Genomic DNA, 53,314 nt, shown 5'->3' on the forward strand with positions numbered 1-53,314 from the left:
CGCAGCTGCGCCTTCGGCGATGCGTTCCGCGTCATCATCGGCACAAAGCGTCTTGAGGCTCGCCAGCAGATTGGATCGCAGGCGCCGGGCATAGACCACGAGCAGCCGCCGCACCTCTTCCGAGCGCTGCGCTTCCGAGTAAAAGGCAAGCCAGGCGGCGATCGTATCAGGGGCGAACTGGCTTGCCTGGAAGGAGACGCGGATGAGCGCGCTCAGCCTTTCGCGCGGGCCTGCCACGGTGCGGAGCGCCGTCACCGTGTCGTCGCGCAATTGCCTTAGAAGGCTGCGGATGGTCTCGATCAGCAATTGTTCCTTGCTGCCGAAATAGTGGTGGGCAAGGGCAGGGGAAACGCCGGCGTGGCGGGCGATCTCGGACATGGTGACGGCAAGCGTGCCCTGATCGCCGATCACGCGCAGCGCTGCGTCGACCAGCGCCTTGCGGCGCACCGGTTCCATCCCGACCTTTGGCATCCGTCTCTCCCTTGACGATGATCAGTCTATTTTTGATTGACTCATCAATCAATAAAAATCGACTGTGTTTTCACTTTCCTTTTGTGCAGAAATCCGGCTCAATCCCCGCGTTAGCGATCTCGCGTTGCAAAGGACTGGAGGTTGAGATGACCCACGCATTCGATCGAGCCGACAAGTCAGCGGTTGCCGGTAAATGGGGGTGGTTCGTCGCCCTCGGCGTGCTGTTGATCATGTGCGGCGGCCTTGCCTTCGGCAATCTGCTGATGGCGACGGTCGCGTCCGTCTATTATGTCGGGATCATCATGCTGGTCGGCGGGCTGTTCAATCTCGCCCACGCCTTTCAGGTAAAGGGCTGGGACAGCGTGCTCTACTGGGGCCTGAGCGGCGCCTGCTATACGATCGCCGGCCTTTTTGCCTTCATCAATCCCGTGCTCGCCTCGTCCTTCCTCACCTTTATCATGGCGATCGCCTTGATCGTCGCGGGTTGCTTCCGCATCTGGGCTGGCCTGAAGCTCAGGCCGCTGCAGGGCTGGGGCTGGGTTGCACTCGGCGGTCTGGTCACGCTTGTGGCCGGCCTGATCATCGCTGCCGGCTGGCCGGTCAACAGCCTCTGGATCCTCGGCCTGTTTCTCGCCGTCGACCTCGTCATGCAGGGCTTGTCGCTGATCGCCTTCGGCGTTCTGGCCAAGGGCTGAGTTTAGCGCGAGGTGCTGCCGAGCAGCGCCTCGAGCAGCCGGAGCAGATCGCCGCGAAGATCGGCAAGACCGTTTGCAGCGAGCGCCTCAAGTCCGATCAGCGCGCCGTAGAGCGCGCTGGCGCCGCTGTGGCTCTCACTTGACGAAAATCCGCAATGACCGAGCAGGTCGGCAATGTAGCCAAGGCGGCGTTCGTCGACGGACTTAAGGGTCATGGCGGCCATGGTGTCGAAGCGCGCCCATTCGCGGACCGCGCCGTCCGTCAGCAAGCCGCCATAGGGAAGGCTGCGTTCGTCGGTCGCGGCATGCACCAGCAACCGCAATCGCTCCTGCGCCGTTACTTCCACGGCTTCGATTTCCGCGATGATCGCGTCTGTCGCTTCGCGCGCCCAATGGGCAAGCATCTTTGCCTTAAGATCCGGCACATCCTTGAAATGCCAGTAGAAGGAGCCCTTGCTCACCTTCAGGTCGCGGGCGATCGCCTCGGCCCGGATCGCCTGCACGCCGCCGGTCGTCAGTGCGCGGAAGGCGGCCTTGATCCAATCATCGCTCGTGAGGGTACTTTTTGTCGTCATGGCCTTCCATACGTCAGCGTATTGACTGATGCAACCAGGTCGCGTACATACGCTGCCGTATGGTGAAGATTGGAGGCGAAGGCATGAGCAAATGGCTTCTGGCAGCGGGCATCCTGTCCCTGGCGACAACGGGCATTCATCTCTTTGCCGGCGGGCCGGAGGTGCATGTGCCTTTGCTTGCAAGCAGCCCCTCGGCGCTGCTTAAAACCTATGTCTCGCTTCTCTGGCACGCGACGAGCGCCATCCTCCTGATCAACAGTATCGCCCTGCTGTTTGCCGCCGTGAACGGGCGTTACCGTGCGCCGTTGGCCGCTGCGGTGATCGTGCAATATCTCGCCTATGCGGTGCTCTTCATCGGCTACGGGTTTGCCTATCTCGGTTCTCTCTCGACCACGCCGCAATGGGCGGCCTTTCTCCTCATGGCCGCGCTCGCGGCGATCGGCGTGCGGTCGGGCAAAGGGTCTCCCTCAACCGTGACCGCTTGAGGCGGTCCGCCCACAGGCAAGCAAGGAACCCATCATGTTGGCGGCAATCGCGATCCTGCTTTTCCTCGTTCTTTCCGGTATCGCCGGGCTGCATGCCTACTGGGCGTTCGGCGGACTTTGGCCCTGTGACGACGAAGAAACGCTTGTCCGCACGGTGGTCGGCACGAAGCACCGGTCGGCGATGCCGCCGGTCTGGCTGACGCTGGTCGTCGTCGTACTCCTCTTTGCGGCGGCGCTCCTGCCATTGTCCGTGACGCCCGTCTTTGCAGGGCTTTTGCCGCCGATCCTCGGCCATGGCGGCCTTGCGGGGCTTGCCGCCATCTTCGTCGCCCGTGGCCTCCTGGCCTTCACCACCGCGTTCCACCAACGCCACGGCACGGAGCCCTTCGTGACGCTCGACCGTCGCATCTACGGTCCGCTCTGCCTGGTCATCGGTGCCGGATACCTGACATTGCTCGTTCTCGTCTGAACCATCCTGGCGCGACGGTCAGGATGGGGCAGACGCCGACCGATCGCAGGACTTGCTCATGAAACTACTGATTTCATTAGAGTGTTTGCATCTGATTGGCGCAGTTGCGGCTGTCACATAGCTTTCATCAAAGCTTCATAATGGGGAAAGACTTCGTTGACGCTTGCTGGCCATGCTGCCGGCGTTCGACCGTCCGTCCCATATTTCTGGAGCCCGGCATGTCCGCCGCCCCCGCCGAAATTCTCTCGTTGCGCCGGTTTGGCGACGACCAGATCGTAACGCTCGCCAAGCTGGTGATCGAAACCGCCTTCCAGCCGATCGCAGAAGCGGCGACCGGCACCGTCTTCGGCTACGAATCCCTGATGCGCGGCTTTCAGAAACTCGGCTTTGCCTCGCCGCTGGAGCTGCTCGACAAGGCGGAAGAAGAAGGGCAGCTGCTGGCGCTCGAACACATGATCAACAGTCGCGCCGTCGCCGGCTTTGCGACGCTGCCCGATCATTCCGCACGCACGCTGTTCCTCAACTTCGACTCACGCCTCGTTGGCGGTGAAGGCGACATCGTCGAACGCCTCGTCAACCACTTGAAGCGCGCCAATATCGCCCCGTCGGCACTCTGTTTCGAGCTTTCCGAGCGCTTCGATGGCGGCAAGATGCCGGATTTCTCGGCCCTCGTGCGTGATCTCCGGCTTGCCGGTTTCAAGCTGGCGATTGACGATTTCGGCGCCGGCTTCAACGGGCTGAAGCTGCTCTGCGACCAGCCGGTCGACTATGTGAAGATCGACAGACACTTCGTCTCGGGCATCGAGGCCGATGCCCGCAAGCGCCATCTCGTCCGCCACACGGTCAACACCGCCCATGTGCTCGGCACGCGGGTGATTGCCGAAGGTGTGGAGACGGAGGCGGAGTTTCTGACCTGTCGCGACCTCGGTTGCGATCTGGTGCAGGGTTATTACGTCGCCCGGCCGACGACGCATCTGAGCGAACTTCTGCCTGCCTATCCGCATCTCGACCAGAGCGTCGCCAGCCGGCGGTCCTCGTCTTCGCTGGACGGCATCCTGATCCGCAAGCAGATCGAGCAACTGCCGACCGTTCGCGAAAGTGACGAACTCGATTCCGTCTTCGATCTCTTCCGGCGCAATCCGCGCCAGGGATTCTTCCCGGTCCTGAACGCCAATGGCGAGCCGCGCGGCATCCTGCACGAGTATCACGTCAAGGAGTTGATCTATCACCCTTTCGGCCGCGATCTCCTGAAGAACCGGATCTACCAGCGGCGGATTTCGCACTTCGCCAGCCCGGCGCCGATTGCCGATCTCGACACGCCGGCGGATGAAATGCTGAAGATCTTCGCCGGCATGGACGGCAGCGATTGCCTGATCCTGACGGAGAACATGCGCTACGCCGGCACGCTCTCGGCCTCGTCGCTCTTGAAGATTATCAACGAAAAACAATTGAAGATGGCCCAGGAGCAGAATCCGCTGACGGGTCTGCCCGGCAACCGCGCCATCCGCGACTATGTCCAGGACGCGATCCTCGACGGCGATCATGCGCGTTACTTCTGCTATTGCGATTTCGACGACTTCAAGCCCTTCAACGATACCTACGGTTTCCAGAAGGGCGATCTCGCGATCACGCTCTTTGCCGCCCTGCTGCGCCGCCATTTCATCGGCGAGGAGAAATTCCTCGGCCATGTCGGCGGCGACGACTTCTTCGTCGGTGTCAGCGGCTGTTCGGTCGAGGAGCTGGAAGCGGTGCTGAACCGCCTGCTCGACGATTTTCGCTCCGACGTAGGCCAGCTCTATTCGCCGGAGCATCAGGCGGAGGGCCGCATCAGCGGCTACGGCCGTGACGGCTCGGCGAAGGATTTTCCGCTGATGCGCTGCTCGATCGCCGTCCTTGGGCTGCCCGAAGGCTTTGTTTTCTCCGACGCCCAGGCCGTCAGCGCCCGCATCGCCGAGATCAAGTCGCGCGCCAAGGCGAGCGATACCGGTCTTGTCATGGATGCACTCGGCGGCTGAGCTGCGCTTTCGACGGCCGGTCGTTCGACAATCAGCCTTTTCGCCTCGCGTTTCCGGCGCTACCTATGCGCCTTGAGAATTCGCGAGGTAGTGCCATGTCTCTTCCATTGGAAATGCAATTCGTCGACCTTCCAGCCCCGGGCGGGCCTGAAAACATGGTGCTCGCGAAGGGGCCGTTGCCAGAGCTCAAGCCGGGCGACATCCTCGTTCGGGTGGAGGCGGCGGGCATCAACCGTCCCGACGTTTTGCAGCGCAAGGGCGACTATCCGCCGCCGCCGGGCGCAAGCCCGATCCTCGGCCTGGAAGTGGCGGGAGAAGTCGTGGCGCTCGGCGAGGGGGCTCAAGGGTTCCGGATCGGCGACAAGGTCTGCGCGCTCGCCAATGGCGGCGGCTATGCGGAATATACGGCGGTGCCCGCGACCCAGGCGTTCGCCTGGCCTAGGGGCTATGACGCCGTGAAGGCGGCCGCCCTGCCGGAAACCTTCTTCACCGTCTGGGCCAATGTCTTCGATATGGCCGGGCTGAAAGCGGGCGAAACCATCCTCATCCATGGCGGCTCCAGCGGCATCGGCACGACGGCGATCCAGCTCGCCAGGGCCTTCGGCGCCGAGGTCTTCGTCACTGCCGGCAGCACCGAGAAATGCCGCGCCTGCGAAGCGCTCGGCGCCAAGCGGGCGATCAACTATCGCGACGAGGATTTCAAGACGGTCGTTCTCGAAGAGACCGGCGGGCGTGGCGTCGATGTCATTCTCGACATGGTCGGCGGCCGCTATTTCGACCGCAACATCGGTTCGCTCGCCAAGGACGGCCGTCTGTCGATCATCGCCTTCCTCGGCGGCGCCAAGGTTGAAGGGGCGAACATCGCGCCGATCCTGACCAAGCGGCTGCATGTCATGGGCTCGGCCTTACGTCCGCGCACGGCGGCGGAAAAGCAGGCGATCCGCGACGGTCTGGTTGAGAAGGTCTGGCCGCTGCTGGAAACTGGCAAGGTCGCGCCGGTCATCCATTCCGTCCTGCCCTTCAGCGCGGTCGCCGACGGCCATCGCCAGATGGAGCAGGGCGACCATGTCGGCAAGATCATCATGTCCCTGTGATCGGAACGATCGTCAGGCCTGTGATCGGCGGCGAAGAGGAAAACGATCTTCGACCATCGTCGCCCTTGTAATCGCTGATGGATCGCTTACCTTCAAATCATCAGCAACGAACAGAAAGGAAGGTGGTCCAATGTCTAATGAGATTTCGGTCTTGGTGAAGGGCATGGAAGAGGTGAAGGTGTCGAGGCAGCCCTCGGCATAATCCCCGCCTTCCTTCGGGTCTGAAAGCCCGGGCCAGTCATACGGCCAAAACTCATGGAAGGGTCGCCTCGCGCGGCCCTTTTCCATTTTTAGCACTTGGCTCAGCATCAAGCCTCGCCTAACCGGCCGATCCGACCGGCGCCGTTTCCTGGATCAGCAGCCAAGGGTTCGGTTCGTTGTCGACGAACTCGTCCCGGATATGCTTCAGCACTTTCCTTTGCCCGGCAAAGGGCACCATGCGGAGCGCTTCGTCAAAGCTCACCCAGCGAAACGCGCTGTGTTCGGCATTGAGCCGGACCGTGGCGCCCTTGGCTGCAAAGCCGACGAAGACGGGCAGCAGGCTAATGGCATTGCGGTCGGCCTCGTAAAACTGCTCGCAGATGTCGGCGGAATAGAAACGGTCGGGCCGCAGGCCCGTTTCCTCCTCGACTTCGCGCAGGCCCACCTGCCAGGCCGTTTCATTCGCTTCGATCGCGCCGGCGACTTGGCACCAGGTTCCCGCAAGTGTTCCGGTGCGCTTGAGAAGGAGAACCTCGAAGGTGCTCCCAGCCGGGCGGAGAACGACAACCGAAACAGCAAAGCTCCTGATCGGTATTTCATGCATGCGGGCGCGTCCTCCTGATTCGACCGGCGCACCATGCAATGCAAACCACCGGCGCTCAACCTAAGCGATGGCCCGTCAAGCCTGGACCATCATATGCCGATGCGTCCGATCGCCGGAACCTTGATGCCGGGATTGGCGAAGTCGAAACCGGCGACAAGGCCGAAGAAATGCAGCTCGAGGCCGCTGCGAACACCCGCGGAGATACCGGCCAGGCCATAGAGCGTCGCGTGCAGGTCGCGCCCGTCGGCATCGATCTGGAACAGCTTTCCCTCCGGCAGATAGTCGCGGCCGACTGCGTCCGGCGGCAGCACGGCGCCGAGTTCCGGTACGGTTCGCAGCACGTGGGCGACGAAGGTGTTGGAGTTCGGGCCGGGCCAGATCCGGTAGCCGCCAGGCGAAGCGTAAGGGTAGGCGGCGATCGCCGCCTCGATCTTCGGGATCAGCCGCGTGGCGTCAGCGCCGGTCACCGAGACGACCAGCCGCGGCTCGTTCGAGTACCAGCGTGCATCCGCCGGATAGCCGTTCTTGCGGATCGGTTTGCCCCAGCCGACCTTGTCGTAGCGATCGTAGGTGGCAGCGCCCTCATTCTTGGTCACGATCCAGGCGTGGCTCGCGACAGCACCCTTCATGCCGCCCGTGGTCGCCGAGAACACGTAGATCGCCGCGTCCGCGCTTTCCGTTGCCTTCGGCAGGATCCCGGCCGAGGACCAATCGGCGTCGCGCCAGCTTTGCGGCCGGTCCTGCATGTACCACCAGCCGGCCGAGGCCAACGCCGGTAGCAGGTAGATGACGAGAAAAGCAGCGGCCAGCCTGCGGGCGAATTTCATGAAAACTCCGTTCCTTGCCGGTAAAATCCTGCTAAATGCACGGAGCAATTTCGGATATTTGAGGGCAAGGCATGTCAAATCCCGTTCTCGTCGAAGTTACCCGCGGAAACCTCGTCGAAAGCCTCCACCGCGGCGTGGTCATTGCCGTCGACGGCGACGGCCGGACCGTCTTCTCGCTGGGCGAAACCGACAGCGCCGTCTTCCCGCGCTCGGCCTGCAAGGCGATGCAGGCGCTGCCGCTGATGGAAAGCGGCGCGGCCGACGCCTACGGCTTCGGCAACCGGGAACTGGCGCTTGCTTGTTCGTCCCATTCCGGTGAGCCGGAACATGTGGAACTGGCCGCCAAGATGCTGGCCGCCGCAGGCCGCGATGTCTCGGCGCTCGAATGCGGCGCCCATTGGTCGTCCGACCAGAAGACCCTGATCGGCCAGGCCCGCAGCCTGGAAGCGCCGACGGCGCTGCACAACAATTGCTCCGGCAAACATTCCGGCTTCATCTGTGCCTGCTGCCATTCGGGCACGGAGGTGAAGGGTTATGTCGGCTACGACCATCCGCTGCAGCGCGAAATCCGCGGCGCTATGGAAAGCCTGACGGGTGCGATCCTTGCCAAGGACAATTGCGGCGTCGACGGCTGCTCGATCCCGACCTATGCGGTGCCGCTGAAGGGGCTCGCACACGGTTTCGCGAAGATGGCGACCGGCGTCGGCCTTGAAGCCGAGCGCGCCCGCGTCTCGCGGCGGCTGATCGAGGCCTGCATGGCCGAGCCCTTTTTCGTTGCTGGCACCAAGCGCGCCTGCACGCGGCTGATGAAGACGGCGCCCGGCCGCATCTTTGCCAAGACCGGGGCGGAAGGTGTGTTCTGCGCCGCCATTCCGGAAAAAGGCATCGCGATCGCTTTGAAGTGCGAAGATGGTACGACCCGGGCTGCCGAAGCCATGGTCGCGGCAACGCTTGCCCGCTTCTTCAGGGACGAGCCCGAGCTGCACGCGGCGCTGATGGCGCAGGCCAACCATTCCATGCACAACTGGAACGGCATCCATGTCGGCGACGTCAGAGTGACCGACGCTTTCGCCGCCTGAACTGTGGCGGGCCGTCTCGGCCCGCTCACTTTCCCGACGTTCCGCTGTCGGCGCAGTGCGCCATCAAGCGCCGATGATCGCAATGTCCGTGCCGTCATAAGGGGCGAGCATGTCGTCGCTGATCTCGTTGGGAACGATGAAGCCCGAGAGCTCAGGGATCGCGGCCACGTGGTGCGGCGAGACCGCATCGAATTTTTCCACCGTTGCGAGCACATAGGTTTCCGCGGCCTGGCCGAGGATCGCCCGCTTGACGGCCGCCTCCTCGAAGTCGCCGGTTGAAACACCGTGGGCCGGGTGAATGGCGGTGACGCCGAGGAAGAACAGGTCGGCTCGGATGCCGGCAATCGCCGCAAGCGCTGCTGCTCCCGTCGCGACCATCGAATGCTTGTAGAGCCGCCCGCCGATCAGGATAACCTCCGCTTCGTGGCGCTCGAGTTCGGCGGCGATCGTCGGGCTGTGGGTGACGACGGTCAGCCGCATGTCGCGCGGCAGCGCCCGGGCAATCTCTGCATTGCTCGTGCCGCCATCGAGAAAGATTGTCTGACCGGCTTCGATCATCGCAGCCGCCTTTTGTCCGAGCCGGCGTTTGACGTCGCCGGCGATCTCCTGACGCGCCGCAAAGTTGGGCAGCGGCGGCACCAGAGGCAGCGCGCCGCCGTGCACGCGCTTCAGCAGTCCCTCCGCCGCCATTTCGCGCAGATCGCGCCGGATCGTGTCCTCGGACAGGTTCAACTCGTCAGCCATGCGCTTGGCGACGACCTCGCCATCTCGCGCCAGCCGCGCCGAAATCAAAGCCCGCCTCTGTATCGTCAGCATGAAATGTCTCCTTGACTCTTCACGATATTGCACGAAATATCACGATTATTCCAGAATAATCTGGATCGTTCATAGCATCTCGGGAGAGAAAAATGCTGATCTTGATCGCAGGCCCCTATCGTTCGGGAACCGGGGACGACCCGGCGAAAATGGCCGCCAACCTGAAGCGGCTGGAAGAGCCGTCCTATGCGCTGTTCAAGGCAGGCCACGTGCCGATGATCGGCGAGTGGGTGGCGCTGCCGGTGTGGCATGCGGCTGGCGGTGCGCGGATCGGTGACGATCTCTATGAGGAGATTTTTCATCCTGTGGCGGGCCGGTTGCTGGCGCTTTGCGAGGCGGTTCTGCGCCTGCCGGGCGACAGCAAGGGGGCCGATAACGACGTGCGCATTGCCCGCGAGCGTGGTATTCCCGTCTATTATCGCCTGGAGGACGTACCCGGCTGCAGCGAGCCGCTGGTCGCGTGAACGTGCAGGCCCGGCAGTTGTAGCCTGCCGGGCCCCCCCTAAACGAGGGCGGACGGCAGTGATCTGCGGCGCCTTGCCACTTCTGCTTGTCAATCGGGGTGACTTCCTTTCTTCTGCAGCCGGTCTTTGCTTTGGAGCGACACGGCAGGAAGCGTGCGGTTCTCCGCTCGCATGCCGCTTCTATCCATGGAATTGACAGAGCCGGTTCGGTCCATCGACATCACGTCAACCGGTCCGCATGATCGCAGAGGAGAGCTCAAAGTGTTGAAACTGTTCTACGCCCCCGCAACCTGTTCACTGGCTTCGCATATCGCGCTGGAAGAAGCGGGCGCCGAATACGAGGCGCGCCGTGTCGATTTTTCGACAGCCGAGCAGACCAAGCCCGACTATCTCGCGGTGAACCCGAAGGCGCGGGTCCCAGCGCTCGTGACCGACAGGGGCGTCATCACCGAAACGCCGGCGATCCTGACCTATATCGCGCAGGCCTTTCCAGCTGCGAAGCTCGCTCCGGCGAACGACGCCTTCGCCTTCGCGCAGTTGCAGTCGTTTCTGAATTACCTCTGCTCGACGGTGCATATTGCCCACGCCCATGGCCGCCGTGGCGCACGCTGGGCCGACGATCCGGCCGCGCATGAGGCGATGAAGGCCAAGGTCGCCTCCAACATGACCGCCTGCTACGAACTGATCGAAAGCAAGATGTTCGAAGGGCCGTTCGTTTTTGGCGACAGCTATTCGATCGCCGATCCCTATCTCTTCACCGTCGCCGGCTGGATCGAGCCGGACGGTGTGGATCCCGCGCGCTTCCCAAGAATCGTCGATCACCGCAACCGCATGACGGCACGTCCGGCCGTCGCCCGGGTGCTGGCGATGCTGAAGGTCTGACGCCTCGGCAGTTGCGGCTACATCAGGATGTAGTTCTTCGGCTGCGGTAGAGGCGGAAGGTTGGTCTCGCCCAGCGCCTCGCGCAGGTTGATTTCGATGGTCTCGGCAAGCGCAACGATCGGCAAGTCGTTCGGCAACACGCCGAACGGCTCCTCCAGTTCGTCGCCGAGCGCGTCGAGGCCGAAGAAGGTGTATGCGACAAGCGCGGTGACGAAGGGCGTCGCCCAGCCGAGCGCATCGGCAAAGCCGAAGGGCAGCAGAAAGCAGAAGAGATAGGCGGTGCGGTGCAGGAGCAGCGTATAGCCGAACGGCACGGGGGTGTTGCGGATCCGCTCGCAGGCCGCAAGCATGGCCGACATCTTGCCGAGCGTGCCATCCAGCTGCGCCCACTGAAAGTCGCTGATCGTGCCGGTTCCGTGCAGTCCGGCGAGAATGCCGCCCATTTCGCGCAGCAGAAAGTCCGGTCCGTTGCGGCTTGCCTTGTAGCCGGCAACGAGATCTGTCGGCAGCCGCGCTAGCGGTCTACCGACATCGCTTCCCGGCCGCAGATGGCAGACCAGCGCGTGGCCAAAGGCGATCGTGATGTCGAGCAGGCGCTGCCGCTCGGTTCCGGCAAGGATCAGCGTCTGGCGGGCGAGGTCGCGTGCGGTGAAGATCAACTGTCCCCAGTCCTTCCGCGCCTCCCACCAGCGGTCGTAGCAGGCATTGTTGCGGAAGCCGAGAAACACGGAGAGCGCGATGCCGAGCAACGCGAAGGGGCCGCTGCTGACGCTCGGCACCAGGCCGGGATCGACGCGGTGCGCCCAGACGACGAAAGCGGAGAGCGCAAAGACGAACAGCACTTGCGGAAAGATCCGCTGGATGACCGAACCCCGGAGGATGAAGAAGAGTTTCAAAAGGGTGGGGCGGTTGCGAACGATCATGGAAATACCTGTCCGGCTGTTCGCTTAACCGGTATAGGCGCCGGCTTGGAAATGGAAGAGCCGTCCGTTCGGCGACGTCCCTCGCGTAACCAGGATTATTTTGCCTGGGATGTCGGGCTTCCTGTCTGCCGCGCGTCCTTGGCGTGTAACGCCAACAGGGAGACAATGACGATGCGCAAGGTGGTTGCAGGCATGCAGATGTCCATCGACGGTCTGATCGACGGGCCGGATGGCTATACGGACTGGGTCGATTCCTGGTCGGATACGTTCGACCTCCTGCCCGAGATCGACGCCTGCGTCCTCGGGAACGGCATGTATTCGGGCTACGAGCAGTATTGGAGCGCGATCAAGCGCGACCCGCAAGCGCCGCTGGAGTTCACCGGCCAGTTGCCGACGCCCGAAGAAATCGAATATACGGACTTTGCGCTTGGCACGCCGCATTATGTCCTCTCGAAAACCCGTTCCGACGTCGAATGGGAAAACGCCAGGATCGTGCGCGACGTCTCCGAAATCGAGACGCTCAGGCAGGCGCCGGGCCGCACTATCTATGTCGTCGGCGGCGCGCGCACGGTGTCGAGCCTGATGGACCACGGCCTGATCGACGAACTGCGTCTCACCATCCACCCGCTCGTGGTCGGCAAGGGCAAGGCGCTGTTCGACACCGTGGCGGAGCGCCATCATGTGCAGCTCGATAACGTGAAGCGACTGGATGGTGGCAAGGTCTGCCTGGTCTACAAGGTCGGCGGCGGAGCCTGACCTGGCTCGAGGAAGCTCGCGGCGAGCCGCCTTGGCGCCTTCTCGCGCCAGGCGGCAACCAGCCGCCCGGTTAGGCTTTGGTCGTCGATTTCCGAAAGCCGCACCAGCATAGCGGGCCAGCCCTTGTAGTGATCCGTTTGAAAGTAGAGCCCCGGGTCGAGCTCCAGCAGCATTTCCTTTTCTTCGAGCGCGCACATGACGACCAGCGTCTCGCCATCCTTCATGCGCACAAAACTCTTGTCTTTCACCAGCAGCGCCGGCGTACCGTAGGACGTGCCGATCGTCACTTCGGGCAGGCCTGCGGCCTCCGCCAGCCTGACGACACGGATGAAGTTGCGCTCGAGATCGTCGCTCATCCGGCCAGCATATCATAGTGCAGCTTCAAAGCCGCAGGTCCTAGAGGCGGCTGCCGGTGCACTCCGCCGTGCGTGGCCACGGCCAGCCCGGGAAGGGCAGGTCACCGAGTTCGCGCCCATCCATCCGTTCGAGATCCGGATGCTGCAGCGGATCGCGCGCCCAGGCGAGCGGCGCATCGTCCTTTCGGTCGTCGGATGTTTTGAGCGGCGTCAGTTTCGAGAGAAGCCTAAACATGGCGGACCATCCTTTCGATGCTTGGATGATCCGCCTGTCCTGTCATCTTTTCAATTGAGAATGGCAGAGATCGTGTTTAGAAAAACTATATGAGAGATCTGAACACGGTACATTTGAACGGGCTGCGCGCCGTCGAGGCTGCCGGCAGGCTGGGATCGCTGGCCGCCGCGGCGGACGAATTGGGCGTGACCCCTGGCGCCGTCAGCCAGCAGATTGCCAAGGCGGAGGCCCAGCTCGGCCGCGTGTTGTTCGAGCGCACCCCGCGCGGCCTCCTGCCCACCGATTTCGGCGAGCGCTTCCTCGCGCGCATCAGCAACGCCTTTCACGAGCTGGCAGAGGCCGTGGCTTCAGCGCGCCGCCGCGACGAGTCGGTGCTGACCATCTCGGTCGCGCCGGTCTTTGCCGCCCGCTGGCTGGTCTATCGGCTCAACCGTTTTGCCGAACGCCATCCCGACATTCGCCTGCGCATCGACGCGACGACAAAGCTCGTCAATCTCGACACGTCGGATGTGGATGTCGGCATTCGCGTTGGTACGGGCGAGTGGCCGGGCGTGAAATCCGAGCCGCTGTTGCAGCAGGAGGTTTTTCCGGTCTGTTCGCCGGCCATGGCCGAAGGGCTTCGGAAGCCTGCAGATATTCTAAAACTGCCCGCTGTTATTGACGGCCATTCGATGTTCAGCTGGGAGGTGTGGCTCCGCGAAGTCGGGCTCTCGGGCGCGGAAGTGAACGTGCGCCACACCTTCAATGAGGCGTCGCTGGTGCTCGATGCCGCGATCTCCGGCCAGGGGGTGATGCTCGCCTGGCAGACACTCGCCGGCTTTGCGATCGCGCAGGGCAGCCTTGTGGTACCGTTCGGCATCCGGGTGCCGACGGGCTTCGGCCACTACTTCGTCAGCGCGCCGTCACGGCGCGAAAGCAAGGCCGCCAAGGCGTTCAAGCGCTGGGTTCGTGATGAGGTGGAGGAGGGCATGCGCCTGCTCGACATCAAGGCGCCGCGCGTTCGCTTCGACGCGGCGACCATGGGCTGATCGCAGGGAGGCCCCCCCTTATTGACCGCTCAGTCCGCCAGTTCTTTCAGGCGTTCTTCCATCATCGCCTTGAAGGCCGGGCGGGCATGGCAACGGGCAAGCCAGGCCGAAACCCGCGGATGCTTGTCGAACAGCTGCGTCTGGCTCATGGCGTAGCGGAAGACCTCCGCAAGATTGAGGTCGGCGACGGTGAAGCGATCGCCGACGAGATAGTCGCGTCCGTCGAGGTGGCTTTCCATGCGGGCAAAGACCTTGTCGAGCGACGTCACGCATCTGGCGATCATCGCCTTGCCTTCATCCGTGTTCTCCGCGCCGTAGTCGTAGGTCAGGATGATCTCGACGGTGTGCGGCTCGACCTCGGTCGCCGCCCACATCGTCCAGTTGCCGATCAAGCCTTCCTCGGCGATATCGGCAGGCGCCAGTGGGCCGCCATACTTGCGCGCGAGATAGAGATTGTTGGCAAGCGATTCCGTCAGCACCACGCCATCATCCTCGATCGCCGGGATCAGCCCCATCGGATTGACGGCGAGGAAGGCGAGCGACTTGGTGTTGATCGGCGCATCAGCAGCCAACGGATCGGCGACGCGGCGTGCCTGGATGACCGGTACCGATTGGAAAGGGATGCCGAGTTCCCGCGCCATCCAGTAATTGCGCGATGCGCGCGAGCGATAAACCCCATAGATCGTCAGCATGCCGTGTTCCTCCCGTCCTGTGTTGTCGCCTGTCTTAGGCAAGCACCGGGAGTGACGGAAGCGGGCGGCGCTGATAGCACACATGAAATCTTTTGATGGTCCGTGCGGCGCTTTGCCGACTTGCGTTTGCGGACGCAGATCTTTAGCTGTCGCACGTCGATTTGGGGATGCGTTTGGCAAGGCTTTTAGGGGATCGGTTGACGAACTTGGCGGCGCGCATGCTTTGCGCGCTGGTCCTCGTCGTTTCGGCCTTGATCCAGCAACCGGCCGCCGCCATGCCGCGGTCGCCGGATGCGATCGCCTACGTCCTCCCGGATGGCAGCCTTGCCGATCTTTGCCTCTCTGGCCACGACGATCCCGATGGAAAAGGTGGCACGAAGGGCCACGGCTGCCAGTCCTGCTGCCTGGTTGCGCCCGCCGACCTGCCGGCGCCTTACCCGATCGTCTTGCCGTCGCAAGCCCGCGCGCGCCCGCTTTCCGTTCCAGCCGGCGATTTCGGTTTCGTTCGCTCGGTGCTCTTAACCGGAGCGGGGCCAAGGGCGCCACCAACGGTTTTCTCCACCTGATACGCGCTTGAACGACAGCTGATTGGCCTTGCGGCGTCCATCTTCGACACGCATTGCCGTGATCGGCGGTCGTCCCGATCACCAAGAGGCGAAGCCGTGCAAACGGTCCTTCCCGGAGAAAACCATGACAACCGCATCCTTCACCAATGCCGTGGACAGCCCCGCGGCCACAGAGCGCGGCATCTCGCTCTACCGCGCCATCTGGCGCTGGCACTTCTTTGCCGGCCTGCTCGTCATCCCCTTCATGATCAGCCTGGCGCTGACCGGGGGGCTTTATCTGTTCAACGACGAGATCGACGATACCGTCTTTGCTTACCGCAACGTCGTGCCAGTGGGCGCCGAACGGATGTCGCCCTCGGCGATCGTCGCGACGGCGGTGGAGTCCGTGCCGGGCAGCGCGGCCGTCTCCTATCGCACGCCGGCCGGCGCGGATCGCTCCGCACGCGTCACCGTCGGCATCGGCAAGGCGCGCATGCTGGTCTTCGTCGATCCCTACACCGGCGCGATCCTCGACCGGGTCGCGCCATCGGAGGAGTTCAACCAAGTGGTCGAGGACCTGCACAGCCTCGACTATTTCGGCAAGTCGGTCGAAACAATCATCGAGATCGTTGCGGGCTTTGCCATCCTGTTGGTCTTCACCGGCATCTATCTCTGGTGGCCGCGCCAGCAGACCGGCGGTGTGTTGACCGTGCGCGGCACGCCGGCACGCCGGGTGTTCTGGCGCGATCTCCATGCGGTGACCGGTATCGGCGCCGGCCTGCTGATCGTCTTTCTCGCCTTCTCCGGGCTTCTGTGGTCCGGCTATTGGGGTGCAACGGTCAACGGCAAGCTGACGGCGATGGGGCTCGGCTATCCGGCAGCGCTTTGGGATGAGGTCCCGACCTCCAGCAAGGTGTCGACCGACGTGTTGCCCAGGGCCAATTGGCTGATGGAAAACGCGCCGGTTCCGGCGTCCAGCGGTGGCGCGGGCGAGCGGGTCGGGATCGATCGCGCCGTCGCGATCGCGGATGCTGAGGGCATGCTGCCCGGCTACGAGCTCGCGATCCCGCTCGACGAGACCGCCGTCTATACGGCCGCCATCTTTCCCGCCGACCTTGCGCGGGAGCGCACGATCCATATCGATCAATATTCCGGCAAGCCGCTCGTCGACATTTCCTTTGGCGATTACCCGGCGTTCGGCAAGGCCATCGAATGGAGCATCAACGTGCACAAGGGGCAGGAATGGGGGCGCGTCAACCAGCTCCTGATGCTGGCCGCCTGCATTTCTATCGTGCTCGTTTCCCTTTCCGCCGTCATCATGTGGTGGAAGCGGCGCCCGGCGGGACGCATCGGCGTGCCCCCGATGCCGCCGCGGCGCAGCGTCTATGTGGGCTTGTGGCTCATGGCCATTGTCTTCGGGCTGGCGTTTCCGTTGACGGGCATCGCGATCGTCGTCATGGTGATCGTCGATCAATTGCTGATGCGCGTTGCACCGGTGCGCCGGCGGTTGTCCTGAACGGGCATTAAGGGGTGGCGTCATCCACCCCTTCTATCGCCTCTTGCAACTTGACCGTTGCAACCTCTACACGATTTTTCTACAGTTATTTAGGAAGAGCTAACTCTTGCTCGTCTAACGTGAAGTGGGGAAAGATCGACCAGCGACGCGGCGAAGAGCGTCGGGAGGCCTTGCTTGGCGAAGAACACGTCCCGCAATCCGCGATATGCCGCTCTCAATGCCGGCGGCAACGCGGAAACGCGCCGCCTGATCGACGCCAGCAATCGGCTGGCCGAGGAGGTCGCGCGCATCTTTCCGAGCGAACCCGATATCGCCGATCGCCACTACTGGTTGGAGACCATCATCAACCACGTGCCGGACTACATCTACGCCAAGGATGTGGAGGGGCGGTTCCTGATCGCCAATCAGGTGACGGTTGCCGACAACGGGCTCGAAGCCATGAAGGATATCGTCGGCAAGACCGATTTCGATCTCCATCCGCCGCAGATGGCCAAGGCGATTGCCGACATTGAGCGTCGCGTCATCGAAACCGGCGAGCCGATCTTCGGCATCGAGGAACGGGCCATCGTTAGCAAGGGCCGCGATCGCTGGCTGATGACCTCCAAGGTGCCGCTGCGCAACAAGAGCGGCAAGATCGTCGGCATCGTCGGCGTTTCGCGTGACATCTCCGACCGCAAGGCGGCCGAGCGGCTGCTCGAAGGGCAGGCGCGCCTGCTTGAGATGATCGCCAACGGCCGGCCGCTCGACGCCTTCTTCCGCGACATGATCCTGTTGATCGAAGCCTTGATGCCGGGCATCAAGGGCTCGGTGCTGCTGCTGTCGCCCGATGGCCGCTATCTCTTCCACGGCGCAGCGCCAAGCCTCGACGAGGCCTATTGCGCGACCATCCACGGCGTCGAGATCGGCCCGCGCATGGGCTCCTGCGGCACGGCCGCCTGGCGCGGCGAGCAGGTGATCGTCTCGGATATTCAGGTCGATCCGCTCTGGGACGATTATCGCGAGCTGGTGCTTCCCTACGGCTTCCGCTCCTGTTGGTCGACCCCGATCCATTCGCGTGAGCGCAAGGTGCTCGGCACCTTCGCGCTCTATTCCGATGTCGTCGGCGTGCCCGACGACGGACAAAAGGAACTGATCGCCATGGCGGCGCATCTCGCCGGCATCGCGATCGAGCGCAAGCAGGCGGAAGATCGCATCAGCTTCATGGCGCACCACGACGCGCTGACCGGTCTGCCCAACCGCGCACAGTTCGAGGAACAGGTCGCCGAGGCGCTGGAAGCCCTGCGCGGCAGCGGCCAGTGGGCGGTGCTCGCCTTCCTCGATCTCGACAATTTCAAGCTGGTCAACGATACGCTCGGCCACGCCGCCGGCGACGAACTCTTGAAGGTCACGGCCTCGCGCATGCGCGCTTCGGTGCGTAAGTCCGACATGGTCGTGCGGGTCGGCGGCGATGAATTCATCCTGCTTTTGAACGGGCTTCCCTGCGAGCGCGATATCGTGCTGGCTCGGCTCGAGGATATCCGGCGAGCGATCGCCGCGCCGATGCAGATCGAGGGCCGCAGCCTGCAGGTCACCTGCAGCATGGGGGTCGCCTGTTTTCCCAATCAGGGCAAGACGGTCGGCGAACTGCTCGCCAATGCCGACATGGCGATGTACCGGGCCAAGGAGCTCGGCCGCAACAACCTGCAGGTCTTCACCGAAGAGATGGCCGCCAAGGCGCATGAGAAGCTCAAGCAGCAGGAGGAGCTGCGCCAGGCGCTCGCGCGGCAAGAGTTCTTCCTGCAGTTCCAGCCGCAGATGAATCTGGCGACTGGCCGCGTTTTCGCGGCCGAAGCCTTGCTGCGCTGGCGCCACCCCGAACGCGGCACGGTCTCGCCGGCGGCGTTCATTCCGCTCGCCGAGGAAACCGGGCTGATCGTGCCGATCGGCGACTGGGTGCTGCGCGCGGCCTGCCGCCAGGCCAGGGCCTGGCAGGATGCCGGCCTGCCGCCGCTGATCATCAGTGTCAACGTTTCGGCGCGCCAGTTCCGTGAGCGCAACTGGGCCGCCCATGTCGCGGCAATTCTCACAGAGACCGGGCTTGACCCGTTCTGCCTCGAACTGGAACTGACCGAGAGCCTGATCATGCAGGATGTCCCTGGCGCGATCGCCACCATGCACGAGCTGCAGGCGATCGGGGTGCACCTGGCGATCGATGATTTCGGCACCGGCTATTCGAGCTTGAGCGCGCTCAAACGCTTCCCGGTGCGCCGACTGAAGATCGACCGGTCCTTCGTCGCCGACATTCCGACGGATCTCGACGACAACGCGATCACCGCCGCGATCATTTCGCTTGCGCGGAACCTCGGCCTTCGTGTCATTGCCGAGGGTGTGGAAAACCAGGCCCAGGTGGAATTCCTGCGCCAGAGCGGTTGCGACGAAATTCAGGGCTACTTCTTCAGCCGGCCGCTCTCGGCTCCGGATTTCGAGGCGCTGATGCTGCAGCCGCGGTTCAGTATCCACAGCGTTTGAGCCCTGCCACCCTCGCGACGCAAGCTTCGTTCCAGCCGTAAATGCAAGCATCGCCCCAATCCGTGGGGGCTGTGCGTAGCATTTCGTTAAGCAAATTCATGCAGCACTCCTCATGCCGCACTCAAGCCTCCAGAGTTCGATGTCCTCTTCAGTCCTTTTCTCCCGTCGCCAGTTTCTTCGCTCGTCCGGCGTGGCGCTCGCCTCCGCCGGTCTTGCGAGCTGCACTTCGTCGATGAACACGGATGTCTTTCGCTATGAGACGGCGCCGGTGTTCCGCAATCCAGCGGTCGAGGGACGGTTTACCGATCCGCGCGCCGAAGGCATCTATGAAAGGCAGGATGGCCCAGGGCCAGTTCCAACCGGTCTTCCACCGCAGGGCCTCTATGTCTCGGACATCTATGCCTCTGTAAGCGACAGTGGCTATCAGGTGCCGGAAATTCCCTATCGCCAGATCGACGCGCGCTTCTACCGCCAGGAGGTCAGCGATCCCTTCGGCGAGCAGCCGGGCACGATCGTCGTCGATACCGGCGACCGCTACCTCTATCTGATCCAGCCGGGTGGCCGGGCGCTGCGTTACGGCGTCGGCCTCGGTCGCGAGGGTTTTGCCTGGTCGGGTCGCGGCGTCATCCAGTGGAAGCAGAAGTGGCCGCGCTGGACCCCGCCGGACAGCATGGTCGCCCGCCAGCCACAGCTAAAGCCCTATTCGGCCCAGAACGGCGGCATGGCCCCAGGCCTCAACAATCCGCTTGGTTCGCGCGCGCTCTACATCTTCCAGAACGGCCAGGACACGCTTTACCGTGTTCACGGCACGCCGGAATGGAAGTCGATCGGCAAGGCGGTCTCGTCGGGCTGCGTGCGCATGCTCAACCAGGATGTCATGGATCTCTACGATCGCGTCCGCGGCAAGGCGCCGATCCTCGTTATCTGATGACGGGCAGGGACGGATATCCGCCCCTCACGTTTCCGCACAGCACCCACCGCGTCGAGCGGAAGGCAGGTCGGTCAATCCTCGCCGGGGCCGGCATTGAGCTGCCGCGTCAGCTGATGCAGCGTCTCGCGAATGTCTTCTGCTTGCTTCAGGCTGCATCCCGAGGCCCTGCTGATGCCGATCAGGATGCCGAAGGCCTCGTTTTTCAGGTCCTGGCCCTTGTCCGTCAGCCGCACGATCACCTGACGTTCGTCGCTCGGGTCGCGCTGGCGACCGACATAACCGGCTGCCTCCAGGCGCTTGAGAAGCGGCGACAACGTGCCTGAATCCAGACCGATCTCCTCGCCGATCCGCTTGACCGTCATCTCGTCCTGTTGCCAGAGCGCCAGGAGCACGAGATATTGGGGATAGGTGAGGCCGAAACGATCGAGCAGCGGCTTGTAGGCGCGGTTGAATGCATGCGCCGCAGAATAGACCGCAAAACACAGCTGCTTGCCGAGCGCGAGTGCTTCCTCGGGAATGGTGTCGCTATGTGCCGCCTTGTTCGCCATGCGTCATTGTCGCAAAAAGACGCTCGAAATGCAATTTGCAAAATTAATTTGCGTACAATTGAATTTTGCGCTATCTAAATCGCATTCACTCAGGAAACGCAAAGGAGACCCCGCCAATGCCCATTCTTTACCGCACCACTGCATCCGCAACCGGTGGCCGCGCCGGCCAGGCCAAAAGCGCCGACGGCGCGCTCGACGTCACGCTCACCGTTCCGAAGGAACTTGGCGGCGACGGCGCCCGCGGCACCAATCCCGAGCAGCTCTTTGCAGCCGGCTACTCGGCCTGCTTCCTCGGCGCACTGAAATTCGTGGCCGGCAAGGAGAAGGTAAAACTTCCGGAAGACACTACGGTGACGGGAACCGTCGGCATCGGTCCGCGCGAGGATGGCACCGGCTTCGGCATCGACGCTGCGCTCGAAATCTCTTCGCCGGGCGTCGACAAGGCCGTGCTCGAAGATCTCGTCCAGAAGGCGCATATCGTTTGCCCCTACAGCCATGCAACCAAGGGCAACATCGACGTCAAGCTGACCGTCGCCTGAGTTTCTCAGATTGAGCTCTTTCAGATCCCCTGTTGAAAGAAGCCCGGCGGTCTCCGTCGGGCTTCTTTTTCAGGCATGCTGTGCCGGTCTACTGCAGAACCTCGATGACCCGCCTGCTCTGCGGATCGACCAGCACCCTTTGCTGGTTGACGACGACATAGCCGTAGGTCGGTTGCTGCGGGATCGGGTAGACCTCGACCGTGTCGGGCAGGGGTTCGCCCACGACGACAGTGCCGTCATAGGTCACGGATGGGCTGGTTTGCTGAAGGACGTAGGTTTTGACCTCGCCGGGAACGATGACCGTCGTGGTCTGAGCCAGGGCGACGCCGGAAAAGGCAAGGCTTGCCACAAAACCGGCTAGGATGATTTTCTTCATGACAGTACCTCCTGTCCCTAGCCAACGGTCCGGCGACAGATTGGTTCCCCTGCCGCGGCGCGGGAACCTATGCCTCGACTGGGAGCTGCTGGAACCTATGCTCGGGCTGAGGAGTTGATGAGCAGGAGGTAAAATAGGATGATCGCCAGGCCGAAAACCAGAACCTGCGCGCTTGCGCAGCGAGAGCTCGAATGCGCGACCGCATTGCGCGAGGAGTTCCAACTGCTGACGGATCTCGCCGAGCGGGTAGGGTGGCATTGGGACGAGATCGCCTTGGCTCTGCTGGAGTTGACGGACGAATACGCCGCCACCCAGCGGGCCGCCGTTGCGGTGAGCGGGCGCCGCTTGAGCGCTTCACCCTCCCCAACACACGGCATTGACAAGACACGGCATTGATCGGCACGGCTGGCCGTCGGGTCATTTCGCCGTGCCGTTCCGGCATCCCGCGCGGGCCTTAAGCCTTCTTCAGAAATTCGGTGCGCATCACCCGACCCTTGGTCTTTTCGACGCGGCACTCGACTTCATCGGGGGAGGATGCGCTTGATCGGGGGAGGATGCGCTTGACCATCGTCCCGCGCTTCAGCGTCGTCGAGGTTCCCTTGCCTTTCAGGTCTTTGATCAGGGTGACGTTGTCGCCGTCCTTGAGGATGGCGCCGATTGAATCCTTCACATCCATGCGGATGTTCCAGAAATGACGACGCGCCCTGATTTGGTCAGGGCGCGTGGGAATGGATGGGCCGCGTCGGCCGGTCTTGGTTAGCGTCGGCTAAGGCTGCCGAGGATGCCGCGCACCAGGGCGCGGCCGACCTGGGTCGCGACTGTGCGGGCGACCGATTTCATCGCCGCTTCGACGACCGTCTCGCGCTGGTAGCCGGAGCTGCGAGGGCGCGCCTGCTTGCCGGCCGGTGCCGCCTGATCGTCGTCGCCAAAGCCCGGCAGCGTCCAGCGGCTGCCGCCGGTGCTCGCCTCGCTCGTCTGCTGCTCGGCCTGAGACTGTGCCTCGGCCTGTGCGTCGGCTGCCTTTTTGGCGCGCGCCGCTAGGATTTCGTAGGCCGATTCACGGTCGAAATCCTCATCGTAAAGCTCACGGACCGGGCTGACGTCCATGACCTTCTTCCGTTCGGCCTCCGTCAGGGGACCGACGCGGGACTGCGGCGGTCGCACCAGCGTACGCTCGACCATCGAGGGCGCGCCCTTGCCTTCGAGCGTGGAGACCAGAGCCTCGCCGGTGCCGAGATTGGTGATCACCGTGGCGCAGTCGAAATCCGGGTTCGGGCGGAAGGTGTCGGCGGCGGTCTTCACCGCCTTCTGGTCGCGTGGCGTATAGGCGCGCAGCGCGTGCTGAACGCGGTTTCCGAGCTGACCGAGAACCGTGTCCGGCACGTCGAGCGGGTTCTGGGTGACGAAATAGACGCCAACGCCCTTGGAGCGGATCAGGCGCACGACCTGTTCAACGCGCTCGATCAACGCCTTCGGCGCGTCGTTGAAGAGCAGATGCGCCTCGTCGAAGAAGAAGACCAGCTTCGGCTTGTCCGGGTCGCCCACTTCCGGCAGCTCCTCGAACAATTCCGACAGCAGCCAGAGCAGGAAGGTGGCGTAGAGCCGCGGGTTCATCATCAGCTTGTCGGCCGCCAGCACCGAGATCGCGCCGCGGCCGTCATTGGTGGTGCGCATGATGTCGGAAATCTTCAGCGCCGGCTCGCCGAAGAAATGTTCGGCGCCCTGCTGTTCGAGGATCAGCAGCTCGCGCTGAAGCGAGCCGACCGAGGACTTGGAAATGAAACCGAACTGATTGGAAAGCGTGCTGGCATTGTCGCCCATGTAGTTGAGCAGCGCCTGCAGATCCTTGAGGTCGAGCAGCGGCAGTCCGCCCTCATCGGCGATCTTGAAGGCGATGTTGAGCACGCCTTCCTGCGCGTCGGTCGCGTTCATAAGCCGCGACAGGAGCAGCGGGCCCATCTCCGACATGGTGGTGCGAACGCGATGGCCCTTCTCGCCGTAGATATCCCAGAAGATGACCGGGAATTCCTGAAACTCATAAGGATTGGTCGGCAGGCCGATCTGTTCGGCACGCTTCAGGATGAAATCCTTGGCCTCGCCGATCGCGCCGATGCCGGAGAGGTCGCCCTTGACGTCGGCGCAGAAGACCGGGACGCCAGCGTTGGAAAAGCCTTCGGCAAGCACCTGCAGGGTGATCGTCTTGCCGGTGCCGGTGGCGCCGGTGACCAGGCCGTGTCGATTGCCGAACTTGAGCTCCAGATACTCGCCCTTGTTGATCGAATCATCAGGCTTGCGGCTGGTGCCGATAAAGAGCTTGCCTTCTTCCAACATGTGGGCTTCATCTCCGTTTCATCAATGAAAGCGGGCGGTTCGCAGTGTCGCAGGGGCGCGCCGTCATCGAAATGTGCCTGGATTTCTGTTATAGGTGGTGCGGTTGCGCCCGGCAACAAGGCTGTGCCCATCCGCGACCGGAATGCGGCGATATCGACGGATCGATAGTCACGGCTCACGGCTTGTTATTTGGTGGGCGATCATTTACCTTGACGTCAACGTCAAAAATCCAAAATGAGGGAGTTTCTCCATGAATGAACTGGTCACGCGCGTTGCTGAAAATGTCGGCATCGAGCCGGCAACCGCCGAAAAGGCTGTCGGCATGATCCTCGGCTTCCTGCAGCGCGAAGCCGCCGACGGTCCGGTTGCCCAGATGATTGAAGCGATCCCGGGCGCGTCCGAACTGATCGCTCAGTACAACGGCGAAGGCACGGGCGGCGGCGGCCTGCTCGGCGGTCTGATGTCGGCAATCGGTGGTGGCGGCGTCATGGCGCTCGGCCAGCAGCTGATGAGCCAGGGCCTCGGCATGGGTGAAATCACCGGACTTGCAAAGGAAACCATCGCGTTCGCCAAGGAGAAGGCCGGCGCAGACGTGGTCGACGAAGTCGTCGCTTCGGTTCCGGGTCTCAGCCAGTTCGTCTGATACCGGCGACCCGAACGTAAAAAAGCGAAGCCCACCGGCGTCTGCCGGTGGGTTTTTTGTTGCCTGCGGCCCCTGTCAGCGTTCCGGCCTGCTTTCCCGTAGCGTCCGTTCGAGTGTGGGCGTCAGCCCGATGCAAAGAACGGCACTGGCGCCGATAAAAGCCGCACCCGATGTCCATCCGTAGAACTCGATCGCGGTTCCGACCGCGACGGGGCCGACGAGTTGCCCGAGATTGCTGCCCTGCATCAGCAGGCCCATCGCCATCGGCGCAAGCGCCGGACGTGGCGACAGGAGCGGCACCGATGAGATCAGCGTCGCCGGAATGAGCCCGCCGATCGCGGAAAACAGGATGCAGAGCGCCAGGATCAGATGTCCGCCTGATGGGCTCAGGAAGATCCAAAGGCCGGACACGCCGGTCAGCAACGCGGCGCTTGCGACCAGCCTGCCGCGGGCGAAGCCGCGGGACAGAAGATGGCCGGCGGCCAGATTGCCGAAGACGTTCACCAGCGTGATGACGGCGCTCAACAGGCCAACGGTTCCAAGCGAGACCTGCAGGCGCTCGATCAGCAGGATCGGCAGAAAGCTGGAAAGCGTGAAGCTCATCAGGCTGTAGAGCGAAAACAGCGCGAAGAGCAGCACGGGCCCGCGGCTCGTCAGCGTTTCCGCGGCATCATCCCGGAAGCGGGTGGCGACACGGGGCGTTTGCCGGGATGGCGACACTGCCAGAAAGATGGAGGCGAGGCTCGCAAGCGTGAGCAGCCCGTTGCTCCACCAGATCGCCTGCCAACCGGCAAAGGCGGGCCCGGTCAGCATGGCGATCGCCATGCCCGCGGGCATGAAACAGCTCCAGAGCGCAAAGACGAGGTCGCTGCGCTCCTGCGTCACCAGGCGCATGAGGATGGCGGGGCCGGCGACGACGACAAGCAGAAAGCCGAAGCCCTCGATGATGCGCGACAGCAGAAGCAGCGTGAATGCTGGGCTCGCCGCGCCGGCAAAGGAACCGAACGCCAGCAGCGCCATGCCGATGCCAAGCAGGCGCCGGTCGCCGACAGCTGTGACGAACGCGCCGGCTGCCATGCCCCCGACGACGCCAACGACTGCGAAGACGGAGGTGATCCAGCCGAGGGCAGAAAGGTTGAGCCCAAGATCGGATTGAAGCAGCGGGCCTGCAATCAGCCCCTTGCCCACCTGCATCGCCGCGACCACGCCGGCCGCAACAACGGTCATCACGCCCGACCAATCGGTTCTTTCGCGAACAAAGGCTGCGGCCGTGGCCATCAGGCGATCTCCCCAACGCGGGTGCGTCCGGCAACCAGCGCTGCCGCCAGTTCCGCCACGTGGCGCCCCTGGAAGCGTGCGCCTTCCAGTTCGTTGGCGCTCGGCTGCCGGTCGCCGCCGTTGCCGTCATCGGCCAGCGTCGAGGCGCCATAGGGTGATCCGCCGGTGATTTCGTCCATGCGCATCTGGCCTTTGAAGCTGTAGGGAAGGCCGGTGATCACCATTCCGAGATGCAGCAGTACGGTATGCGTGGCGAGTATCGTCGATTCCTGGCCGCCATGCTGGCTTCCGGTCGAGGTAAAAACGCTGCCGATACGCCCGACCAGGGCATCGCGCGCCCAGATCCCACCCGCCTGGTCGAGAAAGTCCTTCATCTGGGCAGCCATGTTGCCGAACCGTGTCGGCGTGCCGATGATGATCGCGTCATAGTCGGGCAGTTCGGCGACTGTTGCCACCGGCGCATCGTGGTTGCGCTTGTAGCCGGCCTTGACGGCCACGGCTTCCGGGACGATTTCCGGCACGCGCTTGAGCGCGACGGTGGCGCCGGCGGTGCGCGCACCCTCGGCGACGGCCTTCGCCATGGTCTCGATGTGGCCGTAGGAGGAATAGTAGAGCACGAGCACCTTGGTCATTTCGGTTTCCTTTTTGTGGGCGGCATTGCCGTTCACAGAAAAGATGGGTGCTTTTCTCGATCTCTTGGAGTGATATAATTTTCATCAAGATGATCTATGGAATCGATCATGCTCGATGCCCTTACTCTCGATCAGATGCGGACCTTCGTGACCGTCGCCGAAAGCGGAAGCTTCCGCGCCGGCGCCGCCAGGCTCTCACGGGTGCAATCGGCCGTCAGCCACGCCATCGCCAACATGGAGGCCGAACTGGGGGTCGCCCTTTTCGACCGTTCCGGCCACCGGCCGGTCCTGACGGCGGAAGGGCATGCGCTGCTCGCCAATGCGCGCGACATCCTGTTGCGGGTGGACGCGATGCGCGCCCGGGCACGCGGGCTCGGCGAAGGCATCGAGCTTGAGCTTTCTCTGGTCGTCGATACGCTGTTTCCGATCGAGACCGTCGGCCTGGCGCTGAAGGAGATGCGCGGCGCCTATCCGGATGTGTCGATCCGGCTTGCGGTCCTGCCGCTCGGTGGGCCGCTCGACGGCCTGGTCGATCGCCGCTTCACGCTCGGCATCACTGTCGGCGAAGATTTCCGCGACCCGTCGATCGCCCGTCGGGCGCTTGCGACGGTCGAACTCGTCGCGGTCGTTGCCGCAAATCATCCCTTGGGGCTGCGCGCAGGGGGAGACGTGCTCGACAATGCCGAGCTTGCGGACCATCTGCAGATCGTCCTGTCGGATCAGTCGCAGCGCACGGTCGGGCGCGACTACGGCGTGCTCTCGCCGCAAACCTGCCGTGTCAGCAGCCAGGACACAAAACATGCGATGATCCGCTCGGGCCTCGGCTGGGGTCGATTGCCGTTCTGGCAGGTGGAGCGCGACCTTGCGGAAGGCCGGCTCGTGCGCATGCCGACGGCCGCCCTTGGCCGCAACAGCCAGGTGGGGGCCGAAGCCTATCTCGTTCACCGGATCGACGAGCCGCTCGGGCCGGCCGCCCGCGTCTTCAACGAGGCTCTCGCCCGGATCTGCGCGGAGGGCTAGCGTCGGCCGTTGAGCGCGAAGGCAAGCGTGAAGACCACCAGCACGACGCCCACGCCGATCGGGCCAGCGATCGGGTTGATAAAGTTCATCAGCGCGCCGGTCGCGCCGGATCCAGCCGCGCTGCCGGCGGCATAGGCGAGCGAAAAGGCGGCACTGCCGGCAACCAGCATGCTGCCGCGATACTCTTCCCCGAGCATGGTGAGCGCCGCCGTATAGAGCGCGAAGCTCGCCGCGCCGATGAAGGCGAAGGTCAGAAGCAGAGCGATATCGGACGACAGCAACGGCACGAGCAGATAGCCGCTGGCAGCGATCGCGGCCGCCGAGATCGCCACCCAGCGGCGCGGCAGGCGGTCGAGAAGCACGCCGATGAAAGGCTGTGCCACAGCTGTCGGTATCGCCAGCGCCGTTACGCTCAGCGCGGCAAAGGCCTGGCTGTGGCCGGTCTTGACGAAATAGACCGGCATCGCCGAGATCGCGGCGATATCGGCAAATCCGAACATCAGCACCATGAGGATCAGCATCGGCGCCTTCCCGAAAAAGGCGAAGAGGTCCCGCGTCGAGGACGGCTCGGGCCGGGTGCGGGCGCCCATGGTCAGCAGCCCAGTGAGGAAGGCGACGAGTGCGATATAGATCGCCAAGAGGGCAAAGCCGAGACCGCCGCTGGTGCCGAGCAGCGGGATCGCCAGCGGACCGGCCGCAAAGCCGCCGCACATGCCGGCCCCATAGAGGCCGGAGACGCGGCCGCGCAGTCGGTCCGGGCAGGCGGTGTTCAGCCACGCTTCACCAAGCATGAAGACCATGCTGACGAAGAAACCGAGGGCAAAGCGGGCGATAAACCAGATGACGAGTTCCGACGTCGAGGCAAGTGTCGCGAGACAGATGGAACAGCCGATGAGGCTGGCGATGATCAGCTTGTCGGCCGAGGCGAGCCGCGTCAGCCGGCCGAGAATAAGTGTCGCAACACCGAGACCGGCGGCAAAGCCCATGGCATTGAGGCCGATCATGCCGGCCGAAACGCCGCGGCTCTCAAGCGAAAGCGAGATCAGCGGATAGGTGAGCCCCTGCGCCACCGAGAAAGCGGTGACACCGAGAACGACGGCGATAATCGCCGGCCAGTCGGGAGCAAAATCGCTCGCCTGTGCCTCGTGCAACGACATCGCCCCCTCCCTACGATCCGTGTCCTTGAGGCGATGTCCATATCGTATCCACCGCCGGCAGGGAATTGGCCGGCGGCGAAATGATTGCGTTCGTTAAGCAGCCTTGTCCCAGACGGGGGCAAGGCCTTCCGGGTTGACGATGCGGCCGTCGGCACGCGCAAGGGCGTGGATTTCGGCCATTTCGCCGTCGCCGAGCGCAAAGTCGAAGATCGCGAAATTTTCCTTCAGGCGATCGATCGTCGCGGTCTTTGAAAGGGTGATCACGTCCTTCTGCTGCACGAGCCAGCGCAGCGCTACTTGCGCGGCCGTCTTGCCGTGGCGGGCACCGATCTCCTTCAAGAGTGGATCGCTCGGCACCTTGCCGTTCGCCATCGCATAGTAGGCGGTGATCGACATGCCGTGCTTGCGGGCGGTCTGAAGCACCTTGGTCTGATCAAGATACGGGTGGTACTCGACCTGGTTGGTGGCGATCGGCGCGTCGCTCAGCTTCACGGCCTCTTCCATCTGCGCCGTGTTGAAGTTGCTGACCCCGATGTGGCGAACCTTGCCGGCCTTGTGCACTTCGTTGAGAGCGCCGATGCGCTCGGCCATCGGCACGTCGCTGCCGCCCGGCCAGTGCAGGAGAAGCAGGTCGACATGGTCGGTCCGCAGCTTCTTCAGGCTTTCGTCGACCGAGGCGAGGAAGTCGCGATGGGCATATTTGTCGACCCAGACCTTGGTGGTGAGGAAGATATCGGCGCGTGACACGCCGGAATTATGGATGGCCTCGCCGACTTCGGCCTCGTTGCCGTAGATCTGCGCCGTATCGACGTGATGGAATCCGAGCTTCAGGGCTTCCGGCAGAACGCGCAGCACATCGGCACCGGGCATGCGGAAAGTGCCGAAGCCGAGCGCCGGAATGTTGGCGCCGTTGGAATTGACGGAATGCATCGTGGGTAACTCCTTGTACTGGGCATGTTATGCTTGATAAGCGCCCGGCCACCTGGCCGGGCGAAAAAGGAATGAGGCTATAGGTGGTCCTCGCAGACGGCGGTTCAAGCCGTTTGGTAGGCCGCCCCGGTGCGACGATCAAGGGCGCCGCTCAGGAGCGTGAGCAGCAGGGCTGCGGCGACGAGCAGGGCACCGATCACGGGCGTCATGCCAAGGCCGAGCGGCGAGGCGACGATGACGCCACCGAGCCAGGCGCCGACGGCGATGCCGAGGTTGAAGGCCGCGATGTTGAGCGCCGAGGCGACATCAACGGCGCCCGGACGATGTTGCTTGGCAAGCTGCACGACATAGAGCTGCAAGCCCGGCACATTGGCGAAGGACAGGAAGCCGAGGGCCGCAAGCGTGACCAGCGTCAGCACCGGCGAGGGGGCCGTGAAGGTGAAGAGCACGAGCACCGCCGCCTGCGCCAGGAACAGGCCGATCAGCGCCTTGACCGGGTCGCGGTTGGCGATCTTGCCGCCGGCAATGTTGCCGATGGCAATCGCGATGCCGTAGAGCACCAGGATCAGGCTGACGGCGCTTTCCGAAAAGCCGGTGATGTCCTGCAGGATCGGCGCCAGGAAGGTGAAGGCGACGAAGGTGCCGCCGTAGCCGAGCGCGGTCATGGCAAAGACGATCAGCAGGCGGCCGGAGCCGAGCACGCGCACCTGGTCGATGAGCTTTGCCGGCGGCGCCTTGGACAGCGTGTTCGGCAACAGGGCTGCGATCGCGACAAGAGCGACGACGCCGAGACCGGTGACGGCCCAGAAGGTGGCGCGCCAGCCGAAGGTCTGGCCGATCCAGGTGCCGAGCGGCACACCGGTGACGATCGCGACGGTCAGGCCCATGAACATCATGGCAATGGCCGAGGCGCGGCGGTCTTCCGGTACGAGGTCGGCGGCAATGGTCGAGCCGACCGAGAAGAACACGCCATGGGCAAAGGCAGAAATGACGCGGGCGAAGAGCAGCGGTTCATAGCTCGGCGACAATGCTGCGGCGGCATTGCCGACGATGAACAGCGCCATCAGGCCGATCAGCAGCGGTTTGCGCTCGATCCGGCCGGTGAGCGCGGTGAGAACTGGCGCGCCGAAGGTGACGCCGAGCGCGTAGACGCTGACGATCAGGCCGGCGAGCGGCAGGGTGACATTGAGGTCGGTGGCTACCGTCGGCAGGAGGCCGACGATCACGAATTCCGTTGTTCCGATCGCATAGGCCGCGATCGTCAGCGCAAGTATGGCAATAGGCACGACGAGACCTTTCCCACCCGGCTGGGAGCACCGGGCGTATGGTTGTTGTTGAAGTCGGGTGGAATATGAGCCTTTGCACTCATCACGATAATACGCATAATCAGACAAACGTTTGTGAATTGAGTTCAAAGGGAAGCGCATGGACAACCGAGCCGGTGAGATGGAGGTTTTTGTCGCCGTGTCGGAGACCCGCAGCTTCTCCGCTGCGGCGCGGCGCCTGAAACTGTCGCCGTCGGCCGTCAGCAAGCTGGTGACCCGCATCGAGGACCGGCTTGGCACGCGCCTGCTCGTGCGCTCGACCCGGACCTTGCAGCTGACCCCGGAAGGCGAAGTCTATTTCCAGCGGGCGCAACGGATCCTCGGAGATATCGCCGAGACCGAGCATGTCGTTGCCGCCGGCGGACGCATGGCGCCGCGTGGGCTCTTGCGGGTGAACGCCGCCGTCGGCTTCGGCGAGCGCTACATCATGCCACTCGCGCCGGAGTTCCTGGCGCGATACCCGGAGGTCCAGCTCGACCTGACGCTGACCGACAGCATGATCGATGTCGTCGGCGAACGCACGGACGTGGCGATCCGCACCGGACCGCTGCGTGATTCATCCCTGAAGGCGCGCAAGCTGATGGAAACCCGGCCGGTGGTGATCGCCTCGCCCGCCTATCTTGAAAAGTATGGGATCCCGCAAACCCCTGACGATCTCGACGGCCACAACTGCGTTCGCTTCAACTTCCGCCGCAGCGTCGACGAGTGGGCGTTTCGCGGGCCGGGCCAGTCTCAGATCGCGCACCGAACCGTCTCCGGCAATATGCAGGTATCGAGCGGTTCGATCGTCCGCCAGCTTTGCCTTGCCAGCGTCGGCATCGGGCGCATCGGTCGTTTCCATGTCGAGCCGGATTTCGAGGCTGGAACGCTGGTGCCGCTGCTCGAGGACTATCAGTCGGGCGAGATCGAGACGGTCTACGCCGTCTATGCCGGCCACGAGCATCTCGCTGCCCGTATCCGCGCCTTTATCGATTTTCTGGCAGAGCGCATGTAAGCGCCCGGCGGGCAGACGAACTCAGCCCGCCTTGACCGCCACGATGAAGAACCTCGGAAAACGCAAGAGTACCTTGCCGTCGCTCGTTGCCGGATAGGCCGTGCGTATCCTGTCCGTGTAATCGGCGAGAAAGGCGCTCCGCCGGTACTCGGTCAAGGCATCGAGATAAGGTCTGAGGCCGGTCCCCTTCACCCACTCGACGATCGCTTCGGCATTGGCGAGGCGATGATAGTAGATCGTATGCCAGACCTCGATGCGCGCTGCCCACGGAACCAGGCATTCGACATAGGTTGCCGGCGGCGGCATCGGGTTGCGGCGGATGGTCTTGCCGGCAAAGGCTTCAGCGAAAGCCGGGCTGCGCGCGGTCTCTTCCATCAGGAGGTGGCTCGGCTCTCCGAGGTTGTCCGGCATCTGCACCGCGAGCGTACCGCCGGAGGCAAGCGCCTTCATCAGCCTTTCGAAGATAGTGAGATGGTTCGGAAGCCACTGGAAGACGGCGTTGCCGTAAAACAGCGAGGCGCCGGCGGGAGGAACCCAGGCCGCAAGATCCGCCTTTTCGAAGGATACCCCGGGCAGCCGTTTGGCGGCGGCAAGGAGCATGTTCTCGTCGCTGTCGAGGCCGGAAAGCGTGGTCCAGGGAAACCGGTCGCGGATGAGCTCGGTCGAGTTCCCCGGGCCGCAGCCGAGGTCGAAGGCGAGGCCTTCTGGCAGGTCAGGCACTTGGGCGAGAAGGTCTCTGGCTGGTCGGGTGCGTTCGTCTTCGAACTTGAGATACTGCGCGGGCGACCAGACCATCAAAGAACTCCTTCAGATACCGAATTGCAGGCTTTCGAGAGAGGGCAGGATCAAGGCAGGCCCATGATCGCGGTATTCGTCCGGCATGTCTGCCCGATTGATCCACACGGTGCGGAAGCCGAATTTCGTCGCCCCGGCAATGTCCCAGCGGTTCGACGACTGGAACGAGACTGCGTGCGGGTAGAGCCGGTAGCTGGTGGTAACGAGATCGTAGACGGCGGGCGCCGTCTTGAACGCCTTCACCGCGTCGACCGAAAAGACGTCGTCGATGACGATATCGAGTGCGGCGTTGCGCACGGCCGACGCGAGCATGGCCGGCGAACCGTTGGAGAGGATGGCGATCCGCGCCCCGCGCTCCTTGAGACCTTTCAGAACGGCCGGCACTTCCGGATAGCAGTCGAGCGTCCAGTAGGCGTCCAGCAACCGCTTGCGCAGCTTCGGGTCGGCGGAGGGAAAGCGCGCGAAGGCAAAGTCGAGCGCCTGTTCGGTCAGCTTCCAGAAATCCTGGTAGCTGCCCATCAGCGAGCGCACCCAGGAATATTCGAGCTGCTTGGCGCGCCAGAGTTCGGAAAAAGCCTGTCCGTCCGGACCGATCTCCTCAGCGTGGCGCCTGACCGCCGCATGCACGTCGAAGAGCGTGCCGTAGGCGTCAAACACATAGGCCGCGTGGGACATCGTTTCCTCCCGTCAGTTGTCTTCGGTGCTGGCTGACATGGCGAACATGCCACGTCAAAGCCTATCCGAAAACAAAGGCTTACAGCATCACGCCCGATCGGACAGCCCGCTGTCACCGTTCTTTACGCGGATCATGTCAAATATTTGTGCGTCGCACAACGGCTGGCCGCTCAAAGGCAGGTATCCTGCCTTAGCCCTTGGCCGGTTTCCAGACTTTTGCCGGGAAGCGTAGCGCCTGCTTGGCGAGCTTGCCCTTGAACCCGAGCGCCGTGTCGCACAGGTTGACCACATGCCGGTTCGGCTTGGCTTCCGGGCGAAGCGCATGCAGGGCCGCGGCTGCCTCTTCCGGCGGCATGTAGCGTGCCAGAATGCCCAGCGTCAGCGCCGTCGCGCGGCCAATGCCCCGCAGGCAATGGACGAGCAGATGCGCGTCCTCGGGCAAGCGGTCGATGAAAGCGAAGGCGGCGTCGATCGCCTGCGGACGCGCCGCATCCGGTTCGTCCGGATCGGTGGTGTCGCCGAAAAAGAGTTCCAGGTGATTTTCCGGCGGCAGCTCGATCATCGACAAAAGCCGGCTGCCGGGTGCGCGCACGGAGATGAGATGCGTCGGCGCCCAAAGCGCACGATTGTGCCGCGCCTCGGTCTGCGAGCTGACGATGACACGGATCGGCCAGCCGGCCGGATGCGCCGGATTGGCGTTGAGGATGGGATGGTAAAGTTCATCCGCAGTAACGGCTGCCGCAAGCGCCATGGCAGGACCTCGCTCGTGATTCTTCAGCGCGGATTTTGCCCTGAAACCCGTCCGGGCTTAAGGGCAAAATCTTGGGGGGAGGCGAAAAGCTGTGGCCGGAGCGGGATCAGCCCGGATGGATGTAGCGCTTCGACCAGCGCGACGGCACCAGAATGGTGGCCAGCGTGAGCCCGGCGCTAAGCGCGAAGGAAGCCCAAAGAGACGCCGGGCCGAAATGGCGCTGCAGGACGGCGCCGGCGACAGCGCCAGAGAACATGCCAAGCCAGGGCACGATCTGCATGAGCCATTGGCGGTTGGTGTTGCCGAGCAGCCAGCGGCCGAGGCCGCGCCCGAAACGGGAAAGGGCACCCGTCACGTAGGTGAGCCCGATCGGCAGGCCCTCGATGTGCTCGACGGCGGCATTGACCAGGCCCATGGCAAGCACGATGCCGTAGAAATAGAAGGGCTTTGGCATCGAGGTTCCGAAGCCGGCGCAGAGCATTAGCACCAAACTGACCATCGAGAGGACGCCGACGACGCCGAGGCGTGCGGCCGCAATCACGCCGAGCGCGTTGCCGATGATGAACGCTCCAAGCGCGCCGACGAGCAGCAGGGCGCCGGTGAAGTCGCCGTCGCCGAGCGCGATCGCCGCCCGCGTCGTGTTGCCGCTCATGAAGGAGACGAAGTCACCGATGCTCAAGAGCCCGATCGCGTCGGTCATCCCGGCGAGAAACGAGATCGTCGCGGCGACGGCCAGCGCCGTGCCGGTGCGCTGCCGCTTGATCAGTCTTCGTCGTCTCGCAATGGTCATCTGCCTTGCCCCCGATTGGGGACAAGGCTAGCGCATGCGGATGGTGAGTCGGAATGGGCGGTCATCATATTGCCTGCCGGCTGCGGCGTTCACGGCTTGCCGTAGCCGTCAGAAGCGGGTGATGACGCTGATACCGAGATCGGTGGCGCGGTCCATGGCGACGAGGGCAGGGATCGCCTCTTCAAGAGAAATTTCCCGGCCGATCAGTTGCTGCGGCTTCAGCTTGCCGTCGGCGATCATCGCCAGCATGGCGTCGTAGCGCCAGGCCTGCATGCCGTGGCTGCCATAAATTTCGAGTTCGTGGCCGATCACCTGCGCCATCGGGATCTGTGGCGTCGCCTGGTCGCCGAGCATCAGGCCAACCTGGACGTGGCGGCCGCGCCGGCGCAAGTTCTTGATCGAGTTGAAGCAGGTCACGGGATTGCCGAGCGCGTCGATCGAGACATGGGCGCCACCGCCGGTGATATCCTTCACCGCCGCTGCCACGTCCTGCACGTCACGGCCATTGATGACAGCGACCGCGCCGAGTTTTTTGGCGAAGGCGAGCTTGTCTTCGGCGATGTCGATCGCAATCGGCTGGGCGCCGAGGGCCGCCGCGATCATGATTGCCGAGAGGCCGACGCCGCCGCAGCCATGCACCGCCACCCACTCGCCGCCCTTGACCTTGGCCTGGTCGGCGATGGCGCGGAACGACGTTGCGAAGCGGCAGCCGAGGCTCGCAGCCGTGGTGAAGTCCATGCTTTCAGGCAGATGCACGAGGTTCTGGTCGGCAAAGTCGAGCGCGACATATTCGGCAAACGAGCCCCAATGGGTAAAGCCCGGCTGGAACTGCGCCTCGCAGACCTGCTGGTTTCCCGAGCGGCACTCGCCGCAACGGCCGCATCCGGAAACGAAGGGCACGGTCACCCGATCGCCGACCTTGTAGCGCATGACGCCGCGGCCGGTGGCGGTCACCACGCCCGCCAGCTCGTGGCCGGGCACATGCGGCAGGCGGATATCGGCGTCATGGCCCATCCAGCCGTGCCAGTCGGACCGGCAAAGCCCTGTCGCCTCGACCTTGATGACCACGCCGTTCTCCGTCGGTGTCGGATCGGGAAGGGTACGGATTTCCGGCATCTTCTCGAAGGCGTCGTAATACATGGCTTTCATCGGGTCGCTCCTTGCAATGTCTCAATGGGTGGGGCGCGGCCGTCGATGTGGCGCGCCATCAGAAATTCGTCGACCTCCCGGTCGCCGTCGAGCATGCCGCCGGGAACGTGCCCGATCTTGTAGAAACCCGCACGTTCATAAAAGCGGATCGCCGTCGGATTGTCGGCACGCACCACGAGTTCGAGCAGTCGGATGCCGGCCGAGCGCGCATGATCGGTCAGTTGCGCAAGCAGCTGTCGCGCCACGCCGGACCCGCGGGCCTCGTCGCACACATAGACCATGATGATCGTGCCCCGATGCGCCAGCCGGCTCGCACGCTCGCGCATCAGGCCCATGATGCCGACCGGCTCATCGCTGTCGAAGGCCACGAATACGGCGTTGGCGGTCAGCCGCGCGCGCCATTCCTCAGCCGAAAGGCGCTCCCAGTCGGCCGCTGTCGAGGCGAAGGCCTGCGGCTCGCGGTTGAGCGCTTCCAGCCTGATGCGGCGGAAGATGTCCACGTCGTCAGCGTCGAGATGCTTGATGCGCACGGCTTTCCCTTTTCTTTGGCGAAGAGACTAAGCGAGAGGCCTTCGCGGTACCAGAACGGCCGACATGACATTTTTTGATAGACCCATTCACCCCGATGCTGTTTTTTCGGGGTATGCGGAAAGACTAGAATAAAAACCTCAAGGAGACGCAGATGGCCGTCGATACATCCCCCCGCTCAGTGACCTGGACCTATGTCGATGGTGAATGGCTCTCGGGCAATCCGCCGCTGATCGGCCCGACCTCGCATGCGATGTGGCTGGGCTCGACGGTGTTCGACGGCGCCCGCGTTTTCGACGGCGTCGCTCCCGACCTCGACCTGCATTGCCAGCGCGTCAACCGCTCGGCCGCCGCGCTTGGCCTGAAGCCGACGATGGCGGCGGAAGAGATCGAGGCGCTGACCTGGGAAGGCGCCAAGAAGTTCGACGGCAAGACGGCGCTTTATGTGAAGCCGATGTACTGGGCCGAGCACGGCGCGGCCGGTGTCGTCGCCATCGACCCGGAATCGACCCGTTTTGCGCTCTGCCTGTTCGAGGCGCCGATGGGCAACGGCCACGGCGGCTCGTCGCTGACGCTGTCGCCCTTCCGCCGTCCGACACTGGAATCGATGCCGACCGACGCCAAGGCCGGCTGCCTCTATCCCAACAACGCGCGCATCCTGACCGAGGCCCGTTCGCGCGGCTTCGACAATGCGCTGGTGCGCGACATGCTCGGCAACATCGCCGAGACCGGTTCTTCCAACGTCTTCCTGGTCAAGGACGGTGTCGTCTTTACGCCGGCCGCCAACCGCACCTTCCTTGCCGGCATCACCCGCTTCCGCGTCATGACGCTGCTGCGCGAAGCCGGTTTCGAAGTGGTCGAGGCGACGCTGACGATGGCGGACTTCGAAGCGGCCGACGAGATCTTCACGTCCGGCAACTACTCCAAGGTGCTGCCTGTGACGCGTCTCGAAAGCCGCGACCTGCAGGCCGGCCCGGTCGCCGCCAAGGCGCGCGATCTTTATATGGACTGGGCGCACGCGGCCCGCGACGTCTGAACCGCGCGCAAAACCCCGGCGCACGGTCGTACCCGCTGCGCCGGGGCAAGATGGCCCTCGGTTCAGGCACTCAGCGCGAGCGGCGCGCGCGCGCACCGACCACGGCGCGCCTGTGGATCAGGTAGGCCTGGACGGAGAGGCCTGCGAGGAAGATCACCAGCCAGGCAAGCAGCGTCGTCTGCACGATCGGCGATTCCGGGCCGCTGGCAAGTGGCTGCGAGGCGGGCAGGCGCTTCAACGTCTCGGCGATCGCCGGCACGATCAGCAGGAAATAGCTGAACGAAAGGCCAAGCGTTGCCAGGTAGGGGCGCAGGCGGCCGAAAAATTCGAGCCTTTGTGCTGCAAGGCTCCCACCGATGACGAGCAGCGTGACGATCCCGAGCGCATGGCCCGCGTTGAAGCCGCCGGTGCTCGAAAGCCCCGCGGACGTCAGCACCGCCAGGATGATCGCGGCGAGGTAAAGCTTGCCGGAGCGCGTGCCGGGAACAATCGCACCATACCGGGCAAAGCCATAGAGGCCCGCCACGACGGGGGCGAGGCTGATGACGGTATGGATGATGCCGAGTGTGGAAAGCGGATTTGCCATGATTTTCCTCCTTCATTCAACCGACTAGTTGGTCGGGATGTGTTCGAAAAAGAAACGCGATGATTTCACCTGCCATCGCGTCCGTTCGGTTTGATTTCTAGTGCTCGCAAATGTGGCCCGCCGTTCCCACGGGAACAACTGTCTTTTTCGACCGGTGTCGCTTCGAAGGGTCGGAGCTTCGGGGTCAGGCATCGCTTGGCGCCTGAAGTTGTGCCAAGGCGGGCCGTGCGATCGCCGAAAACGTGGCTTGATCCGAGCCGGCGACGCGGGCCGCGAGCATTGCGCCGTGGACCGTCGCCATGAGCGCCTCGGCGGCCGCCTTGGGGCCGTGAGCGGTCCTCAGGGATCCCTTCGCTACGCCATCCTCGATCACGGCTCCGAGCCAGCCGGAAAGGTCGGCAAAATGACCGCGCACTTGCGCGACGACAATATCGGGAAGCGAAGGTATTTCCGAGGCCAGAAGGGCGCCGATACAGAAGGGCATGTCCCGTTTGGCGATACATTCTTCCCAGAAGCCGACATAGGCCTCGAGCCGGGCCGCCGGATCGCCGACAGCTGCTAGCAGTCCTTCAACGCTGCGGCGATTGTTCTTGCGGTAGCGGGCAAGCACGGCTGCGGCCAGGTCCGCCTTGGTCGGGAAGTGATGGTGGATCGTCGCCTTGCCGATGCCGACCACGGCCGAGATGTCCGCGTAGCTGAACGCGCTGTAGCCCCGCGACACCATCAGGCGTTCGGTTGCGTCCAGGATTCGTTCGGAAGTATCGCTCACCATGAGCAAGATCTATCAACCGGTCGGTCGAAGCTCAAGTGAGGAGCAGTCCACATATGCAGTGACCGGGGCCGACGTGGACGGCAACTGGACGGCTTGCGCCGGGTCGCGCGCGCTATTTCTTCTTTGCCGGCACGCCCACCTTGACCGCGTCGGGTGCAAGCTCACCACCGAGCTCGACCGTCTTCTTCTGCTTGTCGAAGACGCAGATCTGCGTGACGGCGACCTTGGAGCCCTTGGGCGTGCCGATCACCAGCGCCAGCCCGAAGCTCTGCGAGCCGAAGGGGTCGACGACGACGCTGGGTTTTTGCAGCGAGGTGGCGGCGGCGAGGCACTTCTTCGAAACCTCTGCCCGGAATGTCTCCCACGCGTCGCCGGAAGAGGCTGCTGCACTGGACGCAGCAAAAGCGGCGATGGCGGAAAGGGCGAGGGCAGGGATGAGACGCTGCGGCATGGACTGTCCTTTATGCATGGTTGCAACGGTCGCGAAGCTGCAGCCAAACCGTGGCATGAATGTGCTTGAAAGTGTCATGCTTTCAAAATGATGTTGAAAGTATATTCCGTGGGTTGAGGAAAAATTGGCATTGCATCGGTTGCCTCCATGAGGGTCGGTGCCTATGTTCCCGTTCACGGATTTCCCGACGAAATTCCATGCCAAGAGGAGATGCCCACATGGCTTTCGAATTGCCGAACCTTCCCTATGACTACGATGCGCTGGCGCCCTACATGTCGCGCGAGACGCTCGAGTACCACCACGACAAGCACCACCTGGCTTACGTGACCAACGGCAACAAGCTTGCTGAAGAGGCCGGCCTCTCCGACCTGTCGCTGGAGGAAGTCGTCAAGAAGTCCTACGGCACCAACCAGCCGCTGTTCAACAATGCCGGCCAGCACTACAACCACATCCATTTCTGGAAGTGGATGAAGAAGGGCGGCGGCGGCACCAGCCTGCCGGCCAAGCTCGACGCGGCCATCAAGTCCGACCTCGGCGGCTACGACAAGTTCCGCGCCGATTTCATCGCCGCCGGCACCGGCCAGTTCGGCTCGGGCTGGGCCTGGCTCTCGGTCAAGAACGGCAAGCTCGAAATCTCCAAGACCCCGAACGGCGAAAATCCGCTCGTTCACGGCGCCTCGCCGATCCTCGGTGTCGATGTCTGGGAACACTCCTACTATATCGACTACCGCAACGCCCGTCCGAAGTACCTCGAAGCCTTCGTCGACAGCCTGATCAACTGGGATTACGTGCTCGAAATGTACGAAGCGGCTTCCAAGTAAGCTGCCCGTCTTCGATGCATGACGTTTGGACCCGGCGCTTGCGCCGGGTCTTTTCGTTTGTGCTGGGTACCGATGAGGCCAGGCTCAGGTGGTCTTCCAGCCGCTGATCCAGAGTTCCCTGAGGCGGTTTCCCTCGCCTGGAAAATAGGCGCCGACCGCCTCGCAGTGCTCGACACGGTCGGCGCGAAAATTGCGGATCGCCTGGCGCAACTCGCACCAGCCGACGATGTTGGCAGTTTCCGAATAGTAGATCAGCGCCACCGGCCGGATCGTGCGTTCTGTGGCGCGGCCGAGTTCGTCGCGATAGTCGAGTTCGAGCTTCTGCTCGTCGCGGATCGCCCGGCGTACCAGAGCGAGATCGATGCCGGCGGGCGAGGGGGCGATCGTTCCCCAGGCGTGCAGCGCCCGCGAACGAAAGGCCAGTCTCAGCGGCTCGGGCACGGCTGCAGTGATTTTCTGGTTGACGCGGCCGGCGGCTGCCTTCAGTTCCTCGTCGCCGGTTCGTGCCAGCAGCGCCAGAGCCAAGGCGATCGCTTCCGTTTCCTCGATCGAAAACATCAGCGGCGGCAGGTCGAAGCCGGGCCTAAGAATATAGCCGATGCCGCGGCCGCCTTCGATCGGCACGCGCATCGCCTGGAGTGCCGCGATATCGCGGTAGATCGAGCGCACCGTCACCTCCAGCGTCTCGGCCATTTGCGCGCCGGTCACGGGCTTTCTCGCAAGCCGGAGGATCTGGATGATCTCGAAAAGCCGTGCCGCCTTGCGCATCGAAAACCTCCCCCGTCGTCAACGCTCCTGACACTACCTTGTCAGTTGACCGGATTTATACCATCAGCCAACGGATTGAAAAAACAGCAATTCGTTTGAGAAGTGAAAACCCGGACGACGGACAACTGACATGACCTACACGGAAAACCTCTGGCTCTTCTTCACCCTTCTGTTCGGCATCATCATCGTGCCGGGTATGGACATGGTCTTCGTCCTGGCGAACTCGCTGACGGGAGGGCGGGCCTCCGGTCTGTCGGCGACGGCCGGCATCATGGCGGGCGGCGTGCTGCACACGCTCTATGCGGCACTCGGCGTCAGCGTCATCCTGCATCTGGTGCCCGGCCTCTTCAACGTGCTGCTCGTCGCGGGTGCTGCCTATATCGCCTGGATCGGCTTTTCCCTGGTCAAAAGCTCGATCACCATCGGCGGCATCGACGGCGCGGACCGGCTGTCGCGCTGGGCGAGTTTTCGCCAGGGCGCGCTGACGAGCCTGATGAACCCGAAGGCCTATCTCTTCATGCTGGCGGTCTATCCCCAGTTCCTCAAGCCGCAGTTCGGGCCGATCTGGTCGCAGGCCCTGGTCATGGCCGCGATGATTGCGGCGACGCAGCTCGCTGTCTATGGCGGCCTTGCCCTTGCCGCCGGCCGCGGCCGGGATTTTCTGGTCGGCAGCCCCGAGACGACCGTGTGGATCGGCCGGGCCGCCGGGGCGGTGCTCGTTCTGGTCGCGGCTTTCACGGTGTGGCAGGGCTGGTCGGCACAGTGAAGCTGTCCCGGTTTCTCTAAAGTATAAACATGAATTTTAAAGTCATGTTATTGGCGGGCCTGTTGAAATCCCGGAATTACGCCGGCCGACGGAAATTCCCTTGTCCTAACAAGCACATCAAAAAAATGTTACTTCCGTCGAATACTCAAGATGACATCATGCGGCCGCATTGGGCATGAAGGCCAGGCAGGCAGATTCGCCGAATAGATTTCATTGACCGGGAGATCCTGATGAAAATACGCGCACTCATGTTGGCTGCCGCTCTTGCGGGCCTGGGTGTTACTGCCGTGACTGCAGCCGACGAGCCGCAGGTGGTTCGCCAGCAGGCGATGAAGAAGGTGGGCGCTGCGACTGGCGCGCTTGCCGGCATCGCCAAGGGCGAGAAGCCCTATGACGCGGAGGTCGTGAAGGCATCGCTGACGACGATCAGCGAGACGATGAAGACCTTCCCGGACCATTTCCCGGCCGGCTCGGAAGCGGGCCACGAGACCGAGGCGAGCCCGAAGATCTGGGAAAACCTGGATGACTTCAAGGCCAAGGCCGCCAAGCTCGGCACCGATGCCGAGGCGGTTCTGGCGCAGCTGCCGGCTGACCAGGCGGCCGTTGGCGCGGCCCTCGGGGGCATCGGCAAGGACTGCGGCAGCTGTCATGAGAGCTACCGCCTGAAGAAGAATTGACCGGCGGCAACGTCCTATCCGGCTGAAAGAGGAGGCACGCGACGTCCCGCCGCGTGCCTTCACTCGTATTGAGCACACTGTTTGCGGCAGGGCATGAGGGGAGACTATGGGTCGTCGGGCGAGAAAGCTGATATCGGGTCTTGTGGTGCTGGGCGTCGTCGGCGGTGCCGCCTTCTGGTGGCTGACGAAGCCGGCACCCTGGAGCGCCTCCCATTGGGAGGGCCTCGGAGAACCGGATCTTGCCAAGGGCGAACAGGTCTTCTGGGCCGGCGGCTGCGTCAGCTGTCATGCCAACAAGGGCGCCGAAGGTGACGCGCGTCTGGTGCTTTCGGGTGGCGCGCCGCTGAAGAGCCCCTTCGGCACCTTCCACGCGCCGAACATCTCTCCGGACGAAACGGCCGGAATCGGCGCCTGGACGCTCGCCGAGTTCGGCAACGCCATGACCCGCGGCGTCGGGCGCAACGGCGAGCATCTCTATCCGTCGTTCCCCTACGGCTCCTATGCGCGCATGGCGGCCAAGGACGTCAACGACCTCTGGGGCTTCATGAAGACGCTGCCGAAGAGCACCGAGGTAGCGCCGCCGCACGAATTGCCATTCCCTTACAACATGCGGATAGCCTTGGGTGGCTGGAAGCTGCTGTTCCTGACCGACAAGCCACGCACCGCGGTGGACGCCAACGACCCGAAGCTCGCCCGCGGGCAATATCTCGTCGAGGGGCTTGGCCACTGCGGCGAATGCCACACGCCGAGAAACGCGCTCGGAGGCTTCGAGCCGGATCAGTGGCTCGCAGGCGCGCCGAACCCGGAAGGCGAGGGCCGTATTCCCGATATCACGCCCGGCTCCAAGAGCATCGGCAGCTGGAGCGCCTCTGATATCGCCTCCTATCTGGAAACCGGCTTCACGCCGGAGTTCGATTCCGTCGGCGGTTCCATGGTGGAAGTGCAGAAGAACATGGCAAAACTGACGCCGGCCGACCGTGAGGCGATCGCCGCCTACCTGAAGGCGGTACCGGCGCTCTAACGCTTGATCTTCGTAGCAAGGCGCGCTCAACTCGGCTTCATAACGAGGAGGAGACTGGATGCGCCCACACGAAACCGCGCCCTACGACCAGTGGATCGAACGCAGCCCCGAGGAGATGGTGGCCCGCGCTGCGGACTTCTATGAAGAGGTCAACCGCCGCCGCACCACGCGTTACTTCAGCGATCGTCCGGTGCCGCGTGAGGTCATCGAAACCTGTCTGAAGGCGGCGGGCACGGCGCCGAGCGGCGCCAACCATCAGCCCTGGCATTTCACCGTGATCGAGAGCCCCCGGATCAAGGCCGAGGTGCGCCACGCGGCGGAAGAGGAGGAGCGTATCTTCTATCGGGACAAGGCGCCGCAGGAGTGGCTCGACGCGCTGGCGCCGCTCGGCACCGACGAAGACAAGCCCTTCCTTGAGACTGCTCCCTACCTGATCGTCGTCTTCTCGCAGAAGCGCGGTGGTCCCAATCCGGGCGATCTGAAAAAGAACTACTACATCAACGAAAGCGTCGGCATTGCTACCGGCATCCTGATCACGGCGCTGCATCATGCGGGCGTTGCGACACTGACCCATACGCCGGCGCCGATGAACTTCCTCAACGAGATTTGTGGTCGGCCGGACAGTGAAAAGCCGTTCCTGATTCTGGTGGCCGGCTATCCAGCCCCGGATGCGACCGTGCCGGTGGCCGGCAAGGTGAAGAAGCCGCTCGATCAGATCTCGAACTGGCTCTAGGCCTGTTGCCAAAAGTGGAGAGGCCGCTTTCTGCACCGAAATGGAAGGCGCTTACCCGATGCTGCCGCTGTCGTCGGGCCGATGCTCCCGCCCGTAGAGTGCAAGAAATCCGTCGAGCTCCGGTGAGCCGAGACCGAGGCCATGCAGGATCTCGCCGGAAAAGCTGATCGGCGCGGTGCCGGCGGCGGTGACCACGTGGCCGCTGCGCATCGCCTGCGGCTGATCGCGATAGTGCGAAGCACCATGATAGCCGGTCAGCGCCGCAAGGCTTTCGGCGCTGTTGCCGGTGTGGTCGACGCGGTCGAGAAGGCCGCATGTCGCAAGGGCATGGACGCCGCCGCAAATGGCTGCGACCACCCGCTTGTTGCGATCGAAGGCACGGATCGTCGAGGAGAGATCGGGCGCCTCGTTCGTGTCCCAGATTGCGCCGCCGCAGATCACCAGCCCGTCGAAGCCGGCCGGGTCGAGGGCATCGACGGAGAGATGCGCCGAGACGTCGAGGCCGCCCATCGAGGTGACACGCGCGCCGTCGACGGTGGCAACCTCGATATCGACGCCGAGATGGGTGCGCGCCGCCGCCATCAACAGCGCACATTCCCAATCGGCGAAGCCTTCGCACAGGACGATTGCAAGACGCATCGGCAGCTCTTTAGCCCAGCTTCTGCATATAGCGCATGCCGGTCACCGGGCGAGGGACGAAGCGTTCGGATTCGTAGAAATGGTGTGCCTGGAAGTTGCCCGTGGCGGCGCTGACCGAAAGGAAGTCGCAGCCGGCCATCTTCGCCTGCTCACGCGCCTTGGCGACCAGGTGGCGGCCAATGCCGGTGCCGCGGCTTTCCGGGCGAACGAAGAGGTGATGCAGCTCCATGCCGCGTGCGCCTTCGGCGGCCCGGTAGATCGGCACGAGGATCGCGTAGCCGATCAGCCGGTTGCCGGCCTCGGCGACGAGCGCCGTAATCCACGGCGTACGGCCGAAAAGGTCACGCTCCAGCTGTTCGGGCGTGATCGGGGCGGCGTCGCCGTGATGGGCCGAAAGTTCGGTGATCATGTCGCGCAGTTCCGGCAGGTCGCGCTGCTTGGCGCAACGGATCGTCACCATCGGCGGGCGCGTCGCCGGTGTCGCATGAAGGGTGGGGATGGCGGTCTGTAGCATGTCTGGGCTCCTCGGGTTTTCTCGCCATCAGGAGCCGGAAAAACAAAAGCCGCCTGATGGCGGCCTTGTTGAATATGATCAGCAGGCCGCTCCTATCGGAACAGCCAAAAATACACGCGGCAAATGGGTGCGTTCTTGATCATGGGCGCTAGATTGTTTGTTTTCGTGATTTTGTCAACGGGGATTTTTCAAGGCGACTAATTAAGCTGCCGCCTCAGTGCTCGCTCTCGCACATGGAATGGTCGGCGAGCGCCCGGATCACATAGCAGTCGCCGACGGTGTGATTGCCGTCGCAGGCGACGATGCGTTCCAGTTCCTGCTCCAGCTTCCTCAATCGCGCGATCTTCTCGCGCACCGTTGCCAGGTGCTCGCTGGCGATGCGGTCGGCTTCGCCGCAAGGTCGCTCCGGATGCTGGCTGAGGGCGAGCAGGTCCTTGATCGAATCGATCGACAAGCCGAGGTCGCGTGCATGGCGGATAAAGGCCAGTCGCTCAAGTTCGCCTTTCTCGTACCGCCGCTGATTGCCTTCGGAGCGCTCGGGCGCTGCGATCAGTCCCATCTGCTCGTAGTAGCGGATCGTCGGGATTTTGACGCCGGTGCGCCGGGAGAGATCGCCGATGGAATACATGCTCGCCTCAAACCTATAGCTTCTGGAGCAATAGATAGTTGGGCGCGACCAAGTGTCAATGGTTGGGAAGGGGAGGGGCCGGTCTCGGCCCCTCTGAATGCTGGACGCTGCGAGGGCGGCTTGTCCTAGCCGCGGTCGTTTTCGAGGAACGAGAGCAGGGCTTCGTCGAAGAGATCGCTTTCTTCCAGCTGCGGCGTATGCCCGCTCTGTTCGAAGAGCCGCACCGTCAGGTCCGTGAAGTCCGCCCGGTACTCGTCCCAGCTGAAGGCCGGGGCGACGAGATAGTCCGAGCGGCCGAGCGCAAGCAGGACCGGCGCTGCCAGCCTGTTCAAACCCTTGCGGATATCGATATCGCGAAAGACCTCGCCCCAGAGATGGTCGAATACCGCGTTGTTGACAGTGACATCTCGCCAAAGAGGCGTTGCGTCGAAGTCCGGCTGATGCCAGCTCTTCGCGCCGAGCCGGATCAGCAGGGCTTTGAAACGTTCCTCAGGCCGCGCCGTGATGTCGTCGCCAAGCTTGGCCATCTCCCGTGCGAAGATCGCTTTTCGGGCCGGCGACACTGTTTCTTCCCAGATCCGGTCGGCGAGCGCCATATGACGAGCCGAATGGCTCGGACCGGTGCCGACCATGATCGCGTGGCTGACGCGCTCCGGGTGCCGCTTGGCATATTCGAGGGCCATATAGCCATGGCCGGAGTGTCCGAGAATGGCGAAGCGTTCGAGCCCCAGATGCGCCCGCATTCGCTCGATATCATCGAGCACCGTCTCGAAGCCGATGTCGCCAACGGCATAGTTGGTCCGCGCCGGTGCGAAGCCGCGGTGGTCGATGAAGATCAGCCGCAACTTCTCGCGAAGCGCTTGGGAGAAGGTGCGGGGGTAGTAGGCGGCGCTGCCGATGACGAGCAGCGGCGTGCCACTGCCTTCGATCCTATAGCCGAGGTCGAAGGGGCCGGCGCCAAGGCTGCCGGCTTCGGAAACAAATCCGTCTTTGGTGGTCATGAGGATGATCCTAGCGATGGCCGGTGAACGGTCATGTCCGTGTCAGGACGTTCAGGCGGCCGAAAAAAAGCCATGCCAAAAACCGCCGAAGGGCGGCTGTGGCGTCGGTCGTTTTCTGCCGGCGAACGTCGCTAACGGATCAGGCGCATGGATCTTGGTCCTCTTTGGAGGATCGCTGGATATCATCGATTGTCCGACCGAGACAAGCCGATCGGCGCAAACCGCCCTCTCAGGGGATGTCGTCGCCGCCGTTGGCGAGATCGGCGGTCGCCACGTCGCGCTGCTGCTCGACACCCATCGCGCGCTCGACAGCCTTGCGGATCTCTTCCTCGGCGGCCTGCCGCTGCTCGGGGGGCATCTCCTTGAGATCCGCTTCGGTCAGGCCCATCGCCTTGAGGACCTGTTCGCGGATTTTCTCAACCAGGCTCTTCTTCGCTTCCTTCAGCAACTCGTCGCTGACCGAACCGTCCGAGGCCGCAGGGCCTTCTTTGGCGGAAATCGAAGCCGTGCTCTCGCCGTCGCGCGCCGCCGTCATCCACAGCGCGTTGGAAAGGGCGTTCGAGGTCGAAGGCGGCGCGATCGTCGGGGCCTGGCGCGGGCGCGCATCACCGCCGCTCTCCTCGATCGGCGCGATAGTGCCCGCCTGCTGGCGGCGCTGGGAGAAGTAGTAGTTCGAAATGCTGTTGTCGATCTTCATGGGAATCCCCCGGAATCTGTCGTCCGGGGGAAGCTGCTGTCGCGGGCTTGCGCGGAGCTTACTTTTGCAACCTTCTAGCGAGAATTAGGGATGCTTCGCGCGCGTCAAGGCAGAGTGTAGGCGATGATGTAGTCACCGGGCCTGGTGCCGACCGAGCCGTGGCCGCCGGCAACGATCAGCACGTATTGCTTGTCGCCGACCGCATAGCTCATCGGCGTCGACTGGCCGCCGGCGGGAAGGCGCGCCTCCCAGAGCTGGCGTCCGGTCGTGAGGTCATAGGCGCGCAGATAATCGTCGACAGCGGCACCCAGGAAGGCGACGCCCCCCTTGGTGATCATCGGCCCGCCGATGCCCGGTACGCCGACCTTGAACGGCAGCGGCAACGGCGTCATGTCCTCGACTGTGCCGTTCTTGTGCTTGTAGGCGATCTTGCCGGTCCTGAGATCGGCTCCAGCGACGTAACCCCACGGCGGCGCCTGGCAGGGAATGCCGAGCGGTCCAAGGAAGGGGCCCATGAAGACGCCATAGGGCGCTCCATCGTTGCGATTGAGCCCTTGCTCCGACCCCTTCTCGTCCTGGCCCTTCGGCGGCACCTGGTCGCGGGGCACGAGACGCGAGGTGAAGGCGAGATAGGTCGGCATGCCGAACATCACCTGCCGCTCCGGATCGATCGCGACGGAACCCCAGTTGAAGGTGCCGAAGTTGCCGGGATAGACGAGCGTGCCCTCGATCGACGGCGGCGTGTAGCGTCCCTCATATTTCAGCGAGCGGAACGCGATGCGGCAGGCAAGCTGGTCGAACAGCGTGACGCCCCACATGTCTTTTTCCTGCAGCGGTGCAGGCATGAAGGTGAGGCCGGAGACCGGCTGGGTCGGGGCGGTGAAGTCCTCGGGGATCGCGCCACCCGGCGCCTGCACCTCCTCGACCGGGATGATCGGTTCGCCGCTCCTGCGGTCGAGCACGTAGATGTCGCCCTGTTTCGTCGGTCCGACCAAAGCTGGCACGACGGTGCCGTCCTCCTTGGTGATGTCAAGCAGCGCCGGCTGCGCCGGCACGTCCATGTCCCAGAGGTCGTGATGTACGCTCTGGCGAACCCAGCGCACCGCGCCTGAATTGATGTCGAGCGCGACGATCGAGGAGGAATATTTCTCGACGTGTTCGCTGCGGCCCATGCCGAGCTGGTCGGGCACCTGGTTGCCCATGGGGATGTAGACGAGGCCGAGACCCTCGTCATAGCTGAAGACCGACCAGCTGTTCGGCGAGTTGGTGGTGTAGGTCTGGCCTTCGGGGAGCGGTGCCGTCACATCAGGGTTGCCGCTGTCCCAGTTCCAGATCAGAGCACCGGTGTTGATGTCGAACGCGCGGATGACGCCGGACTGTTCCTGGGTGGAATAGTTGTCGTTGACCGCACCGCCGATGATCAGCTTGCCGGCGACGGCAACCGGCGGCGACGTCGAATAATAGTAACCGGCCGGGTTGTATTTCATGCCCGTTTCGAGATGCAGGACGCCATTGTCGGCAAAGCTGGTGCAGACGGACCCCGTCGCCGCATCGAGCGCGATCAACCGCGCGTCGGAGGTCGGAAGGTACACCCGTTCGGTGCAGGGGCTGCCCGGGGCTGCAGCCGGGTCGGCCCAATAGGTAACGCCGCGGCAGGTCTGGTGCTGGCGGTCCGGGTTCATGCCCGAGTTGCTGTCATATTTCCATTTCTCTTCGCCGGTTGCCGCATCGAGCGCGATCGCCCAGTTGTGCGGTGTGCAGGCATAGAGCGTGTCTTTGATCTTGAGCGGCGTCACCTGATAGGTCGTCTCGCCCACGTCGTCGGGTCTCTTGATGTCGCCGGTCTGATATTGCCAGGCAACCCTCAGCCCCCCGACATTCTCAGGCGTGATCTGATCGAGCGGCGAATAGCGCTGGCCGAAGGCGGTGCGCCCGTACTGGTGCCATTCGCCCGGCGGTACCGAGCCGCCGAGCGGTGGATTTTCAGCGACGACATCGCTCGGCAGATCGCCGCGTATGTCGTGCGGGTCCTGCATGATCGCGTAGCCCGCGACACCGACCGATACCAGCACCGCAAATGCCAGCGGCCAGCCACTCACGGCATAACGCTCGCCCGTCGGGCTTTCGAAGCCGAGCGGTCGGCGCACGGCCGGCAACAGCAGCCAGAGCCCCAGAAGGACGATGACGCCGCCACGCGGGCCAAGCTGCCACCACTCGAACCCGACCTCAGACACCGCCCAGCCGAGCGAGCCCAGGATCATGAACGCATAGAGCCAGATCGCCGCCGATTTCCGCATGAACAGCAGCACCGCCGTCAACAGGAAGCCGATGCCGATTGCGAGGTAATAGGGGCTGCCGCCAAGCATCAGCAGCTTGGCGCCGCCGCCGCCAAGCGCGAGGCCGATGATTGCAAAGACGATGGCCGTCAGAACGAGCATGATGGGAACTCCCGCATCGAAGAACGGTGCAGTGGCACGGTTCTTTCCATTGCGGCGGTCCGTCGCCGGGACCGCGTGAGACAGGTGGCTTCGAAGCGGCGGTCGCAAGCCTGTCGCGGCCGCCCGGTCAGGGAAGGCGCAGAGCGCCTGTCCTGTTAGCACCTAACGCGCCGTCTCTGCCTTTCAATAGCCACATTCCGCAACGCGGAAATATTCGCAGGCCCGCAATAAAGTTGCGGTCAAGGCGACCGAACGTGGACGACCGGTGCGTTTAAGCGCCGCTGGCGGCGCGTTGGCTGAGGGCAGCCAGGTGCCCGTCCCCGCGTAAAAACAGCGGCATAGAACGATTTGATGAATCGGCCTGGCAGCAGAAGCGCAAGGCCGCGGAAATACGGCTCACCGGAATGCCGCATTCCCGAGACGGCTATGTGCCGCAGAAGGTGCGCTGGACTTCCTCTCCCGGGCTCGGCGGAGCCTGGTAGCGGGCAAACTGCGGCTGGTCGGTATAGGGGTTGGCGGTAACTTCGACCAGGGCCTCAAAGAGCGAGAAGTCCGCATCCTCGGTCGCGGCCGCGATCGCCTCTTCGATCCGGTGGTTACGCGGAATAAAGGCCGGGTTGACCGCCATCATGGCGGTCGCGCGTTCATCCGCCGTCGCCTTCTCGCGGCTGAGACGCTGACGCCACTCTTGCAGCCACGGCCCGATTGCCCCGGTAGAGGCAAAGGTCGAGGCGAGTGCGGCATCGGCGGCCGGGTCGCGGGCGCTGTCGCACAGCCGCCGGAAGGTGAGGGTGAAATCCGCTTCCCCCTGATGCATGGCCGTCAGCAGCGCCTGCAACAGGTCGAGATCTCCCTTTTCGCTCATGGCCAATCCGATCTTGCGCCGCATGCCATCCAGCCAGTGGCGCTGGAAGATCGCGCCGTACTCGCCGAGCGCATCATTGGCCAGTTCCACCGCAGTATCCTGGTTGTCGTCGAAGAGCGGCACCAGGGTTTCTGCCAGGCGCGCCAGGTTCCATTGCCCGATCGCCGGCTGGCTCGCATAGGCATAACGACCGATCTGATCGATCGAGGAAAACACCTTCTTGGGATCATAGGCATCGAGGAAGGCGCAAGGGCCGAAGTCGATCGTCTCGCCCGAGATCGTCATGTTGTCGGTGTTCATCACACCATGGATGAAGCCGACATGCAGCCAGCGCGCAATCAGCTCCGCCTGGCGCGCGGTCACCGCCTTGTAGAAGGCAAGATAGGGCCGTTCAGCGTCCCTGACCTCAGGGTAGTGGCGATCGATCGCGTAGTCGGCAAGCACCTTCACCGACTCCATATCGCCGCGCGCCGCGAAAAATTGGAACGTGCCGACGCGCATATGGCTTGCCGCGACCCGCGTGACGATGGCACCCGGCAGGATCTGTTCGCGATAGACCGGTTGCCCGGTGACGACGGCGGCAAGCGCCCGTGTCGTCGGAATGCCGAGCGCGTACATCGCCTCGCTGACGATGTACTCGCGCAAGACTGGACCGAGTGCCGCGCGCCCGTCGCCGCGCCGTGAGAAGGGGGTCTGGCCCGGTCCTTTGAGCTGGATGTCGCGCCGCTTCCCGTTGCGGTCGATCACCTCGCCAAGGAGGATCGCCCGGCCATCGCCGAGTTGCGGCACGAAGGTGCCGAACTGGTGGCCGGCATAAGCCATGGCAAGCGGATCGGCACCGGCGGGAAGGCGGTTGCCCGAAAAGATCTCGGCGCCCTCGCGTTCGAGCGTCGCCACGTCGAGACCGAGCTCCTCGGCCAATGGCTTGTTGAGCTTGATCAGCCAGGGCTCCGCCACCGGAGTGGGCGCGACGCGCGCGAAGAACTGCTGCGGCAGGCGCGCGTAGCTGTTGTCGAAGGCAAAGGCTTCGGCATTTCCGGTCGGCGAGGGGGGAACGTAATTCATGACAGGGCGGTCAACGGCCTTTGCCGGGATGTCCGGCTGCCGTCCTTTCCGTTCAAGTCTACACAAACACTGTGGCTTTCGCGAGGGTGTCGACGAGAAGGCGCCCTCCCGCAATTGCTTGCGAGAGGGCCGGGAGGGCGAGGCCCCGCGCCTCAGGCGCTAAGCGCCGTCGGTGGAAGGCAGGCCTCGCAGATTGCCGCGATGTGGCGATGGTCGGTGCCGCAGCAACCGCCAAGAATGCGCAATCGTGGCAAATGCGTCGTCAGTGTTCGATAACGCTGGCCGAGGTCGAGGGGATCCCCGGCATCCAGGATTTCGCTGTTGTCGAGCTCGGCATGGCTCATCCTGGAAGCGTTGGCTCGGATACCGGCAATGCGCTGCGCCCAGGCGCTCCCTGTATCGAGGCTGGTCTCGAAATGATCGGGGTGGGCACAGTTGATCATGTAGTAGTGCGGATAGCCGCCGGTCGCCGCATCAACGGTCTCGATCGCGGCCTGAAGGGTTCGGCCGTCTGGGAGCCGGCCGTCGGTTTCCACCGTGAAGGCAATCGAGCAGGGCATGCCATGGCTCTGGGCGGCCCGGGCAATGCCGGTCGCCTCGTCGATGCTGGTCAGCGTATAGGCGCCGACGATATCGGCGTCACTGGCGGCAAAGGCGGAGATCTGTGGTCCGTGATAATCCTCGGCCTCATCCGCGCTCATGCGGCCCAGGCGATAGCCGTCGCCGCGCGGCCCGATGGCGCCGCTAAGCACGATCGGCGCTTGCGGACGTTCGTACTCGGCGCGCAGTTCCGCCAGCATGTAGATGGCGTTCTGGTTGACCTCGGCCAGGGCCGCGGCGTCATAGCCGAGCTTCACGCCCCAATCGGCGCTGGCGCGCCAGGTGGGTGTGTCGAGCACGAAGCCGGTGCCGTGCTGCTGTGCAATTGCGAGATATCGCTTGTAGTAGTCGAGCAAGCGCCGGCGCCCGTCCGCCGTCGAAATGAGCACGAAGGCGGCAAAATGCGGGAGGGAGATGCCCTCATGAAAGATCAGCGTCGTTTCGATGCCACCGTCACTCAGGAACAGTCCACCCTTCAAGAGCGGCAGGCTGCGTCTGTATTTGGCCATATCGGTCTCCACCGGTTCAGTCTTGGCTGAAGGGCCCGCGGATGCCTCCAACACCGCAGAACCAAGTAAATTTCTGCCTTATGATCATCTTCTAAACTA

General features: G+C 63.6%; 62 protein-coding genes (1 of these 62 cut by a window edge). 25 read left to right on the top strand and 37 right to left on the bottom strand.

Features of this window, described 5'->3' with window-relative positions; translation table 11 throughout:
* Positions 1-471, bottom strand: partial view of a transcriptional regulator BetI gene (gene betI / locus IB277_RS02140; protein WP_034789209.1) — the 5' portion only. It extends 132 nt beyond the left edge of the window; the window shows 471 of its 603 coding nt (coding positions 1-471); it begins with the start codon at positions 469-471; the stop codon falls past the left edge of the window.
* 146 nt (positions 472-617) lie between these two features.
* Here betI and IB277_RS02145 point away from each other — a divergent pair, with 146 nt between their 5' ends.
* Positions 618-1,166: an HdeD family acid-resistance protein gene (locus IB277_RS02145; RefSeq protein ID WP_110818480.1), complete on the top strand. Its 549-nt coding sequence runs from the start codon at positions 618-620 to the stop codon at positions 1,164-1,166.
* A 2-nt stretch (positions 1,167-1,168) separates the two neighbouring features.
* On the opposite strand, the gene IB277_RS02150 is transcribed toward IB277_RS02145, so the two are convergent.
* A complete protein-coding gene (locus tag IB277_RS02150; protein WP_060603933.1) occupies positions 1,169-1,741 on the bottom strand; it encodes a TetR/AcrR family transcriptional regulator in 573 nt (190 codons plus the stop codon).
* Between the two features lie 83 nt (positions 1,742-1,824).
* Between IB277_RS02150 and IB277_RS02155 the strand changes: the two genes are divergently transcribed.
* From IB277_RS02155 to IB277_RS02170, 4 genes are all read left to right on the top strand, one after another.
* Positions 1,825-2,226, top strand: a complete 402-nt coding sequence (locus IB277_RS02155; RefSeq protein WP_112770437.1) for a hypothetical protein — start codon at positions 1,825-1,827, stop codon at positions 2,224-2,226.
* A 34-nt stretch (positions 2,227-2,260) separates the two neighbouring features.
* Positions 2,261-2,695, top strand: a complete 435-nt coding sequence (locus IB277_RS02160; protein ID WP_051659152.1) for a DUF3995 domain-containing protein — start codon at positions 2,261-2,263, stop codon at positions 2,693-2,695.
* A 218-nt stretch (positions 2,696-2,913) separates the two neighbouring features.
* Entirely contained in the window at positions 2,914-4,710 is a 1,797-nt protein-coding gene (locus tag IB277_RS02165; RefSeq protein ID WP_060603942.1) for a GGDEF domain-containing protein, read from the top strand.
* Positions 4,711-4,805: 95 nt separating this feature from the next.
* Positions 4,806-5,804: an NAD(P)H-quinone oxidoreductase gene (locus tag IB277_RS02170; RefSeq protein ID WP_110818478.1), complete on the top strand. Its 999-nt coding sequence runs from the start codon at positions 4,806-4,808 to the stop codon at positions 5,802-5,804.
* Between the two features lie 12 nt (positions 5,805-5,816).
* Here IB277_RS02170 and IB277_RS02175 read toward each other — a convergent pair whose 3' ends face one another.
* From IB277_RS02175 to IB277_RS02185, 3 genes are all read right to left on the bottom strand, one after another.
* Positions 5,817-6,113 carry a hypothetical protein gene (locus IB277_RS02175; protein ID WP_034789220.1) on the bottom strand — a complete coding sequence of 99 codons (297 nt, stop codon included), beginning with the start codon at positions 6,111-6,113 and terminating at the stop codon, positions 5,817-5,819.
* Between the two features lie 10 nt (positions 6,114-6,123).
* Positions 6,124-6,609, bottom strand: coding sequence for an NUDIX pyrophosphatase (locus tag IB277_RS02180; RefSeq protein WP_090294726.1), 486 nt, complete (start codon positions 6,607-6,609; stop codon positions 6,124-6,126).
* An 89-nt stretch (positions 6,610-6,698) separates the two neighbouring features.
* Positions 6,699-7,436, bottom strand: a complete 738-nt coding sequence (locus tag IB277_RS02185) for a DUF3750 domain-containing protein (protein ID WP_090294724.1) — start codon at positions 7,434-7,436, stop codon at positions 6,699-6,701.
* 71 nt (positions 7,437-7,507) lie between these two features.
* On the opposite strand from IB277_RS02185, the gene IB277_RS02190 reads away from it, so the two are divergent.
* Complete coding sequence (locus IB277_RS02190) at positions 7,508-8,515, top strand: asparaginase (RefSeq protein ID WP_090294723.1); 1,008 nt, start codon at positions 7,508-7,510, stop codon at positions 8,513-8,515.
* A 63-nt stretch (positions 8,516-8,578) separates the two neighbouring features.
* Here the strand turns inward: IB277_RS02190 and IB277_RS02195 are convergent, their stop codons facing one another.
* Positions 8,579-9,331: a DeoR/GlpR family DNA-binding transcription regulator gene (locus IB277_RS02195; protein ID WP_090294720.1), complete on the bottom strand. Its 753-nt coding sequence runs from the start codon at positions 9,329-9,331 to the stop codon at positions 8,579-8,581.
* A gap of 92 nt (positions 9,332-9,423) precedes the next feature.
* Here IB277_RS02195 and IB277_RS02200 point away from each other — a divergent pair, with 92 nt between their 5' ends.
* The gene (locus IB277_RS02200; RefSeq protein WP_060516262.1) at positions 9,424-9,795 is read left to right on the top strand and encodes a hypothetical protein; all 372 of its coding nucleotides are present in this window, start codon (positions 9,424-9,426) and stop codon (positions 9,793-9,795) included.
* 261 nt (positions 9,796-10,056) lie between these two features.
* Positions 10,057-10,677: a glutathione S-transferase family protein gene (locus IB277_RS02205; protein WP_090294820.1), complete on the top strand. Its 621-nt coding sequence runs from the start codon at positions 10,057-10,059 to the stop codon at positions 10,675-10,677.
* A 17-nt stretch (positions 10,678-10,694) separates the two neighbouring features.
* Here IB277_RS02205 and IB277_RS02210 read toward each other — a convergent pair whose 3' ends face one another.
* On the bottom strand, positions 10,695-11,600 hold the full coding sequence (locus IB277_RS02210) for a bestrophin family protein (protein WP_060516261.1): 906 nt from the start codon (positions 11,598-11,600) through the stop codon (positions 10,695-10,697).
* Between the two features lie 171 nt (positions 11,601-11,771).
* On the opposite strand from IB277_RS02210, the gene IB277_RS02215 reads away from it, so the two are divergent.
* Positions 11,772-12,356 carry a dihydrofolate reductase family protein gene (locus IB277_RS02215; RefSeq protein WP_090294818.1) on the top strand — a complete coding sequence of 195 codons (585 nt, stop codon included), beginning with the start codon at positions 11,772-11,774 and terminating at the stop codon, positions 12,354-12,356.
* Here IB277_RS02215 and IB277_RS02220 read toward each other — a convergent pair.
* Both IB277_RS02220 and IB277_RS02225 read right to left on the bottom strand, forming a co-directional pair.
* Positions 12,332-12,712: an MmcQ/YjbR family DNA-binding protein gene (locus IB277_RS02220; protein WP_034789228.1), complete on the bottom strand. Its 381-nt coding sequence runs from the start codon at positions 12,710-12,712 to the stop codon at positions 12,332-12,334. The two genes, IB277_RS02215 and IB277_RS02220, sit on opposite strands and share 25 nt — an antisense overlap.
* Before the next feature lie 40 nt (positions 12,713-12,752).
* Positions 12,753-12,947, bottom strand: a complete 195-nt coding sequence (locus IB277_RS02225) for a hypothetical protein (protein ID WP_034789229.1) — start codon at positions 12,945-12,947, stop codon at positions 12,753-12,755.
* An 89-nt stretch (positions 12,948-13,036) separates the two neighbouring features.
* Here IB277_RS02225 and IB277_RS02230 point away from each other — a divergent pair, with 89 nt between their 5' ends.
* A complete protein-coding gene (locus tag IB277_RS02230) occupies positions 13,037-13,975 on the top strand; it encodes a LysR substrate-binding domain-containing protein (RefSeq protein WP_034789230.1) in 939 nt (312 codons plus the stop codon).
* A gap of 29 nt (positions 13,976-14,004) precedes the next feature.
* Here the strand turns inward: IB277_RS02230 and IB277_RS02235 are convergent, their stop codons facing one another.
* Complete coding sequence (locus IB277_RS02235) at positions 14,005-14,667, bottom strand: glutathione S-transferase family protein (protein ID WP_090294718.1); 663 nt, start codon at positions 14,665-14,667, stop codon at positions 14,005-14,007.
* A gap of 197 nt (positions 14,668-14,864) precedes the next feature.
* On the opposite strand from IB277_RS02235, the gene IB277_RS02240 reads away from it, so the two are divergent.
* From IB277_RS02240 to IB277_RS02255, 4 genes are all read left to right on the top strand, one after another.
* Positions 14,865-15,233, top strand: a complete 369-nt coding sequence (locus tag IB277_RS02240; protein WP_060644840.1) for a hypothetical protein — start codon at positions 14,865-14,867, stop codon at positions 15,231-15,233.
* A gap of 124 nt (positions 15,234-15,357) precedes the next feature.
* Positions 15,358-16,728, top strand: a complete 1,371-nt coding sequence (locus tag IB277_RS02245; RefSeq protein ID WP_090294717.1) for a PepSY domain-containing protein — start codon at positions 15,358-15,360, stop codon at positions 16,726-16,728.
* A gap of 174 nt (positions 16,729-16,902) precedes the next feature.
* Entirely contained in the window at positions 16,903-19,236 is a 2,334-nt protein-coding gene (locus IB277_RS02250; protein WP_060584241.1) for a bifunctional diguanylate cyclase/phosphodiesterase, read from the top strand.
* 139 nt (positions 19,237-19,375) lie between these two features.
* The gene (locus tag IB277_RS02255; protein WP_034789236.1) at positions 19,376-20,164 is read left to right on the top strand and encodes a L,D-transpeptidase family protein; all 789 of its coding nucleotides are present in this window, start codon (positions 19,376-19,378) and stop codon (positions 20,162-20,164) included.
* Positions 20,165-20,238: 74 nt separating this feature from the next.
* Here IB277_RS02255 and IB277_RS02260 read toward each other — a convergent pair whose 3' ends face one another.
* Positions 20,239-20,715 (bottom strand): MarR family winged helix-turn-helix transcriptional regulator, encoded by a 477-nt coding sequence (locus tag IB277_RS02260; protein ID WP_090294715.1) that lies wholly within the window; start codon positions 20,713-20,715, stop codon positions 20,239-20,241.
* Between the two features lie 116 nt (positions 20,716-20,831).
* On the opposite strand from IB277_RS02260, the gene IB277_RS02265 reads away from it, so the two are divergent.
* Positions 20,832-21,254 carry an organic hydroperoxide resistance protein gene (locus tag IB277_RS02265; protein WP_090294713.1) on the top strand — a complete coding sequence of 141 codons (423 nt, stop codon included), beginning with the start codon at positions 20,832-20,834 and terminating at the stop codon, positions 21,252-21,254.
* 88 nt (positions 21,255-21,342) lie between these two features.
* Here IB277_RS02265 and IB277_RS02270 read toward each other — a convergent pair whose 3' ends face one another.
* Positions 21,343-21,630 (bottom strand): DUF1236 domain-containing protein, encoded by a 288-nt coding sequence (locus IB277_RS02270; protein ID WP_060584245.1) that lies wholly within the window; start codon positions 21,628-21,630, stop codon positions 21,343-21,345.
* Positions 21,631-21,768: 138 nt separating this feature from the next.
* Here IB277_RS02270 and IB277_RS02275 point away from each other — a divergent pair, with 138 nt between their 5' ends.
* Positions 21,769-22,026, top strand: a complete 258-nt coding sequence (locus IB277_RS02275) for a hypothetical protein (protein ID WP_060516252.1) — start codon at positions 21,769-21,771, stop codon at positions 22,024-22,026.
* 58 nt (positions 22,027-22,084) lie between these two features.
* Here the strand turns inward: IB277_RS02275 and IB277_RS02280 are convergent, their stop codons facing one another.
* Complete coding sequence (locus IB277_RS02280; protein ID WP_110818476.1) at positions 22,085-22,306, bottom strand: alkylphosphonate utilization protein; 222 nt, start codon at positions 22,304-22,306, stop codon at positions 22,085-22,087.
* 80 nt (positions 22,307-22,386) lie between these two features.
* The gene (locus IB277_RS02285) at positions 22,387-23,961 is read right to left on the bottom strand and encodes a helicase HerA-like C-terminal domain-containing protein (protein WP_060516251.1); all 1,575 of its coding nucleotides are present in this window, start codon (positions 23,959-23,961) and stop codon (positions 22,387-22,389) included.
* Between the two features lie 250 nt (positions 23,962-24,211).
* Between IB277_RS02285 and IB277_RS02290 the strand changes: the two genes are divergently transcribed.
* Positions 24,212-24,604, top strand: a complete 393-nt coding sequence (locus IB277_RS02290) for a hypothetical protein (RefSeq protein ID WP_034789243.1) — start codon at positions 24,212-24,214, stop codon at positions 24,602-24,604.
* 75 nt (positions 24,605-24,679) lie between these two features.
* On the opposite strand, the gene IB277_RS02295 is transcribed toward IB277_RS02290, so the two are convergent.
* Entirely contained in the window at positions 24,680-25,882 is a 1,203-nt protein-coding gene (locus tag IB277_RS02295) for a CynX/NimT family MFS transporter (RefSeq protein WP_090294711.1), read from the bottom strand.
* Positions 25,882-26,514 (bottom strand): NAD(P)H:quinone oxidoreductase, encoded by a 633-nt coding sequence (gene wrbA / locus IB277_RS02300; RefSeq protein WP_192370707.1) that lies wholly within the window; start codon positions 26,512-26,514, stop codon positions 25,882-25,884. Before wrbA ends, IB277_RS02295 begins: the two co-directional genes overlap by 1 nt.
* 108 nt (positions 26,515-26,622) lie before the next feature.
* On the opposite strand from wrbA, the gene IB277_RS02305 reads away from it, so the two are divergent.
* On the top strand, positions 26,623-27,534 hold the full coding sequence (locus tag IB277_RS02305) for a LysR family transcriptional regulator (protein ID WP_090294814.1): 912 nt from the start codon (positions 26,623-26,625) through the stop codon (positions 27,532-27,534).
* Here IB277_RS02305 and IB277_RS02310 read toward each other — a convergent pair.
* The 3 genes from IB277_RS02310 to IB277_RS02320 all read right to left on the bottom strand — a co-directional run bounded on the left by IB277_RS02310 (position 27,531) and on the right by IB277_RS02320 (position 30,907).
* Positions 27,531-28,691 carry an MFS transporter gene (locus IB277_RS02310; protein WP_090294710.1) on the bottom strand — a complete coding sequence of 387 codons (1,161 nt, stop codon included), beginning with the start codon at positions 28,689-28,691 and terminating at the stop codon, positions 27,531-27,533. The two genes, IB277_RS02305 and IB277_RS02310, sit on opposite strands and share 4 nt — an antisense overlap.
* Positions 28,692-28,784: 93 nt before the next feature.
* On the bottom strand, positions 28,785-29,621 hold the full coding sequence (locus tag IB277_RS02315) for an aldo/keto reductase (protein WP_090294708.1): 837 nt from the start codon (positions 29,619-29,621) through the stop codon (positions 28,785-28,787).
* A gap of 104 nt (positions 29,622-29,725) precedes the next feature.
* Positions 29,726-30,907 carry an MFS transporter gene (locus IB277_RS02320; RefSeq protein WP_090294706.1) on the bottom strand — a complete coding sequence of 394 codons (1,182 nt, stop codon included), beginning with the start codon at positions 30,905-30,907 and terminating at the stop codon, positions 29,726-29,728.
* A 139-nt stretch (positions 30,908-31,046) separates the two neighbouring features.
* Here IB277_RS02320 and IB277_RS02325 point away from each other — a divergent pair, with 139 nt between their 5' ends.
* On the top strand, positions 31,047-31,940 hold the full coding sequence (locus IB277_RS02325) for a LysR family transcriptional regulator (protein ID WP_090294705.1): 894 nt from the start codon (positions 31,047-31,049) through the stop codon (positions 31,938-31,940).
* A gap of 21 nt (positions 31,941-31,961) precedes the next feature.
* Here the strand turns inward: IB277_RS02325 and tam are convergent, their stop codons facing one another.
* From tam to IB277_RS02355, 6 genes are all read right to left on the bottom strand, one after another.
* Positions 31,962-32,735 carry a trans-aconitate 2-methyltransferase gene (tam, locus tag IB277_RS02330; protein ID WP_090294703.1) on the bottom strand — a complete coding sequence of 258 codons (774 nt, stop codon included), beginning with the start codon at positions 32,733-32,735 and terminating at the stop codon, positions 31,962-31,964.
* A 12-nt stretch (positions 32,736-32,747) separates the two neighbouring features.
* A complete protein-coding gene (locus IB277_RS02335; RefSeq protein ID WP_034789254.1) occupies positions 32,748-33,410 on the bottom strand; it encodes a haloacid dehalogenase type II in 663 nt (220 codons plus the stop codon).
* A gap of 190 nt (positions 33,411-33,600) precedes the next feature.
* Positions 33,601-34,161 carry a phosphatase gene (locus IB277_RS02340; protein ID WP_034789256.1) on the bottom strand — a complete coding sequence of 187 codons (561 nt, stop codon included), beginning with the start codon at positions 34,159-34,161 and terminating at the stop codon, positions 33,601-33,603.
* Between the two features lie 106 nt (positions 34,162-34,267).
* Positions 34,268-34,951, bottom strand: a complete 684-nt coding sequence (locus IB277_RS02345; protein WP_034789257.1) for a YoaK family protein — start codon at positions 34,949-34,951, stop codon at positions 34,268-34,270.
* Between the two features lie 108 nt (positions 34,952-35,059).
* The gene (locus IB277_RS02350) at positions 35,060-36,100 is read right to left on the bottom strand and encodes a zinc-dependent alcohol dehydrogenase family protein (RefSeq protein WP_034789258.1); all 1,041 of its coding nucleotides are present in this window, start codon (positions 36,098-36,100) and stop codon (positions 35,060-35,062) included.
* Positions 36,097-36,630 (bottom strand): GNAT family N-acetyltransferase, encoded by a 534-nt coding sequence (locus IB277_RS02355; protein ID WP_060584261.1) that lies wholly within the window; start codon positions 36,628-36,630, stop codon positions 36,097-36,099. The genes IB277_RS02350 and IB277_RS02355 overlap by 4 nt, the downstream gene beginning before the upstream one ends.
* Positions 36,631-36,782: 152 nt before the next feature.
* Here IB277_RS02355 and IB277_RS02360 point away from each other — a divergent pair, with 152 nt between their 5' ends.
* Positions 36,783-37,664 carry a branched-chain amino acid aminotransferase gene (locus IB277_RS02360; RefSeq protein WP_034789259.1) on the top strand — a complete coding sequence of 294 codons (882 nt, stop codon included), beginning with the start codon at positions 36,783-36,785 and terminating at the stop codon, positions 37,662-37,664.
* Between the two features lie 70 nt (positions 37,665-37,734).
* On the opposite strand, the gene IB277_RS02365 is transcribed toward IB277_RS02360, so the two are convergent.
* The 3 genes from IB277_RS02365 to IB277_RS02375 form a co-directional block, all read right to left on the bottom strand.
* Entirely contained in the window at positions 37,735-38,250 is a 516-nt protein-coding gene (locus IB277_RS02365; protein ID WP_090294702.1) for a hypothetical protein, read from the bottom strand.
* A 184-nt stretch (positions 38,251-38,434) separates the two neighbouring features.
* Positions 38,435-39,022, bottom strand: coding sequence for a TetR/AcrR family transcriptional regulator (locus IB277_RS02370; RefSeq protein WP_060516242.1), 588 nt, complete (start codon positions 39,020-39,022; stop codon positions 38,435-38,437).
* A gap of 112 nt (positions 39,023-39,134) precedes the next feature.
* Positions 39,135-39,473, bottom strand: a complete 339-nt coding sequence (locus IB277_RS02375; RefSeq protein WP_090294812.1) for a hypothetical protein — start codon at positions 39,471-39,473, stop codon at positions 39,135-39,137.
* A gap of 218 nt (positions 39,474-39,691) precedes the next feature.
* Here IB277_RS02375 and IB277_RS02380 point away from each other — a divergent pair, with 218 nt between their 5' ends.
* A complete protein-coding gene (locus tag IB277_RS02380; protein ID WP_060516240.1) occupies positions 39,692-40,294 on the top strand; it encodes a superoxide dismutase in 603 nt (200 codons plus the stop codon).
* 84 nt (positions 40,295-40,378) lie between these two features.
* Here the strand turns inward: IB277_RS02380 and IB277_RS02385 are convergent, their stop codons facing one another.
* Positions 40,379-41,062 carry a YafY family protein gene (locus IB277_RS02385; RefSeq protein WP_060516239.1) on the bottom strand — a complete coding sequence of 228 codons (684 nt, stop codon included), beginning with the start codon at positions 41,060-41,062 and terminating at the stop codon, positions 40,379-40,381.
* A 130-nt stretch (positions 41,063-41,192) separates the two neighbouring features.
* Here IB277_RS02385 and IB277_RS02390 point away from each other — a divergent pair, with 130 nt between their 5' ends.
* From IB277_RS02390 to IB277_RS02405, 4 genes are all read left to right on the top strand, one after another.
* On the top strand, positions 41,193-41,828 hold the full coding sequence (locus IB277_RS02390) for a LysE family translocator (RefSeq protein ID WP_060604012.1): 636 nt from the start codon (positions 41,193-41,195) through the stop codon (positions 41,826-41,828).
* Positions 41,829-42,058: 230 nt separating this feature from the next.
* Positions 42,059-42,505 (top strand): cytochrome c, encoded by a 447-nt coding sequence (locus tag IB277_RS02395; protein WP_034789273.1) that lies wholly within the window; start codon positions 42,059-42,061, stop codon positions 42,503-42,505.
* 106 nt (positions 42,506-42,611) lie between these two features.
* Positions 42,612-43,526, top strand: a complete 915-nt coding sequence (locus IB277_RS02400) for a cytochrome c (RefSeq protein ID WP_060584274.1) — start codon at positions 42,612-42,614, stop codon at positions 43,524-43,526.
* A gap of 58 nt (positions 43,527-43,584) precedes the next feature.
* Positions 43,585-44,259, top strand: coding sequence for a nitroreductase family protein (locus IB277_RS02405; protein WP_034789276.1), 675 nt, complete (start codon positions 43,585-43,587; stop codon positions 44,257-44,259).
* A gap of 51 nt (positions 44,260-44,310) precedes the next feature.
* On the opposite strand, the gene IB277_RS02410 is transcribed toward IB277_RS02405, so the two are convergent.
* From IB277_RS02410 to IB277_RS02445, 8 genes are all read right to left on the bottom strand, one after another.
* Complete coding sequence (locus IB277_RS02410; RefSeq protein WP_034789277.1) at positions 44,311-44,898, bottom strand: DJ-1/PfpI family protein; 588 nt, start codon at positions 44,896-44,898, stop codon at positions 44,311-44,313.
* Positions 44,899-44,908: 10 nt separating this feature from the next.
* Positions 44,909-45,412, bottom strand: coding sequence for a GNAT family N-acetyltransferase (locus IB277_RS02415; protein WP_060584276.1), 504 nt, complete (start codon positions 45,410-45,412; stop codon positions 44,909-44,911).
* A 214-nt stretch (positions 45,413-45,626) separates the two neighbouring features.
* Positions 45,627-46,040 (bottom strand): helix-turn-helix domain-containing protein, encoded by a 414-nt coding sequence (locus tag IB277_RS02420; protein ID WP_034789279.1) that lies wholly within the window; start codon positions 46,038-46,040, stop codon positions 45,627-45,629.
* A gap of 125 nt (positions 46,041-46,165) precedes the next feature.
* Entirely contained in the window at positions 46,166-47,041 is an 876-nt protein-coding gene (locus tag IB277_RS02425) for an alpha/beta fold hydrolase (protein WP_090294700.1), read from the bottom strand.
* Between the two features lie 229 nt (positions 47,042-47,270).
* The gene (locus IB277_RS02430; RefSeq protein ID WP_110818474.1) at positions 47,271-47,738 is read right to left on the bottom strand and encodes a hypothetical protein; all 468 of its coding nucleotides are present in this window, start codon (positions 47,736-47,738) and stop codon (positions 47,271-47,273) included.
* A 104-nt stretch (positions 47,739-47,842) separates the two neighbouring features.
* Positions 47,843-50,176, bottom strand: coding sequence for a glucose/quinate/shikimate family membrane-bound PQQ-dependent dehydrogenase (locus tag IB277_RS02435; protein WP_210336561.1), 2,334 nt, complete (start codon positions 50,174-50,176; stop codon positions 47,843-47,845).
* A 424-nt stretch (positions 50,177-50,600) separates the two neighbouring features.
* On the bottom strand, positions 50,601-52,106 hold the full coding sequence (locus tag IB277_RS02440; protein WP_110818473.1) for a YdiU family protein: 1,506 nt from the start codon (positions 52,104-52,106) through the stop codon (positions 50,601-50,603).
* A gap of 152 nt (positions 52,107-52,258) precedes the next feature.
* Positions 52,259-53,215: a homocysteine S-methyltransferase family protein gene (locus IB277_RS02445; RefSeq protein WP_060584283.1), complete on the bottom strand. Its 957-nt coding sequence runs from the start codon at positions 53,213-53,215 to the stop codon at positions 52,259-52,261.
* Between the last annotated feature and the right edge of the window lie 99 nt (positions 53,216-53,314).

The sequence above is a fragment of the Ensifer sp. ENS07 genome (genome assembly GCF_014852185.1).
GTDB lineage: Bacteria > Pseudomonadota > Alphaproteobacteria > Rhizobiales > Rhizobiaceae > Ensifer > Ensifer adhaerens.

Coding starts and splice junctions, on each gene's coding strand:
- IB277_RS02145 (WP_110818480.1), top strand. CDS start 618: ATGACCCACGCATTCGATCGAGCCGACAAGTCAGCGGTTGCCGGTAAA.
- IB277_RS02150 (WP_060603933.1), bottom strand. CDS start 1,741: ATGACGACAAAAAGTACCCTCACGAGCGATGATTGGATCAAGGCCGCC.
- IB277_RS02155 (WP_112770437.1), top strand. CDS start 1,825: ATGAGCAAATGGCTTCTGGCAGCGGGCATCCTGTCCCTGGCGACAACG.
- IB277_RS02160 (WP_051659152.1), top strand. CDS start 2,261: ATGTTGGCGGCAATCGCGATCCTGCTTTTCCTCGTTCTTTCCGGTATC.
- IB277_RS02165 (WP_060603942.1), top strand. CDS start 2,914: ATGTCCGCCGCCCCCGCCGAAATTCTCTCGTTGCGCCGGTTTGGCGAC.
- IB277_RS02170 (WP_110818478.1), top strand. CDS start 4,806: ATGTCTCTTCCATTGGAAATGCAATTCGTCGACCTTCCAGCCCCGGGC.
- IB277_RS02175 (WP_034789220.1), bottom strand. CDS start 6,113: ATGCTGAGCCAAGTGCTAAAAATGGAAAAGGGCCGCGCGAGGCGACCC.
- IB277_RS02180 (WP_090294726.1), bottom strand. CDS start 6,609: ATGCATGAAATACCGATCAGGAGCTTTGCTGTTTCGGTTGTCGTTCTC.
- IB277_RS02185 (WP_090294724.1), bottom strand. CDS start 7,436: ATGAAATTCGCCCGCAGGCTGGCCGCTGCTTTTCTCGTCATCTACCTG.
- IB277_RS02190 (WP_090294723.1), top strand. CDS start 7,508: ATGTCAAATCCCGTTCTCGTCGAAGTTACCCGCGGAAACCTCGTCGAA.
- IB277_RS02195 (WP_090294720.1), bottom strand. CDS start 9,331: ATGCTGACGATACAGAGGCGGGCTTTGATTTCGGCGCGGCTGGCGCGA.
- IB277_RS02200 (WP_060516262.1), top strand. CDS start 9,424: ATGCTGATCTTGATCGCAGGCCCCTATCGTTCGGGAACCGGGGACGAC.
- IB277_RS02210 (WP_060516261.1), bottom strand. CDS start 11,600: ATGATCGTTCGCAACCGCCCCACCCTTTTGAAACTCTTCTTCATCCTC.
- IB277_RS02215 (WP_090294818.1), top strand. CDS start 11,772: ATGCGCAAGGTGGTTGCAGGCATGCAGATGTCCATCGACGGTCTGATC.
- IB277_RS02220 (WP_034789228.1), bottom strand. CDS start 12,712: ATGAGCGACGATCTCGAGCGCAACTTCATCCGTGTCGTCAGGCTGGCG.
- IB277_RS02225 (WP_034789229.1), bottom strand. CDS start 12,947: ATGTTTAGGCTTCTCTCGAAACTGACGCCGCTCAAAACATCCGACGAC.
- IB277_RS02230 (WP_034789230.1), top strand. CDS start 13,037: ATGAGAGATCTGAACACGGTACATTTGAACGGGCTGCGCGCCGTCGAG.
- IB277_RS02235 (WP_090294718.1), bottom strand. CDS start 14,667: ATGCTGACGATCTATGGGGTTTATCGCTCGCGCGCATCGCGCAATTAC.
- IB277_RS02245 (WP_090294717.1), top strand. CDS start 15,358: ATGACAACCGCATCCTTCACCAATGCCGTGGACAGCCCCGCGGCCACA.
- IB277_RS02255 (WP_034789236.1), top strand. CDS start 19,376: ATGTCCTCTTCAGTCCTTTTCTCCCGTCGCCAGTTTCTTCGCTCGTCC.
- IB277_RS02260 (WP_090294715.1), bottom strand. CDS start 20,715: ATGGCGAACAAGGCGGCACATAGCGACACCATTCCCGAGGAAGCACTC.
- IB277_RS02265 (WP_090294713.1), top strand. CDS start 20,832: ATGCCCATTCTTTACCGCACCACTGCATCCGCAACCGGTGGCCGCGCC.
- IB277_RS02270 (WP_060584245.1), bottom strand. CDS start 21,630: ATGAAGAAAATCATCCTAGCCGGTTTTGTGGCAAGCCTTGCCTTTTCC.
- IB277_RS02275 (WP_060516252.1), top strand. CDS start 21,769: ATGATCGCCAGGCCGAAAACCAGAACCTGCGCGCTTGCGCAGCGAGAG.
- IB277_RS02280 (WP_110818476.1), bottom strand. CDS start 22,306: ATGGATGTGAAGGATTCAATCGGCGCCATCCTCAAGGACGGCGACAAC.
- IB277_RS02285 (WP_060516251.1), bottom strand. CDS start 23,961: ATGTTGGAAGAAGGCAAGCTCTTTATCGGCACCAGCCGCAAGCCTGAT.
- IB277_RS02290 (WP_034789243.1), top strand. CDS start 24,212: ATGAATGAACTGGTCACGCGCGTTGCTGAAAATGTCGGCATCGAGCCG.
- IB277_RS02295 (WP_090294711.1), bottom strand. CDS start 25,882: ATGGCCACGGCCGCAGCCTTTGTTCGCGAAAGAACCGATTGGTCGGGC.
- wrbA (WP_192370707.1), bottom strand. CDS start 26,514: ATGACCAAGGTGCTCGTGCTCTACTATTCCTCCTACGGCCACATCGAG.
- IB277_RS02305 (WP_090294814.1), top strand. CDS start 26,623: ATGCTCGATGCCCTTACTCTCGATCAGATGCGGACCTTCGTGACCGTC.
- IB277_RS02310 (WP_090294710.1), bottom strand. CDS start 28,691: ATGTCGTTGCACGAGGCACAGGCGAGCGATTTTGCTCCCGACTGGCCG.
- IB277_RS02315 (WP_090294708.1), bottom strand. CDS start 29,621: ATGCATTCCGTCAATTCCAACGGCGCCAACATTCCGGCGCTCGGCTTC.
- IB277_RS02325 (WP_090294705.1), top strand. CDS start 31,047: ATGGACAACCGAGCCGGTGAGATGGAGGTTTTTGTCGCCGTGTCGGAG.
- tam (WP_090294703.1), bottom strand. CDS start 32,735: ATGGTCTGGTCGCCCGCGCAGTATCTCAAGTTCGAAGACGAACGCACC.
- IB277_RS02335 (WP_034789254.1), bottom strand. CDS start 33,410: ATGTCCCACGCGGCCTATGTGTTTGACGCCTACGGCACGCTCTTCGAC.
- IB277_RS02340 (WP_034789256.1), bottom strand. CDS start 34,161: ATGGCGCTTGCGGCAGCCGTTACTGCGGATGAACTTTACCATCCCATC.
- IB277_RS02345 (WP_034789257.1), bottom strand. CDS start 34,951: ATGACCATTGCGAGACGACGAAGACTGATCAAGCGGCAGCGCACCGGC.
- IB277_RS02350 (WP_034789258.1), bottom strand. CDS start 36,100: ATGAAAGCCATGTATTACGACGCCTTCGAGAAGATGCCGGAAATCCGT.
- IB277_RS02360 (WP_034789259.1), top strand. CDS start 36,783: ATGGCCGTCGATACATCCCCCCGCTCAGTGACCTGGACCTATGTCGAT.
- IB277_RS02365 (WP_090294702.1), bottom strand. CDS start 38,250: ATGGCAAATCCGCTTTCCACACTCGGCATCATCCATACCGTCATCAGC.
- IB277_RS02370 (WP_060516242.1), bottom strand. CDS start 39,022: ATGGTGAGCGATACTTCCGAACGAATCCTGGACGCAACCGAACGCCTG.
- IB277_RS02375 (WP_090294812.1), bottom strand. CDS start 39,473: ATGCCGCAGCGTCTCATCCCTGCCCTCGCCCTTTCCGCCATCGCCGCT.
- IB277_RS02380 (WP_060516240.1), top strand. CDS start 39,692: ATGGCTTTCGAATTGCCGAACCTTCCCTATGACTACGATGCGCTGGCG.
- IB277_RS02385 (WP_060516239.1), bottom strand. CDS start 41,062: ATGCGCAAGGCGGCACGGCTTTTCGAGATCATCCAGATCCTCCGGCTT.
- IB277_RS02390 (WP_060604012.1), top strand. CDS start 41,193: ATGACCTACACGGAAAACCTCTGGCTCTTCTTCACCCTTCTGTTCGGC.
- IB277_RS02395 (WP_034789273.1), top strand. CDS start 42,059: ATGAAAATACGCGCACTCATGTTGGCTGCCGCTCTTGCGGGCCTGGGT.
- IB277_RS02400 (WP_060584274.1), top strand. CDS start 42,612: ATGGGTCGTCGGGCGAGAAAGCTGATATCGGGTCTTGTGGTGCTGGGC.
- IB277_RS02405 (WP_034789276.1), top strand. CDS start 43,585: ATGCGCCCACACGAAACCGCGCCCTACGACCAGTGGATCGAACGCAGC.
- IB277_RS02410 (WP_034789277.1), bottom strand. CDS start 44,898: ATGCGTCTTGCAATCGTCCTGTGCGAAGGCTTCGCCGATTGGGAATGT.
- IB277_RS02415 (WP_060584276.1), bottom strand. CDS start 45,412: ATGCTACAGACCGCCATCCCCACCCTTCATGCGACACCGGCGACGCGC.
- IB277_RS02420 (WP_034789279.1), bottom strand. CDS start 46,040: ATGTATTCCATCGGCGATCTCTCCCGGCGCACCGGCGTCAAAATCCCG.
- IB277_RS02425 (WP_090294700.1), bottom strand. CDS start 47,041: ATGACCACCAAAGACGGATTTGTTTCCGAAGCCGGCAGCCTTGGCGCC.
- IB277_RS02430 (WP_110818474.1), bottom strand. CDS start 47,738: ATGAAGATCGACAACAGCATTTCGAACTACTACTTCTCCCAGCGCCGC.
- IB277_RS02435 (WP_210336561.1), bottom strand. CDS start 50,176: ATGCTCGTTCTGACGGCCATCGTCTTTGCAATCATCGGCCTCGCGCTT.
- IB277_RS02440 (WP_110818473.1), bottom strand. CDS start 52,106: ATGAATTACGTTCCCCCCTCGCCGACCGGAAATGCCGAAGCCTTTGCC.
- IB277_RS02445 (WP_060584283.1), bottom strand. CDS start 53,215: ATGGCCAAATACAGACGCAGCCTGCCGCTCTTGAAGGGTGGACTGTTC.